Consider the following 54,869-nt stretch of genomic DNA (forward strand, 5'->3'; position numbering starts at 1 on the left):
CCATCACGCCGGAGGACATGGGACTGGAAAGCCACGATATCGAAGCGATTGCCGGGGGCACGCCGGAAGAGAACGCGGCCGACCTCCGTGGCATCGTCTCCGGTGAGGTCACCGGCGCGAAGCGGGACATCATCCTCGCCAACGCCGGCGCGGCAATCTACGTCGCCGGCGTTGCCGACACGCACGAAGAGGGGGTCGAACAGGCCCGCCAAGCCATCGAATCGGGCGCGGCGGCCGACAAACTCGAAGACTTGATCGGGGCATGACGCGCGTGAAAATCTGTGGCGTGACGGACGATAAGGACCGCGACGCCGTCGTCGCGGCCGGCGCTGACGCGGTCGGCGTCATCCACGGTGTCCCGGTCGACACGCCCCGCGAGGTCGACGAGGCCACTGCCGAGATGCTCGTCGACGGCGTCCCGCCGTTCGTGACGAGCGTGCTGGTGACGATGCCGACGACGGTCCAGGAGGCCGTCAGGCGCGTCGACGGCATCGACCCCGATGCGATACAGGTCCACGACGGCCTCTCGCCGGCGGAGCTCGGAGCCCTCGACAGCCGACTCACCCAGAAGATCGTCGCCGTTGTCGAGGCGGATGCGCCGGACATCGAGGCCTACGCCGACCACGCCGACGCCTTGCTCGTCGATTCGGTCGACGCCGACGGCGGCGGCGGCACGGGCGAGACACACGACTGGGAGCGCACGCGCGATCTGGTCGGTTCACTCGACGTGCCCGTCGTGCTGGCCGGCGGTCTGACTCCCGAAAACGTGGCCGAGGCCGTCGAGACGGTCAAGCCCTTCGCCGTCGACGTGGCAAGCGGCGTCGAGTCCTCCGGCGGCCGGAAAGACCACGACGCCGTCGAGCGGTTCGTCCGGAACGCCACGCGAGCGCCGGAGGGTGCGGTATGACCCTCGACATCTCCCGCGAGGAGTTCGTCGAACACGCCAAGGCGAACCGCCCGGTCGTTGTCAGGGCGGCCGCGGAACTCGACGTGGATGTGGAGCCACTAACCGCGTACGCGGCGCTGACCGGCCGCACGAGTGATGTGGCCGCAAACGACTACACGTTCCTGCTGGAAAGCGCCGAGAAAGTCGCCTCAAGCGACCCGGACGGCGCGTTCGCCCCGGAGACTGACGACCGTCACGCCCGCTTCTCCTTCGTCGGCTACGACCCGCGCGCCGTCGTCACCGTGACCGGCGACGACAGCGAGGTCCAGGCGTTCGACGACCGCTACGCCGACCTCGTCACGACCGACGGCGGCGACGTGGTCGATGACCTCCGGGCGGCGATGCCCGACGTGGCACTGCGGAACTTCCCGGCGATGGACCGCCAGCACCTCGAAGGCGGCCTCGTCGGTTTCCTCTCGTATGACGCCGTCTATGACCTCTGGCTCGACGAGGTCGGTCTGGACCGACCGGACTCGCGGTTCCCGGACGCTCAGTTCGTCCTCACTACGTCGACGGTCCGGTTCGACCACGTCGAGGAGACCGTCTCGCTCGTGTTCACGCCGGTCGTCCGCCAGGACGAGGACGCCGGCGACCGCTACGACGAACTGGTCGCTGAGGCTGAACGCGTCGAGGGCGTCCTCTCGGACCTCGCTCCGCTTTCGACTGGCGGGTTCCGCCGCGAGGACGAAGTCGCCGGCCCGCAAGACGAGTACGAGGCCGCCGTCGAGCGCGCCAAGGAGTACGTCCTCTCGGGCGACATCTACCAGGGCGTCATCTCGCGGACCCGTGAACTGTACGGCGAGGTCGACCCGCTGGGCTTCTACGAGGCGCTCCGTGCGGTGAACCCGTCGCCGTACATGTACCTGCTGGGCTACGACGACCTGACCATCGTCGGCGCGAGCCCGGAGACGCTGGTCTCGGTCGCCGGCGACCACGTCGTCTCGAATCCCATCGCGGGGACGTGCCCGCGAGGGAACTCCCCGGTCGAGGACCGCCGCCTCGCCGGCGAGATGCTCGCCGACGGGAAGGAACGGGCCGAACACACGATGCTCGTCGACCTCGCGCGCAACGACGTGCGCCGGGTCGCCGAGGCCGGCAGCGTCCGCGTCCCGGAGTTCATGAACGTCCTCAAGTACAGCCACGTCCAGCACATCGAATCCACGGTGACGGGGCGACTCGCCCCGGACAAGGATGCCTTCGACGCCGCCCGCGCGACGTTCCCGGCGGGGACACTCTCGGGCGCGCCGAAGATCCGCGCGATGGAGATCATCGACGAACTCGAACGCTCGCCGCGTGGCCCCTACGGCGGCGGCGTCGGCTACTTCGACTGGGACGGCGACACCGACTTCGCCATCGTGATCCGGTCGGCCACGGTCGAAGACGAGGGCGACCGGGACCGCATCACCGTCCAGGCCGGGGCCGGCATCGTCGCGGATTCGGACCCCGAAAGCGAGTACGTCGAGACCGAGCAGAAGATGGACGGCGTGCTGACGGCACTGGAGGAAATCGAGGGCGCGAGCGACCAGTCGGTGGCCGACACCCCAGAGGAGGTGCCCCGATGAGCGCGTCACAGCCGGCCGGCGAGGCCGCCGTCAGAGACGACCTCCGGGTGCTGTTCGTGGACAACTTCGACTCATTTACGTACAACCTCGTCGAGTACGTGTCCGAACACGCCGACACCGAGGTCGTCCGGAACACGGCGTCGCTCGACGATGTCGAGGCGTTCGACCCCGACGCCATCGTCCTCTCGCCGGGACCGGGCCATCCGAAGAACGAGCGGGATGTCGGCGTCACGCTGGATGTTCTCCGTGAGGTCAGCCCCGACGTGCCGACGCTTGGGGTCTGTCTCGGCCTCGAATCGGCGGTGTACGCCTACGGCGGCACCATCGGCCGCGCGCCGGCACCGATTCACGGCAAGGCGTTCCCCATCGACCACGACGAGAAAGGCGTCTTCGCGGGCCTCGAACAGGGGTTCCAGGGCGGACGCTATCACTCACTCATCGCCGAGGACGTTCCCGAGGAGTTCGTCGTCAGCGCAACCACAGAAACCGAGGACGGCACGGAACTGGTGATGGGTGTCCGCCACCGCGAGCACCCCATCGAAGCCGTGCAGTTCCATCCGGAGTCGGTCCTGACCGCGGTCGGCCACGACGTGATCCGGAACTTCCTCGCCGGGCTCTAGATAACCTGAAAGCCCAACATTCCGAGGAGCCAGAGGACGGCGACGGCGATGATGGCGATGATGACGAGCCGCCACGCCACTTTCATCACGAGTCGACCGACCAGCAGTACCACGGCGATCGCCAGCAAGCCGACGAGTAACGCCGGCAGTGACGGGAGCGCCCCGAGTTGGAGGAGTGGCAACATACTATAGAGAGGAATGTCCACGGGGAAATACTTCGTGGCCACTGCGCCAAAGATTCAAACAGCCAGCTATGCTATCAACTCCCATGAGCGTAGCCGGACTGTGTGAACTCTGTGAGCGTCCCGACGTGGACCACACCTGCGACCGGTGCGGACGGCTCGTCTGTGACCGCCACTGGGACGAGGACACCGGGATGTGCGTCGAATGCGGTGCAGAGGTCGGCCGACCGAGCGACCGCGTCTCGCCAGAGAACATGCCCGACGGCGTGGACACGTACCGCTTTTGATCAGCGGAACTGGTTCAGTCGCTGTTTGAGCTGTTTTGCCGACTGGCCGGCGGCCTTGAAGAACGCGTCGCCGGAGTCGTCCCGGCGCGCGTCGGCGTCCTCACCGGCGAAGATGATACCCCGGGAAGAGTTGACCAGACCGACGCCGTCCGCGAGCCCGTGTTCGACAGCCGCTTCGGCGTCGCCGCCCTGTGCGCCGACGCCGGGGACCAGAAACGGGATGTCCGGGACCAGTTCGCGGATGTCTTCGAGTTCGTCGGGGTTCGTTGCGCCGACGACGAGGCCGACGTTGCCGTTCCCGTTCCAGAGGTCCGCGAGGTGGACCACGCGCTCGTACAGTTTCTCGCCGGAGGCCAGTTCGAGGTCCTGGAGGTCCTCGCCGCCGGGGTTGGATGTGCGTCCCAGCACGAACACGCCCTTGTCCGCGCGCTGGAGGAACGGCTCCAGGGAGTCCCGGCCGAGGAAGGGATTGACTGTGATGGCATCGGCGGCGGGTCCCTCCTCATCGTCGAGAATCTGGGCGTACTGCCGTGCGGTGTTGCCGATATCGCCCCGCTTGGCGTCCAGCAGGACGGGCACGTCTTTCCCGTGTGCGTAGGCGATAGTCTCTTGGAGGGCGCGCCAGCCGTCGGGGTCCTCGTAGAAGGCGGCGTTTGGCTTGTAGCAGGCGGCGTGGTCGTGGGTCGCGTCGATGATACGACGATTGAACTGCCAGCGCGGCAGGTCGGCGTCCAGCACGCTGTCGGGCAGGCGGTCGGGGTCCGGGTCAAGCCCGACCGACACCACGCTGTCGGCGGCCGCGATGCGGTCCGCGAGGCGGTCGAAGAAGTGCATAGATACCGCGCCGGTTGGCAGCGATACAAGCGTTTCCTTCTGGCGTCGTGTCCCATACCGTCGGAATCAGATTTGATATTCTTTCCGCTGTCTATTTGTCACCGCGGCCAAAAGGCGGCTCATGGACCGTTTCATGGATGTCGGCCACGTGGCCGAGACCCTTCCGGATCTAAGTGAAGCGCTGGAAGACCCCCGGCTACGGCGGTTCGGACTCGTCGGCGGCGTCGCGCTCGTCGCCATCGGCGCGTTGCTGTCGCTTGCGCCGACGACCGGCCAGTGGGCGTTCTGGTCGTCCGCCGTCGCCGCAACGCTGGTGTTCATCGGCGTCCCGCTGCTGTGTCTCGGCCTCGCCGCCCCCGACCCGGAGCCCGGGTCGCTGTTCCACCTCGGGATCGATCTGACGACGACACAGCGCCGGGCCGTCGCGCTGGGCTCGCTCTGTATCACCGTGACGCCGATCGTCATCGCCGTCGGGACGCCACTGGGTCTTCCGACGCTGGTGCTTGCTATCGCTGCCACGATGTCGGTGGTCGGTTCCGTCCTCATCCTCACCGGGTTCGTCGCGTGGACATCTGCAGCGATCGCCGAGCCGAGTCGTCACTAACTGTCGGTATTCCGGGCCGAATCCACAATCTGACCGGCCTCGCTCGCGTCCTGCTGAAAAACCCGTCTTACTCCCGAAGTGTTTCTTCCAGCACGTCGACCGCGGCTTTCACCGCCGCGCCGCTGTGTGCGACCACGGTTGTCCCGTCGACGGTGAGATCATTGCGCTCCGTGACGACCGCCGGCTCCTGTTCCAGGATCAGGCGGGCCGTCTCGGGTGTCACCTCGACGACCGCCACCTCGGTGCCGTCCGCGGTTACGCGGTACGCGAAGGCTCCCTCCGGCGTCGGTTCCACGTCCCTGTCCGCATCGACGACGGAAACGTCGGCGAGCGGGCCGCGCTGGAGGCCGGTCAGCTCCGAGGCGAGTAGCTGTCCGATGCGCCGGCCGTCAGAAATCCGGTCTTTGACCATCAGAGGTCCTCCCGAACGTCCGCGGCGATGTCTACCACGTCGACGCCTTCACTGCGCGCGTACACGACGGCCGCGGCCTCCAGTGTGACGCCGATGTCGGACTGAAGGGCGTTGATGCCGGCGACGGCGGTCTGTTTCTCGATGCCGGCCTCGACGACCGCATCGAGCACCCGCTCGAACGTCGACCGCGACTGGAGAATCTCCTCGCCCGGCGTAAACCCGTCGGGGATGTCGGTGTGTGTCGCGTCGAAGGCGACAACCAGGTCGTCGTCGTCCCGCTCGACCAGCCCCTCGCTCGCCGCCACGTCGACCAGCGTTTTGGCCTGATCGGGCGAGAACCAGTTCCGGTCGAGCGAGAGCGCGACGACGAACTCGCTTTCCGCCATCCGGTCGGTCCCGCGCTGGCGGAACGGTGCGGCGACGGCCGTCTTCAGACTCATCGTCAGAGCAACCGGTCGGCGCGGGGGTAACGATTACGATGGCGAGTCGGCATCGAACGGTTCAAGTAGCCGCTTGGTCTTGCTTCCCGTATGAAAGACCAGGGACGCTCCCCTCGCAAGCGGACAGGCGGCCGCCGACGACCGAACCACAAGAAGAAGAAACACGAGCTGGGCAAGGACACCATCGAGGCCCAGGTCGGCGAGCAGCGACTGAAGACCGTCGACGCCCGCGGCAACACCCAGAAGGTCCGTGCGGTCCAGACCAACGTCGCGAGCATCGCTGACGGCGCGGAAACCATCCAGGCAACCATCGAGAACGTCGTCGAGAATCCGTCGAACCCGAACTACGCTCGACGGAACATCATCACGAAAGGCGCAATCATCGAGACCTCCGAAGGGCGTGCCCGCGTGACCTCCCGCCCCGGACAGCACGGCCAGGTCAACGCCGTGCTGGTCGAGTAACCCGGCGAGCATTCAGTTTCTTCCGACAACTCAAACCCGGAGCGACAGCGCCCGTCAGGGTCTCGGTGCGGCTTTCTGGAGCGCGCTCTCGGCGATGTTGCCGCCGTAGTCGGCGGTCCGTGACAGGGAGTCGACGACGCGGCCGAGCAGTTGTGCGCTCTGTGGGTCCAGCTCCCTGACCTTCCCGTCGACCTCGCGGGCGGTCTCGTCCACGTCGGGAATCCGGGCGCGGGCCTCGTTCGCTAATTCGACGGCCTCGTCGCTGTCGTCGGCCAGCAGGGCATCCATTGCTGTTTCCGGAACAGATGTGGCCTCAGCTTCCAGTTTGTCGAGCAGATCGGCGGTTTCGCCGGTGATTTCCCCGATCTCTTGGGAGAGACTGGCGACTTTGGTCGCGTGGTCGGCGATGCGTTCGAGTTGGCGGGCGCTGGACTGATAGTCGAACACCGTCTCGCGGGGGAAGCCAATCTCGTCGGCGGCCGTCGGATTCCGCAGGACGGTGCGGAACACGCGCGAAACCATGTACCAGAGCCGATCCACGTCGTCGTCGCGCTGTATCACGTCCGTTGCGAGGTCGCTATCGTCCTCGATGAGCGCTTCGACGGCGTCGGAAAGCATCGTCAACGAGACCAGTCGCATGCGCGTGATGGCGTTGAGAACGGACAGCTCCGAGGAGTCGAGCAGGTCCTGCAGGACGACCCGGTCGGCCGTCTCCTCAATCATCTCCAGGCCGACCAGTCCCTGCGTGGCGTCACGGATGATCCGCCGCTGTTCAGCCGTGATCCGTGGGGCCTCCAGCCGGATGATGTCGAAGCCGCTGACGTACATCGTCATCACCGCCCGCGTGAGTTCGTGCCTGTTTTCGAACCCGGTCACGTCGAGTGTTCCTTCGACGTGGCCGTCCTCGTGCTGTGGCGAAACCAGTAGCAGGTCGTCCTCGGCGTAGAATTCGACGATACTACCGGTCTCGACACCGTTTTCGGTCGCCCACTCTTTCGGCAGCGATACCGTAAACGTAGACCCACCCGTCAGCTGTACTTTGCGTGTCTCCATAGTACTAGTACTATGCTCTGATAGTTTATAAAAGGTGTCGTAACTATATATCACCGACAGAAAATATGGGGTCATTTCTCATGGAAGCGAGACACATAGGTTCGGCGTATCGGAAGAGGACCAGCGGTACGGCTGAGAATCAGTAGTTAGTGACGACGGCCGGAGCCACTGCGTATAGACCTTCACCTAGCCCGCTTGACAGGGGAGCATGACCTCGGAGAAAAATCTATATATCTCTATATACTGTTTATATCAAGCTATAGGGCTAATAGTAGGGTACTTATCCGATCTCCATCTTCGTTCAGGTGATGACAGATTCACCGACCGGTGGTCTCTCGCGTCGTCGTTTTCTGACAAGTTCCGGTGCGATTGGGGCACTGGCGCTGGCCGGCTGTACCGAACAGTCGTCCGGTGGCGATGGTGGCAGTGGCGGAGGCACTGACAACAGCGGCGGCAGCACCGATGGTAGCGGTAGCAGCCAGTTGTCGGGTGAAATAACGATCACGGGGAGTAGCACGGTGTTCCCGCTCGCAACGGCCGTCGCAAACGAGTTCCAGAAGCAACACGATCAGGTCGACATCAGCCTCTCTTCGACCGGGTCCGGTGGCGGCTTCAGCAACCACTTCTGTGTCGGCAACGCCGAGTTCAACAACGCCTCTCGGCCGATCTCCAGCGAGGAAGAGCAGCTCTGTGCCGACAACGGCATCGAGTACCACGAGATCAACGTCGCGACGGACGCAGTGACCGTCATCGTCAACCCCGAGAACGACTGGGTCGACTGCGTGACACCGGACCAGCTCAGACAGATATGGCGCGCGGACGGCGCGTCGACCTGGGCGGACGTGAACTCCGAGTGGCCCGACGAGCAGATTAACCGGTTCGGTGCCGCTGACACGTCCGGCACGTTCGACTACTTCAACGAGGCGATCATCGGCGAGGAAGCGAACCACACCAGCAACTACGAAGCCACCGAACAGGACAACCTCATCCTCCAGGGCGTCCAGCAGGACCAGTACGGCATCGGTTACTTCGGCTTCGCCTACTACCAGAGCAACACTGACGCAGTCAAGGCCCTCAGCATCGACAACGGCGACGGCTGCGTCGAACCCTCGCTTGAGACGGCCAAGGCCGGCGACTACGAGCCCCTCTCGCGTCCCCTGTTCACGTATCCGCAAAAGGGTGCCCTCGCCGAGGAACACGTCGCCGAGTTCGCCCGGTTCTTCGTCGAACAGAGCGCCAACACCGAACTCGTCTCCGAGGAAATCGGCTACGTTCCGCGAACGGAGGAGGGGATGCAGGAGGAACTCGACGCCCTCAACGACGTTATCGACGAAGTCCAGTAACGAGTCGAGTATATAGACAATAGAGAACTACAGATACAATCCGGGTACTTTTTCCCGAGATACACAGAATGAGCGAACAACACAGATGAGCAACGAGGGACAGGCCCCAGACCTGGCGGGGGACCGGGGGTTCAGGTCGGTCCGTGAGTCGGCATATAAATACGCGCTGGCGGGCTGTGCCGTCCTATCCGTGCTGACGACGGTGAGTATCATCGGGGTGCTCGTCCTGGACGCCGCCCAGTTCTTCGCCGAGGTGCCTGTCCTGGAGTTCCTGACCGGCACGACATTCAGTCCGAACCTCGAACCGGTCTCGTTCGGGGTGTTACCGCTCGTCCTCGGGACGATTCTCATCACAATCGGCGCGGGCGCACTTGCGCTCCCAACCGGTGTGTTGACCGCTATCTACCTCAGCGAGTACGCGAGTGATCGAACGCGGTCGATACTGAAACCGATGCTCGAAGTGCTCGCCGGCGTCCCAACCGTCGTCTACGGCTACTTCGCTATCGTCTACGTCACGCCCGCGTTGAACACCGTGATTACCGGACTCAACGGCTTGCTGGGGACCGGATTCGAAACGCTGGGGCTGTTCAACGGCCTCTCGGCCTCTATCGTCGTCGGCATCATGATTATCCCGATGGTCTCCTCGATCAGCGAGGACGCGATGAGTTCGGTCCCTGACTCGCTGCGCGAGGCCGGCTACGGCCTCGGGGCGACGAAGTTCAACGTCTCGCTGACCATCGTGGTTCCGGCGGCGGTTTCCGGTATCGCCTCGTCGTTCATCCTCGCCATCTCGCGGGCCATCGGCGAGACGATGGCCGTCGTGCTGGCTGCTGGGTCCCAGCCGCCGGATATCCCGCCCGTCCAGCAGGCCTTCGGCATCCCGTACGTGGCCCCGGCGGACGTGATCGGCCTCTTTACCGAGAGTTCCGCGACGATGACCGTCGCGATGGTCAACATCGCCCAGGGGGACATCTCCGGTGGCTCGACTGCCTACCAGTCGCTGTTCGCCATCGGGCTCACGCTGTTCGTCATCACGCTGGCGATGAACGTCGTCAGCGACCTCGTGGCGAGTCGCTACCGGGAGGTTTACGAGTAAATGGCCACGACATCACCGACCGAGACTGAGTTCGGCGAAGTCAGCCGAATCAAGGGCATCGTTTTCAAATACATCTCGTTTGTCGCGTCTATCGTCGGCATCCTCGCGCTGGGCGTGTTGCTCGCGTACGTGTTCTGGGACGCGCTCGGACTGGAAAGCGCCGGCACGGGCTGGTATCTGGCGTACACAGGAACCCTCCTGGTCCCGTTGCTCGCGTTCTTTGTCTACGCCCGGACCCGGCCCGCCGTCGTCGCAGGGGCGTTCGAACTGTTCAGCATGACGCTGGCTGGCTTGCTGTTGACCGGCGCGGGCGTCATCATCCTCTCGATTATCGCCAGCCCGGCGGTGTGGTTCGCGTACTTCGTCACCGTTGTCGGTCCGATTGTCGGCCTGTACGTCTACGGCCAGTACGACCGCAAGGCGACCTGGGTCGGTCTGGCGATGCTCGGGGTGTTGCTCCTCGGCCCGATTGTCGGCACGCTCGGCCTGGGGCCGTTGACCGCAATCGGCGCGCTGCTGGGCTCGCCCGGTATCTACTTCCTGTCGCTCGTGGTTCCGGCGGCCGCGGTCGCCGCGTACCTGTCGGCCGAACGACTGGATTTCTCCCGGCGACGGAGCCTCGGAATCGGCGTCGGTCTCCCCGTGCTGGCAATCGCCGCCGTCCCGCTCGTCGACACCGTCCCGGCTATCTCGCGGTCGGTCTGGCTCATTGGGCTCGTGCTGTTCGGCCTCCCGGTCGGATTCGCGGTCGCAAACACGGTCCGGAGCCGTGACCGCTGGCCGGCCTTCGCGTTCCCCGTGATCCTCGTTCTCGGCTTCCTCGCGGGCGAAGCCGTCGTCACTGCAATGGGGGCGACGACACCGTCACCGTGGCTCGACTGGCAATATGTCACCAGCGGCCCCTCTCAGACCGCGGCCGAGGCGGGACTGTACCCTGCCATCATCGGCTCGATATTCCTCATCGTGCTGGTGAGCGTGTTCACCTTCGTCTTCGGCGTCGGCGCGGCCATCTACCTCGAAGAGTATGCGCCGGGGAGCGGCCCGCTGGCCGCTCTCACGCGGGTTATCAAGGTAAACATCTCGAACCTCGCCGGCGTCCCGTCCGTGGTGTACGGCCTGCTCGGTCTGGGTATCTTCGTCAACATCGAGTCCCAGATCGGCCCGTTCACCTACGCTGGCTTCGGCGTCGGGACGGTGCTCACCGCCGCGATGACCCTGTCCCTGCTCATCCTGCCCATCGTCATCATCTCCGCACAGGAGGCGATCAGGTCCGTGCCGGACTCGCTGCGGCAGGCGTCCTACGGAATGGGCGCGACCCGGTGGCAGACCATCCGGAACGTCGTCCTCCCGCGCTCGCTGCCGGGCATCCTGACCGGGACGATTCTCGCGCTCGGTCGGGCCATTGGGGAGACCGCACCGCTCATCATGATCGGCGCGGCGACGACGAAGTTCTCCCCGCCGAGTGGGCTGTTCGGCAAGCTCACGGCGATGCCGATGCAGATCTTCGCCTGGGCGTTCGAACCGAGCGACGAGTTCCGGTACGGCGTCGTCGCGGCCGGCGTCGTGACGCTGCTCATCGTCATGCTGACGATGAACTCCGTCGCGATTCTCGTGCGCAACAAATATCAACAGGAGGCAAACTAATGACTTCACAGGACATGGCCAGTGACACCGACGTTGAGACTGACGACGACTCCCTCGTGACGACCGACCCCGGCAAGGGCGGGCTTGATGAGAACGACGAGCGCGGGTCGGTCGGCCAGACCAGCGCGGGAACTGTCATCGAGTCTCGCGATCTCGACGTGTTCTACGGCGAGACGCAGGCGCTCCAGAACATCGACCTGGCCATTCCGGAGAACCAGGTGACGGCCATGATTGGCCCGTCCGGCTGTGGCAAGTCGACCTTCCTGCGGTGTATCAACCGCATGAACGACCTCATCGACATCGCCCGCGTCGAGGGCGAACTCACCTTCAAAGGGAAGAACGTCTACGACACCGATGTCGACCCGGTCGCGCTGCGACGCCGGATCGGGATGGTGTTCCAGCACCCCAACCCCTTCCCCAAGAGCATCTACGACAACGTCGCCTACGGCCTCCGTATTCAGGACAAGACGGACAACATCGACGAGGTGGTCGAACAGTCCCTCAAGAAGGCGGCGCTGTGGGACGAGGTCAAGGACCGCCTGGACGAGTCCGCCCTGGACCTTTCGGGCGGCCAGCAACAGCGGCTCTGTATCGCCCGCGCTATCGCCGTTGACCCCGAGGTCGTCCTGATGGACGAGCCGGCGTCGGCGCTTGACCCCATCGCCACCTCTCAGATCGAGGACCTCATCGAGGACCTGGCCACGGAGTACACCGTCGTCATCGTCACCCACAACATGCAACAGGCCGCCCGCATCTCGGATAAGACAGCCGTCTTCCTCACCGGCGGGGAACTCGTTGAATTTGACGACACCGACAAGATCTTCGAGAATCCGGATAGCCAGCGCGTCGAGGACTACATCACCGGCAAGTTCGGATAGCCGTCTCCACTCGCTTTTGCCGTCGCCGCTTACCGCTCCAGCGTCGCTTCCGTGTCGATGCCGTACACGTCTGCCGGCGTCTCGACGTGTGCCGTTCTGACCGCGTCCTCGTGGCCGTTTTCCAGTAGCCAGCGGACGCGCCGTGGCACGGTCTTCGGTCCAAGCACCGCGCCGGGGCGGTCCGGGTCATCGATGTAATCGGTCTCCATCAGGAACGGTTCGTCGGTCTCGACCGCGATTTCCAGTTCGTCCTTGTCCGAGAGCACTGATTTGACCGGACCACTGAGTCGGCCCCCGGAGTAGTGTTTCACGACCTTCGTCCGGTCGAGGCCGCGTTCTTCGGCCCAGCGAGCCACATCCTCGAAGTCTTCGCCGCCCTCGGTGTGGAGCTGTATCGCACAGCCCACGTCGGCGGCGCGTTCGAATCCGTGGCACATCACCTCGTTCGAGGCCGCCCAGACGGCGTCGTCCACGTCGTAGTGCGGTCGCCCGGATTTCATCGCCAGTGCCTCGCCGTCGGCGACGTACTCCGCCGCCACGTCGAGGCCGGTCTGCATGATGTCCCGCGCTTCCGGCGGCGTGTAGCCGTCGCCGACGAGCTTCGAAATCAGCGCCGGATGAACGCCAAGAACAGCCCATGCGCGGCCATCGAGTACCTCCGACGCTGCAGTGGCGGCCTCGACAGTGAGATCGAACGTCTCCCGGAACGTCGCTTCGTCTGTTGCCTTCTCCACGAGGTGCCAGGAGGGCTTGTTGAGCACCAGGAGGTGTGTTCCGCCCTGGGACGCGAACTCCTCGGCTGCCGCGACGTTTCGGCCGTTGACCGGGTCGAGGTGGAGGTGATTGTCGAGGACGGGCGTGTCGTCGATGTCCATACGTGGCCAATGGTACTGCCCGGAAAAACAGTTGGCGTCACGGCGTCGCGCTCTCAGAGCGTCACCGCGTCCTCGGCCGCGTTGCGCAACGCGTCGGAACGCCCGTACTCGCCCGGTGCGATAGCGACCGTCCTGATCCCTTCTCGGGCGGCCACTTCCAGCGCGGGCTTGAAATCCGTGTCCCGCGAGGCGACGGTTAGCACGTCGATCTGTCCCGAGACGACGGCGTCCGTCGCGTCGACAGCCATACGCACATCCACGTCGCCGCTGGTCGTTACGACCTCGAATCCGCGGGCCTCGGCGGCCTGGATGAGCCCCGGCGACGCGTTCTGGTCGACGTAGAGCCGCGTGATCGCCAGCGGGCCGTACTCGGTTGCGATATCCCGGACCTCGTCGAGGTCGACATCGAACTCCGACCGGAGCACGTTCGGGCCGTCGACGAACAGCCCAACGCGTTGCCGCGCGTCTCTCTCCGCGAATATCCGACGAAACAGCTCCATGCGCCCCATTCCCCGCTCGGTCCGTTTATCAGTGCCGTTTCGGGGTGTAAACTAATATTGGCTATATCAAACTGGCCCACAGCCTCGACAGTTACCCGAACAGGCCGACGCTGTCTCCGAGTGTGACTGCCGCTACCCAGTATTAATAACACCGGGACCTGAGAAACCCAAGATTATTATAACCTCTTACTAGATTAATAACTGCGCATGACATTCACCAGACGACAGCTGTTGTCCGCGACGGTTGGAGCCGCGGGCACAGGCATACTTGCAGGGTGTACCAGTAGCGAGGCGGATCGTTCCGGGCCGGAATCTACCGGTGTGACCGCGCAGTCGACGTTTTTCGTGTTTGGGGACATCGCTTTGCAAGTGGCCGGCGACGCCGCCGCGGCGGATCTGCTCGTTCCGATTGGGCAGCACGGCCACGGGTGGGAACCAGGGCCGAGCGTGCGGACGGACATCCGCGACGCGGACCTGCTGGTTCACGGCATGGATGGGTTCCAGCCATGGGTTGACGACATCACCGGCGACCTCGAAGCCGACGGCGCGGACGTGTCGACCATCGATGTGACTGCTGGGATGGACTTGCTATCAGCGAGCGGCGGACACGATGACGAGAGCCACGCGGGGGAACACACTGCGCACCACGACGAGGGGACACATCACGAGGACGCGACGGCGGCTGGCGACCACGACCACGGCTCGGACGCGGACCCGCACTTCTGGATGGATCCGCTTCGGGTGAAAGAGGCCGTTGGTACGGTCAGGAACGGGCTTGCCGACATCGATCCGGACAGCGGTGGCGCGTATCAGGCCAACGCTGCGGCGTTCCGAAGTGACCTTGACGATCTCCATCGGCGTCTCGAATCGACAGTCGCCGAAGCCACGACAAATCTCGTGCTGGTCGCCGGCCACAACTCGGTTCGGTATCTCGGCGAGCGCTACGACATCGAAGTGGAAGCGCTCACCGGACTCTCTCCGGACGACCGGCCCACAGCGCGGGACATCGATCACGCACAGGAAGTCATCGAGAGACACGATCTCCAGTACATCTGTGCCGACCCTCTGGAGTCCCAGCAAGCCGCCGAGCAGTTGGTGGCCGAGACCGACGCCGAGGCAGTCCTGCCGCTGACGGCAATGCCTGGTCTGACCGACGAATGGGACAGGCAGAACTGGGGCTACATCGACGTTATGGAACAGGTGAACGTTCCGACGCTTGAGCGCGTACTGGGAGCCCAATGAGTGTTATCGAAGCCACTGACGTGACCTTTGCCTACGGTCACCGCCCGGTCGTCGACGGCGTGTCCCTCAGTGTCGACGAGGGGGCGTTTCTGGGACTTGTCGGACCTAACGGCTCCGGCAAAACGACCTTGCTCGAACTGCTCATCGGACTGCGTCGCCCGGACAGGGGGTCAGTGACGCTGTTCGGTGACCCGGCCCACGAATCGGCACACGGCGAACGGATCGGCTTCGTTCCCCAGGATGTTTCGGCTTCGAACGGCGAGATGCCCACGACGGTTCGGGAAGCTGTCCGGATGGGACGGTACCCACGGCGGCTGCTCGGGCGGTTCACCGACGACGACCGCCGGGCTATCGACAGTGCGCTGGCCCGGGTCGGTATCGCCGACCTCGCCACTCGTCGAGTCGGCCGGCTCTCCGGCGGCCAGCGCCAGCGGGTGTTCATCGCCCGCGCGCTCGCGGCCGAAGCTGACCTGCTCGCTCTCGATGAACCGACCGTCGGCGTCGACGTGGAATCCCGCGAGGCGTTTTATGACCTCCTGCGTGAACTGAACGCTGACGGCATCACCATCGTTCTCATCGAACACGACATCGGCGTTGTCACGACTCACGCCTCGGAGATCGCCTGTCTCAATCGGGAACTGTACTTCCATGGCAACCCCGAGGTCTTCGTCGAAACCGACGCGCTGGCTGACGCCTACGGCGGTTCTCAGTCCATCGTCCAACACCACCACTGATGGCACTCCTACTAGCTACCGAACCTCTGGCCGTGTTCGCGTTTGTCTTGGTCGGCGCAGTCGATCAACTGGTCGGCGTCGTCCTCGATGATCTGTGGGGAACGAGCATGGACGTGCTGTCTGCGCTGACTGGTATCGATATGCTCGGATCACCATTCATGCAGCGGGCGTACCTCGCTGCGGTGTGTATCGCGCTCATCGGTCCGCTTGTGGGGAGTTTTCTGGTCCACCGGGAGATGGCGATGATAGGCGACACGCTCGCCCACTCCGCCTTCGCCGGGGTCGCCGCCGGGCTGTTCGTTAACGCAGCCTTCGCGGTCACTGTCCCGCCGCTGTTGACGGCGCTTATCGTCGCCGGCGTCGCCGCGCTACTGGTCCAGACGCTCGTCGATTATGCCGGTGCGTACCGGGACACGTCACTGGCTATCGTGCTGACGGGGTCGTTCGCGGTGGGGAGTGTGCTCGTGACCGCGACGAACGGCGGTATCGCCGTCGGCATCAACGCCTACCTCTTTGGCTCGCTCGCTACTGTCTCCAGAGTCAACGCGGCGATTTTGCTCGCGATGAGCGCCGTCGTCACGCTCGGTGTCACTGCCGCGTACCGCCCGCTGGTCTACGTTACCTTCGATGAAACCGGGGCACGCGCCGCCGGCCTGAGCGTGACACGGTATAACCAGTTACTCGCAGTGCTGACCGCAGTGGTGGTCGTCGGGGCAATGCAAATAATGGGCGTCATTCTCGTTGCTGGGATGCTCGTCATTCCGGTTGCCGCGGCCACATCAACCCGTGGGTTCAAGCGGTCGGTCGTCGCCGCTGTCGGTGCCGGCCAGTTCGCCACGGTCACCGGGGTGACGCTGGCCTATTTCTTCAACATTGCTGCGGGTGGAACTATCGTTCTGATCGCTATCGCGGTGTATCTGGCCGTGACAGTCGCTGTCCGGGCCTGCCGGTCGGTCGATCAGCTGCGCTCAAATCCTCAGTCACCGGTGGAGCCCGTGTCGACGGATGGTGGGGACAGCACTGACTGAGCCAGTCGTGCTCGTGAATAGAGATTTGCTATCGTGATATAGAGTTTATCGAGCCGGCGATGGCCAAACGGTAAGACGACGCGGCGCGAGGTATCCGCGTATGTCACTGCGGTCACCACCGCTCTCGGCGGTGCACGAACGGGCCGACGCCTCGTTTACCGATTTCGGCGGGTGGGAGATGCCGGTCGAGTTCGAGTCGATTCGCGTCGAACACGAAGCTGTCCGGAGCGATGCCGGGAAGTTCGATGTCTCGCACATGGGACAGATAACCGTTGACGGGCCGGACGCGGCGACGCTGACACAGCGCCTGACCACCAACGACGTGACCGAACTGGATCCGGGCGAGGCCCAGTACGCAGCTATCACTGACGAGGACGGGATTATGCTGGACGACACGGTGGTTTACCGGCTACCCGCGGACGCGGCCGACGAGTTCCTGTTTGTCCCGAACGCCGGTCACGACGGGGAGATGACCGAGCGGTGGCTCTCGGAGCGGGACGACCGCGATCTCGACGCCACCGTAACGAACCGGACCGAGGAATACGCGATGCTCGCCGTTCAGGGTCCCGAAGCGCCGGACCTGCTGGCCGCCGAGACGGACGCCGACCTCCCGTCGCTGCCACGGTTCGAGGTGACCGACGGGGCTGTCGCCGGCATCGACTCGCTGGTCGCCCGGACCGGCTACACCGGCGAGCGCGGGTTCGAGATACTCTGTTCCTGGGACGATGCCGAGACGGTCTGGAGCGCGCTGGACTGTCAGCCCTGCGGGCTCGGCGCGCGCGACACCTTGCGTCTGGAAATGGGCTTTCTGCTCTCCGGCCAGGAGTTCCACCCGGTCGACGAGCCCAGAACGCCCTACGAGGCCGGTATCGGCCGGACCGTCAAGCTCGATACTGAGTTTGTCGGTCGGGACGCCCTGGAAGGGATCGCCGCGGAAGGCCCCGAAGAGAAGCTCGTCGGTATCGAACTCATCGACCGCGGGGTTCCACGGCACGGCTACGACGTGACGACGCCAGACGGCGAGGCAATCGGACACGTCACAAGCGGGACGATGAGCCCGACACTCGGCAAGCCCATTGCACTGGCCTACGTCCCAACGGAGTACGCCGAACCCGACGAGTCCGTCCGCGTCGTCGTCCGCGGGGAACCGAAGAAAGCACGTACCAGGAGCACGCCATTTCTCGACAGATGAGCTTCGACGTTCCCGACGACCTGCGATACCTGGAGTCACACGAGTGGGTGCGTGTCGCCGACGGCACCGCCGAGATCGGCATTACCGAGTTCGCACAGGACGAACTCGGCGACGTGGTGTTCGTCGAACTGCCCGACGAAGGGGCGGCTCTGACCGCCGGCGAGGACTTCGGTGTGGTGGAATCGATCAAAGCGGTGTCCGACGTGTACGCCCCCGTCTCCGGGACCGTTACGGCGGTCAACGACCAACTCCGCGACGAACCGGAACTGCTGAACGAGGACCCCTTTGGTGAGGGGTGGATGCTGGAGGTCGAGATCGCTGACGAGAGCGAACTCGACGACCTGCTCTCGCCCGCTGAGTACCGCGACCAGATCGAGTGAGTGCCCGGCGACGGTATTCGGGGGGCTGAAAGGAGTAACCTAATGTGGACACGGTCGCTAGCTGTCACTATCATGTCACCCCGGCGCTGCTGGGTGGATCTCAAATGAGCGATAGTGACTCACACGCGACAGGCAGTCCGTATGCACCGCAGACGGCTACAGAGACCGCGGCGATGCTTGATGCAGTTGGGGTCGATGACATCGACTCGCTGTTCGATGTCCCCGAGTCCGTCGCCTTCGACGGCGCGTTCGGTATCGACGCCCGGAGCGAGCGCGCGACACGTCGGGAAGTCGCTAGCCTCCTGGGGCGCAACGCCGACCTCACCGAGTTCCTCGGCCGCGGCCACTACGACCACTACGTGCCGAGCGTCGTCGACGACCTCGCCAGCCGCTCGGAGTTCCTGACCTCCTACACACAGTACCAACCGGAGGTCGCACAGGGCTTCCTCCAGGCCCTCTTCGAGTTCCAGTCGATGCTGGTCGAACTGACGGGACTGGACGTTGCCAACTGCTCGATGTACGACGACGCGACGGCGCTGGGCGAGGCGGCGACACTCTCCCAGCGGGTCCGCTCGGTCTCGGGCAACCGGATTCTGGTTCCGGAACACCTCCGGGACGGCAAACGCGCCGTGCTGGCGAACTACGCCGACGGACCGGACCTCACGGTCGAGTCGTATCCCATGACCGACGGCGTCGCCGACGTGGCGGCGCTCTCTGAACAGGTAGACGAGGGCACCGCGATGGTGTACGCCGAGACACCGACGGTTCGGGGCGTTATCGAGGAACGGCTCGGCGCTCTCGGCGACCTCGCACACGACCACGATGCGCTGTTCTGTCTCGGCTCGGACCCGATTGCGCTGTCCCTGCTAGAACGGCCGGCTGATGTTGGAGCCGATGTGGTCGTCGGCGACGCCGCGTCGCTTGGGACCGGTACCGCCTACGGCTTCGGACTGGGCATGTTCGTCACCCGCGAGGAGTATCTCCGGCAGGTCCCCGGCCGTCTTGTAGGGGCCAGCGAAGACGCCGCCGGCCGCCGCGCGTACACGCTGACGCTACAGACCCGGGAACAGCACATCCGCAAGGAGCGGGCCACCTCGAACATCTGTACGAATCAGGCGTGGGTCGCGCTCCGGACTGCGATGCACGCTGCCTGGCTCGGCCCGGACGGACTAGTCGACCTCGCCGAAGACTGCGTGACCCGCGCCCGCGACCTGGCCGAGCGCCTCGACGACATCACCGGGGTGAAAGCACCGATTCACGGCCGCCACCACTTCCGGGAGTTCCTCGCCCGCACGGACCAGCCGGCAAGCGCCATCGTCACCGACCTCGCGAGCGAGGGCTTCGCGGTCCACGCCGTCGACGACCATCTGGTGCAGGTGTGTGCGACCGAGACAACCGCCGAGGCCGAAGACGAGTTCGTCGCGGCGTTCCGGGAGGTGGCGAAATGACATTCGCCGAACGCAGTGCGGCGAAACACCGTGGGACAAACCGCGTCCCACGAGCTTCACGCGCGACACGGGGGTGTCTCTTCGCCTCGTGCTACTCGGCGAAACACCGTGGGACAAACCGCGTCCCACGAGCTTCACGCTCGACACGGAGGTGTCTCGCGTGAACTACGACCAGGCCCGCTGGACTGACGACAGCGACGACCTGTACGAACCGCTGCTCTCTGAGAAAGCGAGCAGAACCGTCGAAGTCGAGGACTCGCCGCTGCCCGATGATCTGACGCGGGACTCGCTTTCCCTGCCGGACCCGGCCGAGCCCGAACTGGCACGCCACTACACGCGCCTCTCCCAGATGAACTACGGCGTCGAGAGCGGGCCGTTCCCGCTTGGCTCGTGTACGATGAAGTACAACCCCTCGTTTACCGAGGACGTGGCCGCGCGGGCGGACGCCGCCATCCACCCGGACCGGCCCGATTCCACAGTCCAGGGGACGCTGGCGCTGTGTCACCGCCTGCAGGACTACCTGGGCCGCATCGGCGGCATGGACGCGGTGACCCTGCAGCCGCCGGCCGGCGCAGCCGGCGAGTTCACCGGGATCCAGATCGCGAAGGCCTACCACGAACACAACGACGACGAGCGCTCGGAAGTCGTCATCCCGGACTCAGCCCACGGCACGAACTTCGCGACGGCGGCGATGGCCGGCTACGAGGTCGTGGAACTGCCAAGCGGCGACGACGGCCGGGTCGACATCGAGGCGCTGGAGGCCGCCGTCGGCGACGACACCGCCGCGCTGATGCTCACGAACCCCAACACGCTGGGGCTGTTCGAGCGCGATATCGAGCATATCGCCGACATCGTCCACGACGCCGGCGGTCTGCTGTACTACGACGGCGCGAACCTCAACGCCCTGCTCGGGCGCGCTCGCCCCGGCGACATGGGCTTCGACGTGATGCACTACAACGTCCACAAGACGTTCGCGACGCCCCACGGCGGCGGTGGCCCCGGGGCCGGCCCGGTCGGCGTCCGCGAGGAACTGGCCCAGTTCCTGCCGAACCCACACGTCAGGGAATCCGGTGGCAACTACGAACACTACGAGCCCGAAAAATCGATCGGGAAGGTGCATGGCTTCTACGGCAACTGGCCGGTGCTGGTCAAGACCTTCGCGTACATCGCCCGGCTGGGCGACGAGGGCCTCAGCGACGCCAGCGCGAAGGCCGTGCTGAACGCCAACTACCTCGCCGAGCAGATCGAGTACGAGGTGCCCTTCGGCCCGTTCCACCACGAGTTCGTCGCCAGCGCAGGCGAGCAGGACGCCGCCGACGCGGCCAAGCGGATGCTCGACTACGGCGTCCACCCGCCGACGACGAAGTGGCCCGAAATCGTCGACGAGGCGCTGATGACCGAGCCCACGGAGGGCGAGACCAAGCGCTCGCTGGACCAGCTCGCGGCCGCGTTCAACGCCGTGGCCGCTGATTCCGACGCCGAACTGGCCGAGGCCCCGTCTCGTCCGGCAGCGAAACGCATCGATCAGGTGACTGCGGCCCGGACCCCGCAGCTCTCCTGGCAGGCGCTTGACGACACGTAGCCGCGCGTTTCGACATTTGATACTCCCGCCCGAGCGTATATGACACCCCACTGTGTAGGGACCACAATATCACGCTATGTCCGATACGCCGAGCCTGTTGTATGTTGGCCCTGCCGACGAGGGGACGGACACAGCTACACTTGCGGCGTCGTTTGCTGTCACGCGAGTGGACACCGGAGCCGACGCGCTGTCGGCACTGGCCGACGGTGCTTTCGACGGTGTCGTTTGCGAACACGTCTTGCCGGGCGATCAGCGCGGCCTCGACGTGGTCGCGTCGATACGCGAGCAGTACCCGACGCTCCCGGTCGTCCTCACCACTGCTGAGCCTGATGGAGTGGTCGCTGCCCGCGCGACACGACTGAACGTGACCGAGTACGTTCCCCGGAGCGAGGCCACGCTGGGCGACCGACTCTACGACGTTCTACACCGGGGCGAGAGCCCTCCTGAGACAACGCCGACGGCTGCTGTGCCGTCGCCTGCCGGGGCAACCTTGCCCCCGGAACTCACGGACTCGTTCGACGCTATCGCCGGCAGCATCTCCGACGCCGTCGTCACCATTAACGCCGACAGCGAGGTGGTCTACGCCAACGAGGCGCTGGCCGACCTGACGGGCTACGACCGGACGACCCTGGTCGGCGACGACTTCGTGACGCTCATCCCCGAACACCTGCGCAGCGCCCACTGCGAGGGACTGAACCGCTACCTGCGGACCGGCGACCGGAACGTCGACTGGGACTACCTCGAACTCCCGCTGGTGACCGCGGCCGGCGAGGAACTGACCGTTGCCGTGTCCTTCGGCGACTTCGAGCGCGATGACCGGTGGTACTGTACGGGTGTGCTCCGGGACATTTCTGACCGGAAGGAACGCGAGCGGGCGCTCGAAGAGACGAACCAGCGGCTCGATCTCGTCCTCGACGGAACGAACACCGGCGTCTACGAGTGGAACCTCGGAACCGACGAGGTGACCCTGGACGAGTCGACCGCACAGTTGCTGGGCACGACGACGGCGTCGTTCGACGGCAACATCGACGCACTGGAGGCGCTCGTCCACCCGGACGACGTGGCCTCGCTCCACGCGGCGTTCGAGCGCGTTCGTGACGCCACAGACCAGTTCGAGACGGCGTTTCGAACCGTCGTAGACGGCGAGACGCGGTGGATTCTCACCAGCGGCGTCGTCGAGCAGCGGGACGCACAGGCCCCCCGGATAGTGGCTATCGCCACGGACATCACCGAGCGCAAGGAACGCGAGCAGGCGCTAGAGATCAACAACGACGCGCTCCGAGCGTTGACTGAACTCGCAACGGAGAGTGGGCTCTCAGAGTTCGAGACTATCGAGCGAGTGCTCGAAATCGGGCTGGAACGGCTTGACCTCTCGTTTGGCTACCTGAGCCGAATCGAGGACGGGGTCCACGAGATAGTGACGACGGCCGGCGAGGACTCCAAGCTGGAGCCGGGCCTGGAGACACCGCTCGAAGACACCTACTGTCAGACGGTCATGGAAACCGGCGAACTCCTGGCTATCGCTGATGCTGAAGACGAGGGCTGGCGCGATCTCTCCCGGCAAAGCGGCGTCGCCTGCTACGTCGGCGGGCGCATCACCGTCGACGGCGAGCCTTACGGGACGCTGTGTTTCGGTGCCGAGACGCCGCGGCAAACATCCTACTCGGAGAACGAGACGGCGTTCATCAAACTGCTCGTCGAGTGGGTGACCCAGGAACTGGAGCGCCGCCACCGCGCCGACGAACTCGAACGCTACGAGAACATCATCGAGGCCGTCGACGACGGCGTGTACGCGCTTGATTCCGAGGGCTACTTCGAGTTCGTAAACGATGCGATGACCGACCTCACGGGCTACTCCGAGCGGGAACTGCTCGGGTCCTACACCGGCTTCATCAAGGACGACGCCGTCGTGGAGCGGGCCGAATCCATCGTCCAGGAGATGATATTCGAGGACCGCGACGACGAGGAGTCGTTCGAACTCGAAATCCAGCAGGCGTCAGGCGACTCGTTCCCCGCCGAGGACCACATGACGCTGCTGTACGACGATGACGGGCAGTTCGAGGGCACTGCGGGCGTCATTCGGGACATCACGGAGCAGAAGAAGCGCGACGAAGCCCTCTCCGGCCTGCTCGGCACCACCCGGTCGCTCATGCAGGCTCACACGCCCGAAGCGGTCGCCGAGACGGTCGTCGCGGCCACGAGAGCGGACCTCGGCTTCGACCACTCGCTGGTGCGCCTGTACGACGCGGACTCGGACACGCTTCGGCCGGTCGCCGCCAGCGATAAAGTACCGGAACGACCGGTGTACGACGCCGACGAGGGATTCCCCGGGACGGCGTTCCAGCGTGGCGACCCACTTGTCGTCGACGAGTTCGAGCGGGTCGACAACTACGACACCGACGCCATCGCGGCGACGATGTACCTCCCGCTGGGCGATCACGGAGTCGTGAGTATCGGTGCGAGACCGGGACAGGAGTTCACGGATTCGGACGTTTCCGTCGGGGAGATCCTCGCGTCCAACGCGGCCACCGCGTTCGACCGCGTCGAGCGCGAGCGGAGCCTACTACGATACGAATCGGTAGTCGAGAACGTCCGCGATATGGTGTACGTCCTCGACGACGAGGGCCGGGTCCAACTGGTCACCGAGCCGCTGGCAGAGTGGCTCGGGTACGAGCAGTCGTCGCTACTGGGTCGCCGCCCACATGCCGTGCTCGACCAGGACGATATTGACGAGTTCAACCGTCGTATCCGCGACATTTGCCAGCAGGGTGGATCCGGATCAGTCAAGCTCGAAACGACGCTTGAAACGGCCGCCGGGGAGCGACGGCCGGCCGAAATCGAGGTGTCGCTGCTCGATTCGGACCAGTTCCGTGGCACCGTCGGCGTCGTCCGGGACCTGACCGAACTCAAGCAGGCGCGGGCAGAGCTAGAGGACGAGCGCGACCGCTTCTCGTACCTGTTCAACACGCTGCCCGATGCCGTCATCGAGACGGAGACGGTCGCGGACGAATCGGTCGTTAGATCCGTCAACCCCGCCTTCTCGGAGGTGTTCGGCTACAGCGAGGACACGGCGGTAGACCAGCCACTCTCCGAACTGCTCCGACTGCCGGACACCACGCACGATGAACTGCCCCGGTTTGACGACCAACAGGCGAACGGCGACCCCTTCCAGACCGAACTCCGACTGATGACCGAGACGGGGTTTCGTGACTTCCTCTTCCGGGGCGTGCCGTACAGCCGGGACGGTGACAGTGTCCGTGGGTTCGGGATCTACACTGACATCACCGAGCAGCGGGAACGGGAGCGCCGCCTGAAGCTGCTCAACCGCGTTCTCCGGCACAATCTGCGGAACGACCTGACAGTTATCCTCGGGATGGCTGACGCGCTGGCGGAGCGCATCGACGACCCGGACCTCACCGCTATTCTCGACAGGCTCCAGCGGAAGGCCGAGGAGGTGGCATCGCTGAGCGAGCGCGCACGCGACATGGAGCGATCCGTTCGCCGCGACCAGTTCGGCACGGACCCGATAGACGTACCCGACGCCGTCTCGGACCTCGTGGCCACGTATCGCGACGAACACGCCGCCCAGATAGAGACTGACCTCCCGGAGTCGTCGGTCACAGCGGGCGACGGCAGACTCCATCGGATTCTCGGCGAACTCCTCGAAAACAGCCTCGAACACGCTGGCGAGCACCCGTCGGTTCGGATCGCAGTCCAGGTCGACAGGCGAACTGTCTCGGTGACCGTTACCGACGACGGCCCGGGGATTCCACAGCACGAACTCGCTGTCGTGACCGGCGACGAACCGATCACGCAACTGCATCACGGCACCGGGCTCGGCCTGTGGCTAGTCGTCTGGGTGACTGAGTCCTACGGCGGCACCGTCGAGTTCACTGACGGTCCGAACGGCGGGGCAGTCGTCACGCTGGAACTGCCGCGGGTCGATACCTAGATCGCGTCGCGGATCCGGTCGGCGAGTTTGCCGTACTGGTCCGTGCCAGTCCCTTTCTGGACTACGGCAGTCACGCCGTGTTCCGCCGCGGCGTCCGCGACATCGTCGTGTTCGCGGGCTGTAAACAGCAGGAACGGAATGTCGATGTCGTTGTCCCTGAGCGCGGCACACAGCTCCATCCCGTCCAGCCGGGGCATTTTGTAATCACTGACGACGGCGTCGAAATCGCCGTCTATCGCCAGGTCCAGGGCCGTCTCGGGGTCGGCCTCCGTCGTGATCTCGAACCCGTCTTCCTGTCCCAGAAACGTGCCGACGATATCCAGGACATCTACGTCCTCGTCAACCAGTAGGACCTCGATACTCATCGGTTCTATGTCCGTGATTCCCCGATAAAAACTCTCGGTCACCGCATCGTCTCTAGATCGATGACGACCGCCCTGTCGACGGTGATCCACGTCGACAGCTTGGCGACGCCGGAGAGCCCCCGGGGCGACACGGTACAGCGGTCCGGTTCGTCGGTGTACTCCACGACGGTCATCGATAGCTCGTGGGAGTCCGGTGGTCGCTCGGCGGTCGCGTTCCCCGCACCGTTCGGATCGAGGCTCATCGGTACCAGATACCTCTCCGGGCCAGTTTAAAACGGCTGCTAAGAGGTCTCTATACCGCTCCGGAGAGTTATGCCGCCTGTCCGGTGTCGACTTCGCCGTTGATGCGGACGAACCCGTAGTCACACTCCGGGCAGTGCCATTTGACCTTGGTCCCCAGGTGCATCTTCGTGCTCGCGACCTTCCAGAAATCGCGGTACTCTTCGCATTCGGGACAGTAGTGTTCGAATTCGAGGGCCATATCGCGTTGTTTCCGCGGGGGTACAGTTGAATTTCCCGGTTCCGGCCGGGCGTCGAAGCAGGCAAACCGCTCTGGTCCCTACGCTCCGATATGACACAGCGTGCGTACGAGCCGGCCCGTCCGACCGACTTCGCCGTCGACGCCGAGGCGCTGCCGCCGTCGGCGACCGAGACAGCGACGTTCGGCATGGGCTGTTTCTGGGGGCCGGACGCCCGTTTTGGCGCGATGCCGGGCGTAGTCAGGACGCGGGTCGGCTACGCCGGCGGCACCGAACCGGACCCGAGCTACTACTCGCTGGGCGACCACACCGAGGTCGTGCAGATCGAGTACGACCCCGACGCGGTGAGCTACGCGGACCTGCTGGCGGTGTTCTGGGCGAACCACAATCCGATGTCGGCCCCGCGAAAGCGCCAGTACCGCGGCGTCGTGTTGGTCCACGACGACCAGCAGCGCGAGGTCGCCGAGCGGACGCGTGCGGATCTCGAATCGCGGACGGGCCAGTCCGTCGAGACGGCTATTGAAGCTCTCGACCGGTTCTACCTGGCGGAGGATTACCATCAAAAATATGAACTCCGCTCGACGCCGGTCGTTGCTGACGAACTTGAAGACAGCTACGGCGACGCGTTCGTCGATTCGACGGTCGCCGCCCGGCTCAACGGCTTCGTCGCCGGCCACGGGGACAGGGACCAGCTCGAGGCGCTATTCGCCCGGTTGGATCTCCCGCCGGCCGCACTCTCGGAGGTCCGCCGCCGGCTCTGAGATGGGGCTGCCGATGGCGATGGTCGCCCGGTGTGCGGGTTGAAACGTAAGGGTATCCCTCGACTGCCATCGAACGGACTCATCGGACGCTTGCCGGGCGCTTTCACCGTGGCTCCGAGCGGCGTACCGCCTCTCGCAGCGCCGTTCGGGGCGTGACGCCGAACGCGGCGACGATGCCACCGCAACAGAGTATGACGAGCCAGTAGGTACAGAGCCGATAGAGGAGGGTAATCCCCGCGGCGAGGGTCGGTTCGATCCCAGTGACGGCGACAAGTAGCCCGGTCAGCACGAGTTCGACACTTCCCAGTCCGCCCGGGACGGGGACGAACGACGCGAAACCGGCCGTCGGGACGACGAAGAACGCGACAGCGACGGGGAGGGACACACCCAGTGCCGCCGCGCTCGTCACCAGCGGGAGACTGAAGGCGACCCACCCCACGAGAGACCACACGAACCCAAGCAGGACTCGATTGCGGTCACTCGCCACGGCGGCAATCGTGTCGTAGAACGTGTCGACCTCGGCCGTAATCACTTCGGGCCGAACCAGCCGTCGCACCCGCCGAGAGATGCGACCCGCCGTCATCTGGACGAGATAGGCGATCACTAGCACCGACCGGCTGACGATACGTCGGCGATACCAGACCGTGACCGAAAGTACCAGCGCCCCAACGGCGACAACCGCGAGAACGCTTCCGAACGACCGGATCCCCGGCGTCTCGGGAAGCGTGACTGCGACGTATCCGAGCCCGAGGCCAGCGAGACAGAGCGAGGCGAGCAGCGACTGCAGTTCGGCGACCGACACCGGCGTGAGATTCTCGATGTAGGGGCGGTCCAGTTCCGTCCCGACGCCGTAGGCGACGATGGCCGTTCCGACGGCGTGTCCCATCGGCAAGACCTGCTTCGAGAACAGCCCCAGGGAGAACACGACGAAGTTCCGCCACGGCGACAGCGTCGCCCCGGACGCCGCAAGCAGGTGTCGTTGGGACTCGCTCCATGCGGCCATCCCGATAGCGGTCACCACGACGCCGACAGCGAACAGCGGCAGGTCCGTTTCGCGGAGGTACATCCCGAGCCGAGGGAGATCGAGCACCCAGAGGAACCCTGCCAGGAGCACACCCGCCAGCAGAACCGAGAGCAGTAGTCGCCGTCGTCGGAGAGCCATTCGCCTCAATCGGCGTCCGGCAGCGAGTAAAACCTGGCTACCGCCGCCGGCTCTGCCCTGTCAGTGTGCCGCGGGCGCGCTCCCATACGATTCGCCCACGCTTATAAGACGCTGGCAGTGCCAGTTTCGCCCATGACCATCTACACCGGTCGCGGCGACCAGGGCCAGACGGACCTCCGTAACATGGAGCGGGTGTCGAAAGACAGCCGCCGCATCGAGGCCTACGGCACCGTCGACGAGGTGAACGCGCTGGTCGGCGTTGTCAGGCCGACCGGCCACGACGACATCGACGAGAAGCTCCGGGTCATTCAGAACCATCTCCACATCGTCCAAGCCGACTTCGCCAACCCCAGCCCAGAGGAGGACGACCCGCGGATACAGGAGTCCCACGTCGAATCGCTGGAGGACCTCATCGACGAGGCCGACGCGGAACTGGACCCGCTGGAGTCGTTCATTCTCCCCTCCGGATCGGAACCCGGGGCGAAGCTCCACCACGCCCGCGCCGTCTGTCGGCGCGCGGAGCGCCGCTGTGTCTCCTTTGCCGCCGAGGAAGCCGGCGTCAACGAGACGGCAATCATCTATCTGAACCGGCTTTCGGACGCCCTGTTCACGCTCGCCCGCCTCGTCAACAAGCGCGAGGGCATCCGCGAGGAAAATCCCGACTACTGACGTTCCGGGCGCTTTCGGCTCGACGGCCACTGTGGAGAGTCGATGCTGTGCTGGCGACGGCGGTTCGCAATAGCAAAGTGACCGGCCCGGAAGGGTGAGGTATGAAAGCAACCGCGAAGGCCCACCCGATTCAGGGGTTGGTCAAGTACCACGGGATGCGCGACGAGGAACTGCGACTGCCGTACCACGACAGCATTTCCGTCTGTACCGCGCCGAGCCACTCGAAGACGACGGCCGCCTTCGACCCGGACCGCGAGGAGGACGTGTACGTCATCGACGGCGAGGAAGTCACCGGCCGCGGGGCCGAGCGCATCGACGCCGTCGTCGAGCACGTCCGCGACCTCGCCGGCATCGACCACGGCGTCCGCTTCGAATCCGCGAACAACTTCCCGACGAACATCGGCTTTGGCTCCTCCTCGTCTGGCTTCGCCGCAGCGGCGATGGCGCTGGTCGAGGCAGCCGGGCTCGACATGACCCGGCCCGAAATCTCGACCGTCGCGCGCCGCGGTTCCTCCTCTGCGGCCCGCGCCGTCACTGGGGCGTTCTCCCACCTTCGAACCGGGATGAACGACAAAGACTGCCGGAGCGAGCGCATCGAGACGGACCTCGAAGACGACCTGCGAATCGTCGCCGGCATGGTCCCATCCTACAAGGAAACCGAGGAAGCCCACAAGGAGGCCGCACAGAGCCACATGTTCGAGTCGCGGATGGCCCACATCCACGGCCAGATCTCGGACATGCGGGACGCGCTGTACGACGGTGACTTCGACGCCGTCTTCGACCTCGCCGAGAAAGACTCGCTCTCGCTGGCCGCGGCGACGATGACCGGCCCCGCGGGCTGGGTGTACTGGCAGCCACGCACCATCGAGATCTTCAACGCCGTCCGAGAGCTCCGGAACGCCGAGGACGTGCCGGTGTACTTCTCCGTCGACACCGGCGCGAGCGTCTACATCAACACGACCGCGCAGTACGTCGACCGCGTCGAGGAGACGGTCGCCGAGTGCGGCGTCGACACCCGCGTCTGGGATGTCGGCGGACCCGCCCAGATTCTCGACGAGGCCAAGGCGCTGTTCTGAACCGATACCGAAGTCGAGTCGCCGCTCCCGAGCACAGGGTTAACCGGCCGCCGTCCTAACCGGAGGACACAATGCGCGTCGCCGTTCTCGGAGCCGGATACGCCGGGCTCACGCTCGCCAGAAAGCTCGAACAGACCCTCCCCGACAGCGCCTCGCTAGTCGTCGTCAACGAGGGGGCCGACCACCTCGTCCAGCACGAACTCCATCGGGTCGTCCGCCGGCCGTCACTGGCCGATGAAATCACCGTCGACCTCGACGCCGTCCTCGACTGCGAGATCCGACAGGCGACGGTCACGGATGTCGATCCCGACGAGGGGACGGCGACACTGGATGGCTCCGAAACGCTGTCCTACGACGTTGGTGCGGTGTGTCTGGGCGCGCGGACGGCGTTCTACGACCTTCCGGGCGTGCGCGAGCACGCAACGCCGCTGAAGCGCCTCGACGACGCCAGCGAAATCCGCGAGCGGTTCCTCGAACTGGGCGACGGCAACCGCGTGGTCGTCGGCGGCGCAGGCCTCTCTGGTGTGCAGGTGGCCGGCGAACTGGCCGAGATGTGCGACGACAGCGACATCGAGGTCCTCTTGCTCGAACAGGCGGACGCCGTCGCGCCGTCGTTCCCGCCGTCGTTCCAGTCGGCCGTCCACGACGCGCTGGTCGATGTCGGCGTGACCGTCAGGACCGGAACGGGCGTGGCCGGGGCCGACGCCGATGCCATTGTGCTTGAGGACGGCTCGGACCTGGCGATGGACCAGTTCGTCTGGACCGGCGGCATCCAGGGATCACCGGCGCTGGACGACGACCGGCCCATCGTTCGGGCGGACCTCCGACTCGGCGAGTCGACGTTCGCCGTCGGGGACGCCGCCCGAGTCGTCGACAGCGACGGCGAGGCCGTGCCGGCCAGCGCGTCGGCGGCCATCCGTGAGGCCCGTGTCGCCGCCGACAACATCGCGTCGCTCGTCGAGCATCGGCAGGGTGGCTCCGGCCAGTTCCAACCCCGGCTCACCCAGTACCAGTTCGACGTGCCGGGGTGGCTCGTCTCGGTCGGAGACGATGCTGTGGCGAAAGTCGGCCCTTCAATCCTCACCGGGCGGGCCGCACTGGCGCTCAAGACGACCGTCGGCGCGGGCTATCTGGGAACGGTGGGGGCCGTCGAAAACGCGGTCGACCTCGTCAGGGAGGAGCTGGACCTCGACGCGGAGCCGGAAGGAGAGTAGAGCTACCGGAAAATAGTACAGCGTCGCGTCAGTCGTCGCCGTCTTCGGTCGCGTTCACGAGCACGTCGTCCGGTTCGATCCAGATGACGAACTCGTCTTCGTCGTCGCGGTCGACGACGCCGTTGATGTACTCGCCGTCGACGGGCGCGGTATTCACTTCGGATTCGGCGACGGGGACGACCTGGCGGACCTCGTCGACGATCCAGCCCATCGCGCCCTGTTCCTCGAACACGTCGGCGTCGAAGACGACGATGAGGTTCTGCGTGCCCTCGCTGTCGATGTCCATCATCGCCTTGGGGTTGAGGATCGTCGTGATCTGGCCCCGCAGGTCGACGACGCCCTCGACGTAGTCGTCGGTGTTTGGAACGCGGGTGACCGTCTCGCGTTTGACGATCTCCTCGACGTAGTCGATGTCGAGACAGTAGTACTCGTCGCCGAGCGCGAATTCGAGCACCCGGACCAGTTCCTCAGTCTGGGTCGACTCGTCGTCCATCGCCGTGGCGCGAGCGCCGCCCTCGGTGGTGGTGGCGTCGCTGGACGCCATCGCCTCCTCGATGAGATCCTGGTCGGGCAGTTCGACGCCAGTCGGCCCCTGCATCGGGTTGGCAGACGCCGAAAGGTCGTCCGTCGGCTGGTCGGCAGCGCCGGCGTCGGTGCCGCCGGTTGCGACCTGTTCGGAGGCCTCGGCTGCTCGCTGTGCGGCGGCGAGTGCGTCGGTGTCGTCCTGATCTGGGGCTGAATCGTCGGCGGCAGCTTCGCCTTGATCGACGGCTGTGCCGTCAGAGCCAGCATCGCTGTCGTTGCCTTCAGCGGCCGGCACATCTGCGGGGGTGTCGTCGCTGTCCGCATCGGTGGCTGTCTCGTCGCTGTCAGTGTCGGCTGCCTCAGTAGCAGTGTCTTCCGTCGTTCCGTCTTCGGCTCCGCTCTCGTCCTCGGGTTGCTCACCGGAGCCATCCGTCGAGGTGTCGTCGGTACTTTCGGCCTTGTTCCCCTCGCGCATCTGTCGGATGCGTTCCGCCCTGTCCATGCGTTCGTCGTCACTCATGCTGGTACCTCTGTGTCGGTAAAGCCGAACTGCTCGTCGAGTTCCGCGGCGATGTCCTCGAAAACGGCCGCCATGTCACACGATTCCTCGGTCGCGAAGATAGACTGGCCGGCGCTGAACGCGCGCTGAAGGGCCACCCGCTTGCGGACCTCCCAGACGGGGCTGTCCGGGAACGCCATGTTGAACCATTCGAGCATCGTCTCGTCTTCGGAGGTGGTCTCGACGCGGTTGGCGACGACGCCGAGCGTGTTGATCGACGCGTCGGTCTGGCGCTCCATCGCGGCCATCTGGTCCATCAGGAGTTCGATGGCCCGCTCGGAGGTGGCTTCGGTCAGTGCGGGAATGAGGACGTTCTGTGCGGCGTACATGCCGGTATCGGTCAGTTTCCCGTAGAACGGCGGGCAGTCGATGATGACGTAGTCGTAGTCGGTCTCAAGCGTCGCCAGCGCCCGGTCGAGCGTGTCGAGCGCGTGCGACCCAGTGACCATCTCCGGCGTGATATTGATGGCGAACGAAGCCAGCGCGGCCTGATCGATGGTCCCACCCTGGGTGTTGACCCGGGCGATGAGGTCCGCGATAGTCAGTTCGTGTTCGGCCTGGAGCATGTCGATGCTGGAGGGGATCACGTCCATCTCCTCGCCCTCGCAGATGAGGTCGCCCAGGGCCGATGGGTCGCCGGTCAGTGCGTCGAACAGCGTCGGCGGGTCGGCGTCGTACTCATCAACCAATCCGACGCCCTCGGTGGCGTTACCTTGGGGATCGAGGTCGATAAAGAGGACATCCCGGCCGCGGTCGTTCAGTGCACCGGCTACGTTGATAGCAACTGTCGTCTTTCCGGTCCCGCCTTTCGCGTTGGTCACGCAGAAGCGCGCTGGACCGGTTCCTGATTGCCGGTTCATCGTCGAAGTACCCACAGGTCGACCCCGAGTCACTATAAAAATGTGGTCCCGATTATCAACGTCGCAATTCGGGGACGGGAAGCCAACGATTCGAAAATGCCCGTAAGCGCGTGCATGACGGTTGTCTGACGGTGTGCAAGATTTATGATTGTGTAGATTGAAGGGTCAGTATCATGACTATCAACCCGCGCGACTACGACCTTGACGAGTTACGGAAGATGGCTCGCCAGCGGGGGAACGGGGTGAGCGACGAGGACGTTCCGGACCCGGCAAACCTCGACATGGGGCTGGACGACGCCGACGAGGACGTGCTTGCGGGGAGTTCCTTTCGCTCCGGGCTCTACCGCGAACTGCTGCCGTTCCTCGGCGGTGAGTCCCAGGAGAAGCCCTATCTCGGAACCCTTCCCGAAACGTACGCCGCGGAGTTCGTGATCTTCGAGTGGCTGGAGTTCCTCTTGATGCACTCCGGCTATCAGGGAGCCGACGAGGCGCTCGATTACTACCGCTCTATCGACTGGATCACAGAGGACGTACAGGACGACCTCTCGGATTACTTGCTTGGCATCGACGAGTCCGCGACCAACGACGACAACGAACTGAGCGTCGACGACCACATGCTGAGTCTCGTCTACGTCGCGAAGCTCACCGCGATGACGTAACCTTCGTTCTCAGCAACAATTTTTCGTTTCGAATCCCTGATAGCAACGGGTTTCGACGGTGACTCCCCGAGGGGGCGGCTATCAGTCCTGATTATCGAGGAGAGAATATATACCGGCCGGTCGACAAACACGACCGTATATGAGTGACGACGATGCGGACGACGGAACCGGGTCCGAATCGGACGCCGGTGTGTCGTCAAGCGGCGCTGCCGCTGTCCCGGTTGGGGTCAAACTCGGAAGTACCCGGACCGTCATCGCCCTGCCGGGCGAACACGGCACGGAGAACCGAATCATCAAGACACTGACGTGCATGGCCACGTACGAGGATGCACTGACCGGCGAGGAGAAGGTCCTTTACGGCGAGGAAGCGGCCCGCGAGTATCCGGACCGCGTCGAGTACATGCTTCGGTCGGGGCTCCCTGAAGACGCTGACCGGGCCGAGATGACCAAGACGTTCTTCGAGGCGATCATCGAGGAGCACGACATCCCGGCAAATAGCGGCGTCGTGTACGCTATCCCGACCATCGACAATCCGACCGGGCTGGAGAACCTGCAAAACGTCATCGAGAACTCCTCGATCGGGCTGGAACTCGTCGAGAGCTATCCGGAGTCGCTGTGTGGCTCTATCCCGGCCTTCGGCGACGATCTCGAAGCTATCGACGAGATCTTCGTCGCTGTCAACATGGGATCGACGAACCTCGAAGCCTCCGCGTACCGACGGGGCGAGCAGTTGTCTCCGTTCACGACGGGCGCAGTCACCGGCAACGAAGTCGACCGGATGATCGCCAACTACGTCGAGGAGGAAACCCAGGGCCGTGTCAACATCGACAATCAGACCGCCCGCGAATACAAGGAGGAACACGCCGACTTCGTCGATTTCGAGCCGTTCACGGACATCATCCAGCAGCCAGGCGGCGGCTCACACGAGTTCACCATCGAGCGCTCGGTGATGGACGCGGTCAATGAGTACCTCGACGACGCCGTCGACGAACTGGCGAACACGTTCCTGCCGGAGCTGGCAAACGACTACATGAAGGTGTACCAGCTAGCGCTGGACCGGCCCATCGCCATCACCGGCGGTATGGCCTGTATCCCCGGTATCGTCGACGAGTTCGAGAAGCGACTCAGCGCGGAACTGAACCGCGACATCGAAGTCATCGCCGCCGACGAACCGGATATCGCTCCGACTATCGGGGCACAGCGAATCGCGGCGCGCCTCGTGGACACTAACTAGGGGTTCCGCCAGCAGTCCAGCCACCGCTCGATGACGGGTTCGGACTGGGCCATCTTGTGCTCGGAGTCGTTCGATAGCAGTTCGAACACGTCGGTATCGATTCCGAGGCGGAACGTATGGGCCGAAACCCCCCCACCCTGTCGGTCCCGAGACGGTTGGCCGCCAAGACGGATACGTGGCATGTGGCCAGCTACGGCAGCATGATACCTAAAGCCAAGTCAGACAGCCGTCTGCCGGTCGACGGACAGGCCCGCGTGACCATGGCCGAATCGGTGGTCTGGCCCCATGTGGATCTCTGCCAGATCCTCCTTCGAGATATTAATTTACCCATCCAGTATCAGAATAGATAAGTGAATATCAAGTCATAGAACCTATTCTATCCAGATAATGGGAAATATTATCAATTTAGATAATTTAGAGGGCGGGCCGCCGGACGTGCTCACCGGTACCGGCTCGGGCGGGCTCCTTTCGTCGGGGTATCTCCACGACGGGCCTGCGCTGGCAGCCATCGACGACGCGGAGACACCGCGGTTCGTCCTCACAAGTAGCAAGCACGGCATCGAAATCGGGGCACCAGATTCGAACGAGACGATTCAGCCGGGGCGCAGGTACCGCATGATCGGCGTCGTAACGGACAGGCGGCTCCTGTTGTTGGTGGGCAACAGCGATGGCGACACGCAGTTCGCCATCCCGCACGTGGAGATCGACCAGATAGCGGGCGACCGGTCGCTGGGACACGGCGTGATCACGTTCCGCCGGTGTGGCGACACGGAGTGGCGTGTCCACTGTGGCAAGCAGGGCCTCGTCGATCTGACGGCGTACCTCTCACACGCGTCCCAGGCGTGGGTCCGCGTCGAGAACATTCTGGACGAGGTCAAACGGCTGCTCGTCACGGCGACCGAACAGCGCGATCGGGGTGACCACGAGGGGGCACTGGAGACGGTGCTTGAGGCCGAAGACCGCCTCGACGCGGCCGGTGAGACGGCCACCGAATTCGGACCACCCGGGGATGCGAACGCGCTCGAAAGACGGGTCACGACAGTGCGGGAGCGGTACGTCGCGACGCTCGCGGAGGTCCGCCGGAGCCGCGCCCGGCGGGCGGTCGACACCGGCGAGCAACGCTGGCGGCGGGACGACTTCGAGACGGCGTACGACGCCTACGAGGCGGCGCGAGCGGAGTACGAGGCGATATTTTCGCTCCCGGCGGCATCCGTTCCAGATCTCGCTGACATCCGCGGAGAGCGGGACCGGCTTGCTGCCGTCATCGAGGACCTCGAACGGTCGCCGCTGCGCACTGCGGTCGAAGCCGACAACGAGGCCGTCGCGGCGGAAGACCCCGAGATCGCAGCCGACCACTGGGCCGAGGCGCTCGAAGCCTACCGCGAGGTCCTGGAACTCGACTGGGGTGCGGACGAACGACGGTTCGCCGGCGATCCCGAGAAGGTCCGGGACCGGTTGGGGGCCGTCGCGGAGAACCTCGTCGCCGCCCGGCGGACGGTTGGGACGGACGCGATGGAGGCCGGGGACTGGTACGCCGACGCCGGCCAGCCCGACGCCGCGCTGGAAGAGTACGAGACGGCGCGGTCGGCGTTCCAAACCGCGTTAGCGGCTGCCAGGGACTGCTATGCGGACGCCACCGATCACCTGGAAGCGGACCTCGGTGCCGTCGAACAGCGACTCTCGCGAACGGCGGCCAGACTCGACGGCGAACGCGTCGATGTGGACGACCGCTTCGACGACACCGAGCCGATGCCGGACATCGATCTGACGCCTGCCGACGAACGCTCGCCGTCCCCGGCCGATACGACCGCTCTCACAGACACCGAGGACAATTCCGACGGGACCGATCCGAAAATCGATCCAGCGGGGCGCGGCGGTTCGTAGTCCACCCTCGTCCTCATCTCTCGGGAACGGTCCATTCGCCTCTCACTCTCGGCAGAAACCGTCCAGCGATAGCTCCGTTGCCACTGCACGGGACTGTCACCCACCCCATGTGAGAGTGTGGCACAATCTGGGCGTTGCAGGCCCTTTCCGACCGGACCCGACTATGGGCGGGAGAAAGTTTATATTCTTTAGTTAAATATATACAATTATAATGAACTGCTCCAACTGCGGCACGCGGATGTCATACAACGACCAGACGACAAAGCTCACGGAGTTCGTCTGCCCCAGTTGCCACGAAACCGTCATCGACTGGAAGGCCGAGGCCCGCAACGCCCGCGTTCACTGATCGGTTCCCCTTTTTCACCGGTACGCTCGCTCTCAGCCAGTGCTCCGTCCAGTGCCCGTAGCGTCTCGGTTTGGGCCGTTTCACGGAGCGTCCCGCTTCTGCGATAGCCTGTGAGTGCCACTCAGTAGACCTACCGACTGGACTGCTACAAGATCGTGCATGTTCGTTCAGAAACGATTGCCGAATATTTTTATATTTCAGGAGAGGATAACGGAGCAATGGCAAATTCGCTACGCATCGGCTGTCTCTACGTCGACTCCTGTACGGACGAACAGGCGGCGGCGTACGACTGGTGCCAGGAGACGGTCGGTGCCGTCGAGCGATGCGCACTCTCGTCGGTCGACCCGACCGAGTACGATGTCCTCTGGTGGCATCGGGACGAACTGTTCGACGAGCGAGTGCTAGATAGCGCGCCGGAACTGGCCGCATACGTGCGGGATGGCGGGTCGCTCCTGTTGACACTGAGCGCGATGGCCGCCGTCGAGCCGCTGGGGTTCGAGGCGGTCGCGCCCGACGCCGTCGGCTGGGAGGAGATCACCGAACCGACCGGCCACCTCTGGCAGGCGCTGTACGCCGACCACCCGATCCACGCGGACTACGACACCCTCCGCGTGCACACCCGCGGCGCCGGCGTGACGATTCCCTACGCGAGATACGAGTCCATCGCGCCCCAGTCCGGGGACGTGCTCGCGAGTACGGTCCGAGGTGACACTGACCTCGTCAAGCAGATGGCGGCCGTGTCCTGGGAGCCCGGTAACGGGCAGGTGCTGGGCATCGGCTCCTCGGTGGCGTTCGCCCAGCCGACCCACGACGTGTGCCGGGGCAACCGCGAGACGCTCATCGAGAACGCACTACAGTTCCTGGCGACGGACGAGCGACACCAGCTGACCGGCCGCCCGAAGGACATCGACACGTTCGGGCAGTTGCGCGAACGGCTCGCTGACGACCCGCATCGCCCCACCTTCCACGTGACGCCGCCGGCGAACTGGCTCAACGATCCGAACGGCCTCATCCACTGGAACGGGCGCTATCACCTGTTTTACCAGTACAACCCGGTCGGCCCGTTCCACAACACGATCCACTGGGGCCACGCCGTCAGCGACGATCTCGTCCACTGGGAGGACCGCCCGGTCGCGCTGACACCCTCGCCCGACGGCCCGGACCGGGACGGCTGCTGGTCGGGCTGTGCGGTTGACGACGACGGCGTCCCGACCGTGCTGTACACGGGCGGCCGCGACAAGCGACAGCTCCCCTGTATCGCCACCGCCGCGGACGACGACCTCACGGCATGGGACAAGGACCCTGACAACCCCATCATCGAAGAGCTCCCGTCCGAACCGGAGGTACTCCGGACCGAGGACTGGGAGGGAGAGTTCCGGGACCACTGCGTCTGGCGCGAGGACGGGACCTGGTACCAGCTCATCGGGGCCGGCATAGAGGGCGGCGGCGGGGCGGCGCTGCTGTACGAGTCCTCGGATCTCCGGGACTGGGAGTACCGCGGTCCCATCCTCGCCGGCGACCGCGACACTGCCGGGACCGTCTGGGAGTGCCCGGAACTGCTCGATTTCGGCGACCGACAGCTCCTCCACGTCTCGAACTACGAGGACGTGGTGTATTTCCTCGGGACTTACGACGACGGCGAGTTCGATGTCGACCGCCGCGACAAGCTTGACCACGGCGACTTCTACGCCCCGCAGTCGATGTGGACCGACGACGGCCGCATCCTGACCTGGGGGTGGCTCCCCGAGGCCCGCGACGTGAGCGGCCAGTGGGACGCCGGCTGGTCCGGCGCGATGTCGCTGCCCCGAGAGCTGTCTCTGGCCGACGACGGCGGCCTCTGCCAGCGGCCGGCCCCCGAACTCACCGAGCTACGCGGCGAGAACACCAGCTACGACGTACTGCGACTGGGCTCCGGCGACACCGAGCAGTTGCCGGTCGAGAGCCGGTCGTTCGAGCTTCGCGCCACGGTCCGGCTGGAGGACGCCGAAGCCATCGAGCTGTCTGTCCTCGAATCGCCGGACGGTGAGGAGCGGACGCCGATCCGATACACCTACGAGAGCGAAATCGCCGTCGACCGGTCGGCGTCGAGCACTGACCCCCGGGCGACCGGCGATACCCAGACGATGCGAGTCCGACCATACGACGCGCCCCTGTCGCTGCGTGTCTTCGTCGACGGGAGCGTCGTCGAGGTGTTTGCCAACGAGCGCCACTGCCTGACCAGCCGGGTGTATCCGACCCGCGAGGACGCGACCGGCATCTCGCTGTCGGCCGACGGCGGCCGCGCCACTATTGCGTCGCTCGACATCTGGGAACTGGATCGGGTCTGGTAGGCGGTCATCGGCCGCGGAGGACTCGAAAATACCCCTTTTGCGGTTGTTACTACGATTCAGTTTCGTTCCGCGTGTCGTAACTCCCGGAACCGGTATCGTCGCGTTTCCCGCGCCGGATCAGTTCCCGGTCCGTCAGCGGGAGCGTCTCGCCAACCATCGGGATGTGCCAGTGTCCCAGCGTTCCGATAATGCGCGTCCGACTCCCCTCGACATCGAGTCGGAGCGTCGGCCCGAGCGAGCCGCCGAACCGGCGCATCTGCTCGGACTCGGACAGATGGGCGATCTCGTCCAGCGTCTCGCCGTCGAAGTCGTAGTAATTGAAGAAGCTCTGGACCAGCACCTCCTCGCCGTGGGGGAAGGCCATCCACGAGTAGGACTGGAACGGCGCGTTCTCGGGGTTGGTGGCGACGAGGCCGGACTCGTTCAGCGGGACGTACTCGCCCCGGAGGTCTTCGGCGACGAAGCCATACAGCGCGTCGAAGCCCTCCAAGTCCGGCGCGAACGTGTGGAGGTGGCTGGAGATGAACAGGTAGTACAGGCCGTCCCGGTACACGATGTGCGGGCGTTCGAGTTCCTGATTGACGCCGACAGCGTCCAGCAGCGGGTCTTCCAGGTCCCACTCCAGCGGGTCGCCCGTCGGCGAGCGCGCGATACCGACGCTCCCGTTGAACTCCTGTAGTGCGGCGTCGCCACCGCAGACATCGCTCCCTTCCGGGACCGGCGTGTTCGCCTCGAACAGGAGCCAGGTCTCGCCCGTCTCGGGGTCCTCGAAGAACCACGGGTCGCGGAAGGTGTATATCATCCCACGGGACTGGTCCTCTCGCTCGTAGCGGTCGCCGTCGGGCTGGAGCAGTTCGTGGTGGGTCCACGGCCCCGAGAGCTCGAACCCGTCGGTCATGTCGATGCTGCCGCCGCTCGCGCCGACGATACGCTGTGCGTAGGTCAGGTCTTCAGCGCCCTCCTCGCCCGCAGCAGTATAAAAGAGATAGACGCTGCCGTCGTCGTCGTGCAGTGCGGACCCGGCCCACTGGCGCTGGCCCAGGGCGTCTTCGAACACCGGGCCGGCGTTGTGCCAGTTTCGCCCGTCGTCGGAGTAGAAACAGCGGATGGTCGCCACGTCGTGACGCTTGCCCGGTAACAGGTCCGATGGGGCGGTCAGGGAGAAACAGACCCGGTAGCCGTCGACATCGGCCAGCGTGCCGTCGCGGTTGCGGAGAAACCAGGTGTCCCAGATGTGGACCTCCGGGATCTGGTCGGTCGCTGGCGGGTAGACGATAGGGGCGATGGTGTCGTCGGTCCGCTCGATCCGACGCGCCTGTTCGCGTGTCCAACCGGCGCGGGCCCCCGTTCCGGGACGGCCCTCACCGAGCGACTCGTTTGCCATACCCCACGTTGGGCCGAGCAGGGGTATAAATGTTATTAGCGGGGTACTACGGCTGTTGTATGTAAATTATACAGTACGTACGCCCCGCCGACACACTGACAGCGACACCCGACGAACTCCGTCAGAACAGACAGAGCAGACCGCTACTCGCCGGAGTCCTCACTCCGATTGACGCCCTCCGGCCCGGTGATTTCGAGTGGCCGGACCCACTCGTACCAGATGAAGACGACACCGAGGCCGTACCCCAGCGCCCAGGCGGCACTCCCGATCCAGGGGTAGCCGAGCGTGCTAAACCCCCAGTTTGCCAGGCCCGGGAGGATGATCGCTGCGACGACCGTCAGCGTCAACGTCACCGCGTCCCGGCCGTTCACGGTTGCGTCCTCCCCGTCGCTAGCGCGTTCATACTCACTCTTTCGGCGCGGACACTCCTGAGTCTGTCGAAACACCGAACCGTAACGGGTCCGGATCTGACGCCGTAGCCGTCCCATTTTTATCATCGTATGCCCTACCCCGGATGTCGGGAATGTCTCAGAACCACACAGACCGGTCGTCTTCGGAAGACATCGAGTGGTGCTACGATGCCGTCCATCGTGTGTCGCGGACGTTTAGTCTCACAATTTCGGAACTCAACGAACCGATGGCCCGGGACATCTGCCTGGGCTATCTTCTCTGCCGCGTGGCTGACACGGTCGAGGACGCCGGTCACCTCCCTCCAGCGGTGCAGACCGAACTCCTGCAGACGTACAGCCGCTCGCTTGAACCCTCCAGCGGGACGACTGTGTCGTCGTTCCACGACGCCGTCGAGGAGTGGATTCCCGCGACGACGAACGCGGACTGGGAAGTCGTCGAGAACGCGGGCCGCATCGTCGACGTGTTCCACACCCTCGACGACCACTCCACCCAGTCCATCCGCGGGCCGGTCCGGGAACTCGTCGACGGGATGGCGATGTTCGTCGACCGCTACGCCGACGCGGGCGGGCTTCGAATCAAGACGCTGGACGAACTCGAAGAGTACTGCTGGTACGCCGCCGGCACCGTCGGCACGCTGGTGACCGGGCTGGTCTCTCACGAGGCCACCGACGAGCAGGTCGCCCAGATGGAGGAAAACGCCCGCTCGTTTGCCCTCCTGCTCCAGCTCGTCAACGTCGCCAAGGACGCCGCGACGGACATGGAAGAGGAGAACAACGTCTACCTCCCGCTGGAACTGCTCCACGAGCAGGGCCTGGACCACAGCGACGTAAGCGACACCGACAACGTCGAATCGCTGGTCCCCGTCATCGAGCAGGTCACCGAACGAGCGGAGGGGTACCTCGACGACGCGCAGGCGTGGCTCGAAGCCATGCCGGAGACCCGCGGGAACACGCTTTCTGCGTGGGCGATCCCGTTTCTGTTGGCTGTCGGTACGATTCGGGAACTCCGCGAACGGCCTGCCGATGTCATCGAGCAGGGCAACGTCAAAATCTCCCGCGAGGAAGTCCACTCCGTGACACAGCAGTTCGGTGACGACGGGAACCCGTCGATCGGGGAGTTACGGGCCAAGATCCGCCAGCAGCCGCTTCACGAGTACTGACGACCACCAGAGACATTCCCATTTTGCGGTCGCGTTCCCGGCTCGGTTTTCGCTCCACGCACGCGAACAGACGCCCCCGCCGTTGCCGCGAATACCGATTACTCCGGGTCGCGTGCGTCGTACTGCTGCACGATCTCGCGGAGCCACCAGAGCTTCAGCCCGTTCATCGCCAGCGTGGCGATTGCGGCACTGACCGGGCGGCGACGCCAGGCAGCCCACAGGGCGAAAACCGACGCCAGCGCGCCGCCGGTGTTGCAGATATTCGGGTACTCGAGTCCCATCGTTCCGTTGCCCTGCTCCCCGAGCCACCACCGCTCTGCCAGCACGGCGCGGGTCATCCAGGCGTCCTCGGTCTCCGGCGACGCGAACAGGATCGGATTAATGACCGTCCACAGCAGCGCCGCGGCCAGGAGCCGCCAGCGGCGCTGATACACCGCGTACACGATGACAGCGCCGGTAGGCACGCGCGACCAGCCGCTCCTGGGATTCGAGTGGCGGGTCCAGAACCAGTCCTGTACGCTGTCCGGTAGTGGTGCTGTCATGTTATCTTATCAATCGTGCTAGAGGATAACACTGCCGCCGGGTGCTGTGGCCCGGAGCGGCGGCCCCGACCTGATCGTTCGGGGACAGAACACTCATGTCCGCCCTGTGTGAACGCCGCCTATGGCCACAGCGGCGTCGGGGCTCTCCGAGCCACAGGTACTCGCCCGGACGAAAGACCGGCTGTTCGCGGACCGTGAGGACGCCTACGTCGTCGCGGACACGCAGTTCGCCCAGCGGCGCTGGCTGGACGACACGCCCATCGAGGCGGCCGTACAGGCGACGCTCGCGCCGTTCAACCACGTCCGGGTCGGGACTGGCTATCCCGACCTCGTCGGCGTGCAAACGCTCTCGTCGGACCTGCTGTCCGTCGACCGCCTCGGCGACCGGCCGCCGCTGATCGCAGTCGAGGCGAAGGGCTACACCGGTGACGGTGCTGTCGACGCCCAACGCGGCATTGTCCAGGCCTACGACCGGCTCAACGAGGCCAACGTCGCCTTCATGACCGCACCCCGGAGCGGCATCTCCACCGCCGCGCGGACGATGGCCCGCGAGCTGAACGTCGGCGTGCTGGGCGTCGAATCCGACGGAACGGTTTCGGTCCTCGAACGGCCCCGCGTGGTGGGCCACGGGTCGATGGATGCCGCCTCAGCCATCCGATTTCAGGCCAGCGCTCAGGGCGTCGCCGACCAGAACTTCGGGCTCAACCATCCAAAAAACTACGTTGCGGTGCCGCTGGCCGTCCACCACGAGGGCGACGCACGGGACCTGCTTGCCACCCACGTCGTCGGGGCCGTCGACGGCGCTATTGCGGGCGCAGAATTCCTGAATCTGGTCGACGCCGGCCAGGGGTCGCTCACGCTGACGCCGCTGGGACGCGAGGTCGTCCGGTTCGCGCTTCGGACGGTCGGCGACCTCGACACCGCACTGAGGCGGTTCGCGGACTGGCAGCGCTCCCGCAAGCGGTTCATCGACATCGCGCCCCAGTGGGGCCAGCTCGTCCGCCGCGTCGTGTCCGACTACCCTGCCACGGAATTGCTCGTCGACGGGCTCTACGCCTGCCACCGGGACGGCTACGGCGCCCCGTCGCTCGTCGAGTTCGTCGAGTACCTCCACGCGCTCCACCCGGAGTTTACCGTCGAGCTGTTCCTCCGTGGCGACGAGACCGTTCGCCAGCGGGTACTGACCGGCGACGGTGAACTCCGCCGCTCGGAACTCGCCGACGGCAGCGTCTACCACTCACCTACCGTCTTCCAACTGAAGGCGATCTACTACCACGCCGGCATTCTGACCGACCGCGGCGCGGAGCCCTCGAATCTCGACCCCGAGCGCGACGAGTGGGCGCTGTGTGATCCGCTCGTGTAGCGGGGCTCGTCTGGCGGATTCGGCGACTATGCCGACGCATAATGCTGAAGCCTGGGTAGCCCTTAGACCAGTGTAATGGCTCGGACCCTGGAACTCCCCAACGGGGATGTTGTCTCGCCGGAGGACGTGTTCTGTTACAACGACTACCCCTACCGGCTCGTCTGGCTGGAGGACGACAGCCACGAGTTCGCGCTCTCGCCGCTGTACTGGGGCGACAGCGGGATGGACATCCCGTTTCGCGACCGGGAGGCGCTCGTCGACCAGTGGGAAGTCGATTCGAAGGGCCGGATGACCGCCGAGGAGTGGGCGGACTGGCTCGACGACGCGACGACGGACTCCCGCTACAGCGACGACGAAGTCACGTCGCTCGCGGCCGAACTCCCGACGGAGTGGGACCCCGAAGGTGGGGATTCGGACTCCGGCGGCGGCCTCCGGGACCGGCTCGGACTGTAAGCGCCGCCGAACTCTGAAAGGTATTAATCCGTTCGTCCTGCAACCTCAGGCATGGAACCCATCTGGCTCGCCGCCGGCGGGGCCGCCCTCGCTGTGGGCCTCGCTCTGGCGTTCGTGGTGAATCGCCGGGCATCGGACAGCAGCGCGTCGAAACGCGCTCACGAGGCCGCACAGGAGCGAGAACCGCCGGTCGAGCTCGGCGAAACCTACGAGTTCGGCATCACGGAATTCACCGACCACCACTCCGGTGACCGCGTCGCCGTCGGGAAAGTCGAGGGCTTTGTCCTGTTCACCGAGGACGTGCCGTCGTCGGTGTCGGCCGGTGACGTGATCCGCGCGAAGGTGCTGTCGTTCAACAGAGATCACACCTCTGCTGACGCCCGGTTCGTCGAACGCGCCTGAGCGAGGGCGGCGCTGTCACAGTGATAAACTGGGACGGGTTTCGTGGCCAGGGGCGACCCGTCAGTCCCGATTCGGATGGAGAAACCGATATGTGTCCACCACGATAAGACAGTAGCCATGAGCGAAACGGATGGGGCGAGTGCGAAACAGGACACCCGCGACGTGATTATGGAGGCCACGTTTCGGGCGCTGAGCAAGCACGGCTACAAGGACTTGCGGGTCCGCGACATCGGCGAGGAGATGGACATGTCCCGGCAGGTGATTCACTATCACTACGACGGCAAGTACGACCTCATCTCGTCGTTTCTGGCGTACATCATCGACCAGTACGAGGGCAGCGTCGAAGTCGACGACGAAACCGACCCACGCTCGGAGCTGGATACGCGGATCGACCGGTGTCTGTTCGGCCCGGAGTTCGATGATTTCTCACACTGGGACCGGATGAAAGTGTATCACGAACTGTACGCCTACGCTCAGAACGACGAGGAACACCGGGCGCTGTTCAACGAACACTACGACCGCCTTCGGGAAAGCATCGTCGCGGTCATCGAAGACGGCATCGAGCAGGGAGCGTTTCGCGATGTCGACGCCGAACTGATGGGCCAGCTCGTCACGGACGTGATTCACGCGGCCCGGGGTCGCCGGATCGCGCTCGGACACGAGGACGCCCCGGCGGAAGCCAAGCGAGCCATCGACGATTTCATTCTCGACTCGCTGTACCCGCGGCAGTAAGACGGTCGGATTCCGCAGTAACCGCGGTGAGAAGAGACCGTTAGACCGGGCTGATACCGATGCTGAGTGCCCACGTCCCGGTTGCGGACGCCGCAACGACGAGGGCTCCGCCCGCGAGTGTCACGTTCTTCAGGAAGCTGTTCAGCTCGTCCTGTCGGTCCTCATCCGGGACGGCCCAGAAGTCGTGCATCGCAACCGCTGAGACGACCAGGAACACCGCGAGGGCGACCGCCGCGACGACGGGGAAGACCCCCACGGTCACACCGATCCCGCCGAGGATGAGGAGGCCACCGGATGCGAGGACGGAGAATTTCGGCGCTGGGAGGCCCTTGTACTCGGCGTAGCCTGTCATCTGCTCGGTCTGTGTGAAGTGGCTCACCCCGGTGTACGCGAGGACACCGCCGAAGAGAACGCGGCCGACGACGAGCAACACGACGTTGAGTTCGGGTGCCATCACAAACGCACCACCGAGGCTGTACGATAGCTTTCAACGAAACGGATCGAGGGACTAGTGAAGTTCATTGGAATAGTAGATTCTGACCGCGTTGTTAGAGTTCCGGCACGTCCGACGGCATGTCGAAGTCGTGGTAGTACTCGCCTTTCTCCTTCGAGAGGATATCGAGAACGGCGGCTGCGCCGTCGCCGGCTGCGATGACTGCCTGCCACTTCTCCGCTCGCCCCATCGCACCGGTCGCGTACACGTTCTCAACGGACGTTTCCATGTCAACGTTCACGTCGACGACATCCTCATCAGTGAATTCACAGCCGAGGTCCTCCGCGAGACTGCGGTCGCCACCCGTTGCGAGGACGACGTAGTCCGCGGTGTACTCGTCGTCGTCGGTCGACAGGACGAACCCGTCGTCGGTCTGTTCGATGCCGGTGACCGCCGTTTCGTGCAGCGTCGCACCTCGGTCGCGGGCCTGCCCGCGAGCGATCGTGAGGAACTCCTCGCCACTAATGGACCGCACGGCGGGGTAATTGAACAGGTGTGCCTTGTGCATCCACGACTCGTCCGTGTCGAAGGCAATCGTTTCGAGGTCGTTTTTCGCCGCGTACTGTGCCGCACTCAGGCCGGCGGGGCCACCGCCGACAACTGCTACGTCTGCCATGTCTCACAGCACGGACCGCCGGTAAAAGAGTCTTACCATTTGGTAAAATTGGTCGAGTTGCCGAAACGGCGGAGCGCCAAGTAGCCAGGATTTCCACCTGCTATTTGGAGTCAGGTGGCTCTACTCGTTTACAGGACGTACGGCCCGCGCTGTCGAATCGGCTCCCCGTGTGGGCGGCCTGAGACGGCGACGACACGGAACGACTCATCGCTCCGGAGTGTCACTGACCCTCCGTCAGTGACCGGCAGCACATCACCGGCAGTGAAGGCCTGCCCCGCGACCGTTCCGTCGCCGGCGACACCGTAGAGGAACCCCGACCACTCGTCGGGCACCGTCCACGTCCACGCGTCCGCCACGGTAACGTCCAGATACTCCATCGGCGTATGGAGGCTGATCGGTGACCCATCGCCGATAACCGTCGTAACCGTCGCGCCGTCGCGTTCCTCCGTTGGTAGTTCGTCTGCTGTCGCATCGACGTAGTCTGGGTCCGCGTCTTTCTCCGCCTCCGGCAGATTCACCCAGAGCTGCAGCCCGGTACAGGCCTGCCCGTCCGCGGGGAACTCGGAGTGACGGATCCCGCTCCCGGTCGTGATTCGCATCGCGTCGTTCTCGTAGGCGGTGTTTGTGACGCCGAGCGAATCTTCGTGTTCCATACCGCCTTCGATCATGTACGAGACGATCTCGAACCCCCGGTGGGGATGCATCGGAAACCCCTTGTCGGGGTCGATATAGAACTGCTCGAACAGGACGAACGGGTCCAGATTATTCGGATAGCTATCCGTCGGAAACGCACGGTTCGAGTTCACACCCGTCCCGTGCTGGACCATCTCGCCAGCAATCGGCCTGTCGGCCGACGCCCGTGACTCGTTCTCGGTCATATCTCCCCTTGTTTACCGAGCGGTAAAAGCTATCGGGAGTACGGTGCAACTGCTCGCTGGCCCTGGTTCGGTGGCGCTACTGCTTCCTCCCGGTGTAAATGCAGCCCTTGCTGGAGCAACGTCTACCGTCGTGGTATACTGTCCTTCACAAACGTGCAGTGAGCGGATGGGTTGGGGCGTGATTCTCACCGAAGAAAGACTCGCTTCGCTCGTCTTTCTGGGTTCAGAATCCGACGATCCATTTCTGATTTCACAGACTCCTCGCGGTGCTCGTCGGTGCGAGAAATCAGAAATGGGTTGGGGCGGATTCGAACCGCCTCCCTTCTGGCGATTGTGCCAACCAAGAGGAAAACCAATGACACAATCGCTCGAACCAATCGTACCAGAGGAAGCGGTAGACCAATACCTCAAATCACGGAGCCAAGACGCTACGGAAAGCACCATCCAGAACCATCGCTACAGGCTGAAACACTTCCTGAAGTGGTGTGACCACGCTTCAATCGAGAACCTGAACGAACTGTCTGGCCGTGACTGCGAGAACTACAAGAACTGGCGCATTGATCAAGGTGAAGTGGCGGATATAACCCTTGAGCAACAGCTACGTACCTTCAGAGTGTTTCTCCGATACTGCGAATCCATCGAAGCAATAGAGACAGGCATCTCGGAAAAGCTCATCATCCCAAAAGTCTCGAAGGGAGAGGCAGTTCGGGATGATGCAATCACCCACGAGGAAGCGTGTGCCATCCGCGATCATCTTCGGAAGTACGAGTATGCCTCGAAGGAACACGTCATCTTCTCTCTGCTATACCACACGGGGATGCGAAGAGGGGCCTGTGTCTCGCTCGATGTGGGAGACTGGTACTCTGATGAGGAGTATATCGAGGTACAACATCGGCCTGATGCGAGTGTCAGCACGCCCCTGAAACTGAAGCAGGAGGGTGAGCGGAATCTCTCGATCCTCGATGCTGGCCTCTCTGAAGCGATAGATGACTACCTCTCCCATAACCGCATTCCTCATACCGAGCCTGATGGAAGAGAGCCGCTGTTTACCACATCGAATGGTCGTATCTCAGGCAACGCCTTACAATCCACCATCTACAAATTGACGCGCCCCTGTTACTATAGGAAAGATTGCCCTCACAACAGGGATATGGAGATGTGTGAGGCAACAGAGGCGGCTAACTACCCCTCCTGTCCGTCGAGTGTGAGTCCACATCCGATACGTCGGAGTGCGATTATGCACCATCTCAATTCAGACGTGAGTAAGTCGATTGCCTCCGAGCGGATGGCCGTCTCCGTCGATACGCTTGAAGAGCATTACGATGCTCGTTCAAGAGAGGAAAAGCGGAAGGCTCGTCAGAGTGAGCTAAGTAATCTCTGAGGTCAACTCCCGATCTCATCCCCTCGCGGGTCAAGAGAATTTAACGAGATACGAGTAGCTAATAAGCGAAGTTCTGTACTGTTACTTTGCTACTGGAATTCCCCTACCGAGCAGGGAAAGTCAGAGAATCCGGCCACTCGAATTCATTTTTCAGTTCGAGCTTTGTTGTCCCTCGACCGTCTCCATCGACCTCGGTGAAATCTGCGATTCCGAGCGTATCCATCAGCTTCATCCGTTTAATCGCAGTCGGCTTGCTCACACCGAGAGCATCTTGTGACTCGCTTCGAGTGAGTTGACCATTGTTGCTCGGATTGAGTAACGCTCTAACGAGAGGACGTCGCTTGTCTGGCATCGTACTGAGTGCCACACGAGCGCTTGCTACCACATTGGTAACGTCGACTTCTTTCTCTCCGGTGATGAGTGCCCGTCCTTTCGCTATCTCACGAAGAACTGCGCCGATACGGTGAGCGTCCTCTTGGCTCACCGAAGGCGTCTCCCCACCAGACCTCTCGGTGACTGTGGCACGAGAGAATTTAACGATGTTTGCGAGATACGGAATAGCCTTTTCAGCATCCTCAGAGGAGCTAATCTCGTCGTCAGGAATACTCCCGTATCCGCCGTGTTCGTTCCATAGCCGATGAACGAACGACTGTATTTTCTGCCTGCACTCAGCGACTTTCTCCTCGTAGCTCGATTCACCGAAGAGGTTGTTCCTGAGTGTCTCTTGGTCATCGGGCCGTGGCTCCTTGTGATAGAACACGAACCGATAGCCAGCGTTGCCCATCACGTCCCACGCACGGGACTTGAGCGGAGTCGACGCTCCGATGAAGGAGAACCGAAAGTCACCCTCGTAGCCACGCTTACCGTGTGAACCACTATCACGGGTCAGGCCTTCTCCATCCATCAGATGCGTCATCCGCGACATCGTCGTGCGGATGCTCTCTCTGTCTCCAGAGAACCACGTCTCCATATCGTGGCAGAGAAGTGTCTTGTGCTTGATTCGAGGCAGTAGGTCAACTTCTTTCAGCCGTTCTTCGGACAGTGAAGCATCGTGCGTCACGAACGAGGCTGGAGTGACTTCGTCGCTCCGATAGAACTGTTCGTCAAGCCCCTCGAAGAACTTGAGAGCCGTCGTCTTTCCTGCACCCGACTGACCTACCACGATTAGGCCAGCACAGTTCTGCACACCACCAACAAATAGCGTTGCGTGAGTCGAGAGAATCGCTTCGGTGAGATGCCACTGCGCCTCGTCAAAATTCTTAACGACCGTCTCTCGAACGTCTGCCAGCGTGACGTCGTCCTCCAACTCTACGCTTTGGCGATTATCTGCTATCGAATCACATCGCTTGCACCTCTCGAAGAAGGCTTCTAACTCATCCTGTCGACGCTGGACGGCAGGCGATGAGTCCAACGCTTTGCCCGTGATGGGAACGATGCTCCCAACTGAAGACACCTCTACTTCCTCTGTGTCGATAGCATCGTCGGGAACCTCTCCTTCAGCCAACAGGAGAACATCGTCTCCACTGGGGCTGATTTCCGTGTAAGAGTCGATGGAGTCAATGACCTCCTTGGCCCAGTCCTCGATACTCGGGTTATGCGAGGAGCCTTCTACTGCATCGAGTAAACGGACAGCGACCAACTCATCGTCGAGGACGAGCGCTATCCCGTCGTGTCCTTCTGTCTCGAAGCTGTGTTTCGCTTCGTTGAGGGATGTTGCGTCGTTGAGAGAGACTGCTGACTCACCCGATTCGGGGGCTACCGCTTGCTTCTCACCGTTATCGCTCTGCCAGCAAATCCAACGCTGGAGGGTTTGTATCTCGGTGGGTAGCCTCTGCGTCGTGATGGCAGACCCATCGATACGAACATCGGTACTACTCATCGTGGGACACCACCGACTGACTGCGAGTGTTCTGCGAACGAGACAGCTTCCGCTCTTGGAATGAATTGCTTCGGCTCATTGTGTTATTGACGCCCAGCTTGTTTTCGTCGGGGCGTGCCTATTACTACGAGAGATTGGAACATAAAGGTATCGTAACTGACTATAATCCTGATACCATAATCTGCCGCTCCTTCCTCCTACGATTATCGAATACACAGAATTTCTGAGTGCCCGAAATCGACCTAAATGGGGCCTGTAATGGATGAATACAAAGTATCAAGAATAGATAGTATGGCCCCAACTCGTTAAATATTCTTTAGCTATGAGGGACGATATTATCAGAATTATATCATATACTGGGGGCGTAGATTTTGATCGTAAGGGTGTATTGCAGACAACAGTGGAGGAATGGTTGTGACGTGCATCGGGTATATTAGCATTCTGGTGTTTCGTACCGATATTGGGTAATCAGCAGGTCTTGATGTAGGACTGCCTATTAGCCTGACGGCATTTCTGCTGTGGAATTGATGGCGATGAGCGCAAGGAATCTCCAGTCCCGCGCTTGTTTTCTATAAAAAGAAAAGCGCTATTCTGCGAGGAACCAAATGAGCGAATTGCCAGCCATCTTCGATTCAATTTTACCGGCTTCTTCGAGCGATTTGAGCCGCCGATATGCATTATCTGAGGAGCAGTCTACCCCTCCTGCAACTCACCCGTTGACGCGGGAGAAGATTGCTTAACGAGCGTGTTCAATGGCTGTTTGAACACAAACCTGCTATTATATTTTATCCAGGAGCTTTTGCTTCTTCTCTTCAAATTCTTCTTCAGATAGTATACCTTCATCGTGCAGATCTTTTATGTTTTTTAATTGTTCTGTTGGATCAGGCGCAGAATCTGAACTGGTTTCGAGAGACGGTTTTTGAGCCGATTTCATTTTCTGTCGGATATATTTCATTGCTTTTTTTGCTTCAGCTTCGTCCAGCACTTGCATCTCATAAGTCGCTCCTCCTGCCCTGATTTGTAGCTCCTCTATCAACATACCCTTCTCAAAGCTGACACCGTCTATTGAATGATATTCAATGCTTCGCGTATCATTCCCTGAAATCCTTTGCACAATTACAACTAATACACGTTCATCAGTGACTACCGTATAAACATTTTTACCACTTTTATACTCATCATCACTCCCGTACGTAATTTCCAGTGTTCCGCCACGGAGAATGTGTTGAGGCGTCTCACCTGCGCTAAGATAATTATTCACTTTGGTTAAATAATCAGAATCAGAAGCTCCGCCTTCTGGAGACAAAATTTCTCTGGTGAGGAACTGGTTAGCTTTATCAATATCTTTGCTGTCAAAAGCATTCACAATGTTCAAATCAATTAGATATCTACCTTGTTGAATATTTGAACTTTCTGGATTAGAGATTGAAATTGCTTCTTTGATTATCTCTTCTGATTCAATAGTTACAGAAATCCTGTGCTTCATACGGGCCGATTTACATTCGAAACCAATAATCGAATCAAACGGAAGACTCAGTGACGCATCTGCTTCGTTTTCTCTTCCAACCACAACCAATACTCTTTCATCAGTGATACAGTAGATTGCATTTCCATCAAGGACGAAAGATGAACCACCAGCTTCAGATGAAATTTCAACTTTTTGATTATCTGGGTAAAATATATAATTAGGTTGCTCGGCTTCGTTTAGATAATCAATCAATGGCTGATCATATAGCTTCGCCCCTTTCCTTCCAGTAAATCCTGATGAGTCAAGATCAGTTAAGCGCGCTTCATTTACGGAGTTATGATCTGCATTATCTATGAGTTTTCCAATTTCTCCCTCTGGACCATCACTGCGAAACAATCCCATATATCTACGTACCAGTTATTTACTATGAAGGTTGGGGTTATAATCAATCATCCATCAGTAAGAACGACAAGGGTGAGCATTCTATCCGCGTAGATCAAGGATTCTTAATGACCGGTCATAATTAAGGTAGTGTGAGTGTTTCCGCTATACTGGAACGACTGGCAGATGACTTTGCCTCAGCAGTACCCGCCGTCGACAACAAAGCCGATCACGACCGTTGGCAGGCGGGTATCGGCCCCTTCGAGGAGGAGAATCAGATTGAGATGCTTCGAGAGGAAATGGATGAAGACACCAGTTACTTCATCAAGACTGAGGAGCCGTATCTTGATGGAGGGCAACGGGCAGACGTCTTCATCGAAAGTGCAGACACAAAGCTTCCAGTTGAGGCGAAGCTCCTCCGATTCCGATACGACAACGGAAACATTGACCCTAATAGTTTTGCGAAGGTTTTCAGCCCATTCCCTGAGAGGACGACGTCTACCCTACTCACTGATGCTCGAAAGCTCTATGACGCGGGCTTTGCCGAGAATGGTGGACTCCTCGGGCTCTACTACGAGCCAGTTGACGAGTCATACGAGCGGATGAGTCCTGAAGCAATTGCGGAGAAGTTCTGCCTCGACGTCGACTACTGGTACGACTTCGAGGTTGAGACGAGAAGCGTAGCTCACTTTGATGGACTACGTCATCCCATTCACCAACAGGGGGCTGTGATTACGTGGGAGATTACAGGATGAGCAGAGAGATCGGGCTTGTCAGTTGCGTCAAGACCAAACGGGATGAACCGGTCACCCCAAAGGACCTCTACACATCGCCCTACTTCGAGAAGATGCGAGCCTACGCAGAGCGGTTTCACGATGATTGGTGGATTCTCTCGGCAAAGTACGGACTCCTCGATCCAGATGGGGAAGCTATCGCACCATACGATGAGACACTCTCTGGTGCGAGAGTAGTCAAAAAGAGAGAGTGGGCTGAACGAGTTGCCGAAGAGATGGAGCAAGAGGGTCTTCTCTCGGGTGACGTTACTCTCGTCTTTCACGCGGGCAAAGACTACTACGAGGAATTGCTCCCCCTGATCAAAAGCAGAGACGTGACTATTGAGATCCCGACCGAGGGTTTAGGAATCGGAGAGAAGCAAAGCTGGTACAAGGAGCGACTATGACGACAAAGGAGAACATCTGGCAGGAGTGGACTGGAGAATACGTCGAAACGAAGAATCCAATTCCCCTCTTCGAGACTGATGATGATCTCAACGCTCACTTCAAAAACTACGGGAAAGATGACCGTCGAATCCTGAAGCGGAGTGAGGAGATGGAAGCTCTCGTTCGAGAGGAGGGACGGAAGGTGATCAACGATTGGTCTACTTCTGACGACACCTACGACGGTCTGATTTACCTAATGTACTGGCTGGAGGGTGATGACGTCGTCCCTCTCTACGTAGGGAAGGCTGGCAAATACGGAAGAGATGGGGAGGCATTGAGTGCAAATCTGAAAGGCCTTCGTGGAAGGAGTACCGGAAAATTTGCCAGATGGGGAGACGGTCACGCCTACCATATCGGGGATCTAAGCGCAATCATATTCGACCACGACAAGAACCAGAAGCAAAAGTATCAGAAGTGGGCAAATCAACTCTTCAACGAAAACAGAGAACTCCACCGACCCACGTACTTCTGGGCGAAGGCGTGGCAGAAGGACGACGTCGGCCTATACCACGATTTCGAGGTTCCCCTTGAACAACTCGAATACCAGATTATCGGGCTAATCTCCGACCTCTATCCAGAGACGTTGTTGAACGATGAGGGTGCGTGAGTGTCCACGCGGGTCAAGGAAATTTAACGACCTCGCGCTAACTGATCCCTTGATCGTTAAGATTCCTTAGCCCACTGAACC

General features: G+C 62.9%; 59 protein-coding genes (1 of these 59 running past the window's edge). 37 read left to right on the plus strand and 22 right to left on the minus strand.

Going from position 1 to position 54,869, the window contains the following annotated elements; translation table 11 throughout:
- The 4 genes in view from trpD to trpG are tightly spaced (each overlapping or abutting the next) and all read left to right on the plus strand, a layout consistent with a single transcriptional unit that may run on beyond the window.
- A protein-coding gene (trpD, locus tag NDI54_RS06490) for an anthranilate phosphoribosyltransferase (protein ID WP_310895643.1) crosses the window boundary here: on the plus strand, positions 1–266 show its 3' end. The gene continues 730 nt to the left of window position 1, outside the view; the window shows 266 of its 996 coding nt (coding positions 731–996); its start codon lies beyond the left edge, outside the window; its stop codon occupies positions 264–266.
- On the plus strand, positions 263–907 hold the full coding sequence (locus tag NDI54_RS06495; RefSeq protein ID WP_310895644.1) for a phosphoribosylanthranilate isomerase: 645 nt from the start codon (positions 263–265) through the stop codon (positions 905–907). The genes trpD and NDI54_RS06495 overlap by 4 nt, the downstream gene beginning before the upstream one ends.
- Entirely contained in the window at positions 904–2,508 is a 1,605-nt protein-coding gene (trpE, locus tag NDI54_RS06500; RefSeq protein ID WP_310895645.1) for an anthranilate synthase component I, read from the plus strand. Before NDI54_RS06495 ends, trpE begins: the two co-directional genes overlap by 4 nt.
- Positions 2,505–3,128: an anthranilate synthase component II gene (gene trpG / locus NDI54_RS06505; RefSeq protein WP_310895646.1), complete on the plus strand. Its 624-nt coding sequence runs from the start codon at positions 2,505–2,507 to the stop codon at positions 3,126–3,128. Before trpE ends, trpG begins: the two co-directional genes overlap by 4 nt.
- Here trpG and NDI54_RS06510 read toward each other — a convergent pair.
- A complete protein-coding gene (locus tag NDI54_RS06510) occupies positions 3,125–3,313 on the minus strand; it encodes a hypothetical protein (protein ID WP_310895647.1) in 189 nt (62 codons plus the stop codon). The genes trpG and NDI54_RS06510 overlap by 4 nt on opposite strands.
- Positions 3,314–3,396: 83 nt before the next feature.
- On the opposite strand from NDI54_RS06510, the gene NDI54_RS06515 reads away from it, so the two are divergent.
- The gene (locus tag NDI54_RS06515; RefSeq protein ID WP_310895648.1) at positions 3,397–3,597 is read left to right on the plus strand and encodes a hypothetical protein; all 201 of its coding nucleotides are present in this window, start codon (positions 3,397–3,399) and stop codon (positions 3,595–3,597) included.
- Here NDI54_RS06515 and pyrF read toward each other — a convergent pair whose 3' ends face one another.
- A complete protein-coding gene (pyrF, locus tag NDI54_RS06520) occupies positions 3,598–4,431 on the minus strand; it encodes an orotidine-5'-phosphate decarboxylase (RefSeq protein ID WP_310895649.1) in 834 nt (277 codons plus the stop codon). It abuts the gene before it with no gap.
- 121 nt (positions 4,432–4,552) lie between these two features.
- Here pyrF and NDI54_RS06525 point away from each other — a divergent pair, with 121 nt between their 5' ends.
- A complete protein-coding gene (locus NDI54_RS06525) occupies positions 4,553–5,035 on the plus strand; it encodes a hypothetical protein (protein ID WP_310895650.1) in 483 nt (160 codons plus the stop codon).
- Positions 5,036–5,102: 67 nt separating this feature from the next.
- On the opposite strand, the gene NDI54_RS06530 is transcribed toward NDI54_RS06525, so the two are convergent.
- Both NDI54_RS06530 and NDI54_RS06535 read right to left on the minus strand, forming a co-directional pair.
- On the minus strand, positions 5,103–5,447 hold the full coding sequence (locus NDI54_RS06530; RefSeq protein ID WP_310895651.1) for a hypothetical protein: 345 nt from the start codon (positions 5,445–5,447) through the stop codon (positions 5,103–5,105).
- Positions 5,447–5,887 carry a DUF2240 family protein gene (locus NDI54_RS06535; protein ID WP_310895652.1) on the minus strand — a complete coding sequence of 147 codons (441 nt, stop codon included), beginning with the start codon at positions 5,885–5,887 and terminating at the stop codon, positions 5,447–5,449. The genes NDI54_RS06530 and NDI54_RS06535 overlap by 1 nt, the downstream gene beginning before the upstream one ends.
- Before the next feature lie 90 nt (positions 5,888–5,977).
- On the opposite strand from NDI54_RS06535, the gene NDI54_RS06540 reads away from it, so the two are divergent.
- The gene (locus NDI54_RS06540) at positions 5,978–6,349 is read left to right on the plus strand and encodes a 30S ribosomal protein S8e (RefSeq protein ID WP_310895653.1); all 372 of its coding nucleotides are present in this window, start codon (positions 5,978–5,980) and stop codon (positions 6,347–6,349) included.
- Positions 6,350–6,403: 54 nt separating this feature from the next.
- Here NDI54_RS06540 and NDI54_RS06545 read toward each other — a convergent pair whose 3' ends face one another.
- Positions 6,404–7,402, minus strand: coding sequence for a PhoU domain-containing protein (locus NDI54_RS06545; RefSeq protein ID WP_310895654.1), 999 nt, complete (start codon positions 7,400–7,402; stop codon positions 6,404–6,406).
- Positions 7,403–7,710: 308 nt separating this feature from the next.
- Between NDI54_RS06545 and NDI54_RS06550 the strand changes: the two genes are divergently transcribed.
- The 4 genes from NDI54_RS06550 to pstB all read left to right on the plus strand — a co-directional run bounded on the left by NDI54_RS06550 (position 7,711) and on the right by pstB (position 12,363).
- Complete coding sequence (locus NDI54_RS06550) at positions 7,711–8,745, plus strand: phosphate ABC transporter substrate-binding protein PstS family protein (RefSeq protein WP_310895655.1); 1,035 nt, start codon at positions 7,711–7,713, stop codon at positions 8,743–8,745.
- 85 nt (positions 8,746–8,830) lie between these two features.
- A complete protein-coding gene (gene pstC, locus NDI54_RS06555; protein WP_310895656.1) occupies positions 8,831–9,841 on the plus strand; it encodes a phosphate ABC transporter permease subunit PstC in 1,011 nt (336 codons plus the stop codon).
- The gene (pstA, locus tag NDI54_RS06560; protein ID WP_310895657.1) at positions 9,842–11,485 is read left to right on the plus strand and encodes a phosphate ABC transporter permease PstA; all 1,644 of its coding nucleotides are present in this window, start codon (positions 9,842–9,844) and stop codon (positions 11,483–11,485) included.
- Positions 11,485–12,363: a phosphate ABC transporter ATP-binding protein PstB gene (gene pstB / locus NDI54_RS06565; RefSeq protein WP_310895658.1), complete on the plus strand. Its 879-nt coding sequence runs from the start codon at positions 11,485–11,487 to the stop codon at positions 12,361–12,363. Before pstA ends, pstB begins: the two co-directional genes overlap by 1 nt.
- Positions 12,364–12,392: 29 nt before the next feature.
- On the opposite strand, the gene NDI54_RS06570 is transcribed toward pstB, so the two are convergent.
- Together NDI54_RS06570 and NDI54_RS06575 are read right to left on the minus strand one after the other, a co-directional pair.
- Positions 12,393–13,238: a TatD family hydrolase gene (locus tag NDI54_RS06570; RefSeq protein WP_310895659.1), complete on the minus strand. Its 846-nt coding sequence runs from the start codon at positions 13,236–13,238 to the stop codon at positions 12,393–12,395.
- Positions 13,239–13,291: 53 nt separating this feature from the next.
- Positions 13,292–13,738: an NYN domain-containing protein gene (locus NDI54_RS06575; RefSeq protein WP_310895660.1), complete on the minus strand. Its 447-nt coding sequence runs from the start codon at positions 13,736–13,738 to the stop codon at positions 13,292–13,294.
- Between the two features lie 207 nt (positions 13,739–13,945).
- On the opposite strand from NDI54_RS06575, the gene NDI54_RS06580 reads away from it, so the two are divergent.
- The 8 genes from NDI54_RS06580 (at position 13,946) to NDI54_RS06615 (ending at position 25,296) form a co-directional block, all read left to right on the plus strand.
- Positions 13,946–14,980, plus strand: a complete 1,035-nt coding sequence (locus NDI54_RS06580) for a metal ABC transporter substrate-binding protein (RefSeq protein WP_310895661.1) — start codon at positions 13,946–13,948, stop codon at positions 14,978–14,980.
- Complete coding sequence (locus NDI54_RS06585) at positions 14,977–15,714, plus strand: metal ABC transporter ATP-binding protein (RefSeq protein ID WP_310895662.1); 738 nt, start codon at positions 14,977–14,979, stop codon at positions 15,712–15,714. The genes NDI54_RS06580 and NDI54_RS06585 overlap by 4 nt, the downstream gene beginning before the upstream one ends.
- Positions 15,714–16,742 (plus strand): metal ABC transporter permease, encoded by a 1,029-nt coding sequence (locus tag NDI54_RS06590; RefSeq protein WP_310895663.1) that lies wholly within the window; start codon positions 15,714–15,716, stop codon positions 16,740–16,742. Before NDI54_RS06585 ends, NDI54_RS06590 begins: the two co-directional genes overlap by 1 nt.
- A 100-nt stretch (positions 16,743–16,842) precedes the next feature.
- Positions 16,843–17,934, plus strand: a complete 1,092-nt coding sequence (gene gcvT / locus NDI54_RS06595; RefSeq protein WP_310895664.1) for a glycine cleavage system aminomethyltransferase GcvT — start codon at positions 16,843–16,845, stop codon at positions 17,932–17,934.
- Positions 17,931–18,314, plus strand: a complete 384-nt coding sequence (gene gcvH, locus NDI54_RS06600) for a glycine cleavage system protein GcvH (RefSeq protein WP_310895665.1) — start codon at positions 17,931–17,933, stop codon at positions 18,312–18,314. Before gcvT ends, gcvH begins: the two co-directional genes overlap by 4 nt.
- Positions 18,315–18,418: 104 nt before the next feature.
- On the plus strand, positions 18,419–19,762 hold the full coding sequence (gene gcvPA, locus NDI54_RS06605) for an aminomethyl-transferring glycine dehydrogenase subunit GcvPA (RefSeq protein WP_310895666.1): 1,344 nt from the start codon (positions 18,419–18,421) through the stop codon (positions 19,760–19,762).
- A gap of 160 nt (positions 19,763–19,922) precedes the next feature.
- Positions 19,923–21,344 carry an aminomethyl-transferring glycine dehydrogenase subunit GcvPB gene (gene gcvPB, locus NDI54_RS06610; protein ID WP_310895667.1) on the plus strand — a complete coding sequence of 474 codons (1,422 nt, stop codon included), beginning with the start codon at positions 19,923–19,925 and terminating at the stop codon, positions 21,342–21,344.
- A 76-nt stretch (positions 21,345–21,420) separates the two neighbouring features.
- Entirely contained in the window at positions 21,421–25,296 is a 3,876-nt protein-coding gene (locus NDI54_RS06615; RefSeq protein ID WP_310895668.1) for a PAS domain S-box protein, read from the plus strand.
- On the opposite strand, the gene NDI54_RS06620 is transcribed toward NDI54_RS06615, so the two are convergent.
- The 3 genes from NDI54_RS06620 to NDI54_RS06630 form a co-directional block, all read right to left on the minus strand.
- Entirely contained in the window at positions 25,293–25,661 is a 369-nt protein-coding gene (locus tag NDI54_RS06620; protein ID WP_310895669.1) for a response regulator, read from the minus strand. The genes NDI54_RS06615 and NDI54_RS06620 overlap by 4 nt on opposite strands.
- Positions 25,662–25,699: 38 nt before the next feature.
- Complete coding sequence (locus tag NDI54_RS06625) at positions 25,700–25,903, minus strand: DUF7511 domain-containing protein (protein ID WP_310895670.1); 204 nt, start codon at positions 25,901–25,903, stop codon at positions 25,700–25,702.
- 68 nt (positions 25,904–25,971) lie between these two features.
- Positions 25,972–26,142, minus strand: a complete 171-nt coding sequence (locus tag NDI54_RS06630) for a DUF7838 family putative zinc beta-ribbon protein (protein WP_310895671.1) — start codon at positions 26,140–26,142, stop codon at positions 25,972–25,974.
- A 90-nt stretch (positions 26,143–26,232) separates the two neighbouring features.
- On the opposite strand from NDI54_RS06630, the gene msrA reads away from it, so the two are divergent.
- Complete coding sequence (gene msrA / locus NDI54_RS06635; protein WP_310895672.1) at positions 26,233–26,901, plus strand: peptide-methionine (S)-S-oxide reductase MsrA; 669 nt, start codon at positions 26,233–26,235, stop codon at positions 26,899–26,901.
- Positions 26,902–27,004: 103 nt separating this feature from the next.
- Here msrA and NDI54_RS06640 read toward each other — a convergent pair whose 3' ends face one another.
- Positions 27,005–28,063: a lysylphosphatidylglycerol synthase transmembrane domain-containing protein gene (locus tag NDI54_RS06640; RefSeq protein ID WP_310895673.1), complete on the minus strand. Its 1,059-nt coding sequence runs from the start codon at positions 28,061–28,063 to the stop codon at positions 27,005–27,007.
- A gap of 132 nt (positions 28,064–28,195) precedes the next feature.
- On the opposite strand from NDI54_RS06640, the gene NDI54_RS06645 reads away from it, so the two are divergent.
- The 3 genes from NDI54_RS06645 to NDI54_RS06655 all read left to right on the plus strand — a co-directional run bounded on the left by NDI54_RS06645 (position 28,196) and on the right by NDI54_RS06655 (position 31,022).
- The gene (locus NDI54_RS06645) at positions 28,196–28,732 is read left to right on the plus strand and encodes a cob(I)yrinic acid a,c-diamide adenosyltransferase (RefSeq protein WP_310895674.1); all 537 of its coding nucleotides are present in this window, start codon (positions 28,196–28,198) and stop codon (positions 28,730–28,732) included.
- A 101-nt stretch (positions 28,733–28,833) separates the two neighbouring features.
- On the plus strand, positions 28,834–29,808 hold the full coding sequence (mvaD, locus tag NDI54_RS06650; RefSeq protein WP_310895675.1) for a phosphomevalonate decarboxylase MvaD: 975 nt from the start codon (positions 28,834–28,836) through the stop codon (positions 29,806–29,808).
- 71 nt (positions 29,809–29,879) lie between these two features.
- Positions 29,880–31,022 carry an NAD(P)/FAD-dependent oxidoreductase gene (locus tag NDI54_RS06655; RefSeq protein ID WP_310895676.1) on the plus strand — a complete coding sequence of 381 codons (1,143 nt, stop codon included), beginning with the start codon at positions 29,880–29,882 and terminating at the stop codon, positions 31,020–31,022.
- A gap of 28 nt (positions 31,023–31,050) precedes the next feature.
- Here NDI54_RS06655 and NDI54_RS06660 read toward each other — a convergent pair whose 3' ends face one another.
- Together NDI54_RS06660 and NDI54_RS06665 are read right to left on the minus strand one after the other, a co-directional pair.
- Positions 31,051–32,067 (minus strand): chemotaxis protein CheW, encoded by a 1,017-nt coding sequence (locus NDI54_RS06660; RefSeq protein WP_310895677.1) that lies wholly within the window; start codon positions 32,065–32,067, stop codon positions 31,051–31,053.
- On the minus strand, positions 32,064–32,966 hold the full coding sequence (locus NDI54_RS06665; protein WP_310895678.1) for a ParA family protein: 903 nt from the start codon (positions 32,964–32,966) through the stop codon (positions 32,064–32,066). The genes NDI54_RS06660 and NDI54_RS06665 overlap by 4 nt, the downstream gene beginning before the upstream one ends.
- Before the next feature lie 173 nt (positions 32,967–33,139).
- Here NDI54_RS06665 and NDI54_RS06670 point away from each other — a divergent pair, with 173 nt between their 5' ends.
- Both NDI54_RS06670 and NDI54_RS06675 read left to right on the plus strand, forming a co-directional pair.
- Positions 33,140–33,625: a FlaD/FlaE family flagellar protein gene (locus tag NDI54_RS06670; protein WP_310895679.1), complete on the plus strand. Its 486-nt coding sequence runs from the start codon at positions 33,140–33,142 to the stop codon at positions 33,623–33,625.
- 139 nt (positions 33,626–33,764) lie between these two features.
- Entirely contained in the window at positions 33,765–34,859 is a 1,095-nt protein-coding gene (locus NDI54_RS06675) for a hypothetical protein (RefSeq protein WP_310895680.1), read from the plus strand.
- Here NDI54_RS06675 and NDI54_RS06680 read toward each other — a convergent pair.
- Entirely contained in the window at positions 34,856–35,041 is a 186-nt protein-coding gene (locus NDI54_RS06680; RefSeq protein ID WP_310895681.1) for a hypothetical protein, read from the minus strand. The genes NDI54_RS06675 and NDI54_RS06680 overlap by 4 nt on opposite strands.
- Positions 35,042–35,246: 205 nt before the next feature.
- On the opposite strand from NDI54_RS06680, the gene NDI54_RS06685 reads away from it, so the two are divergent.
- From NDI54_RS06685 to NDI54_RS06695, 3 genes are all read left to right on the plus strand, one after another.
- On the plus strand, positions 35,247–36,743 hold the full coding sequence (locus tag NDI54_RS06685; RefSeq protein ID WP_310895682.1) for a hypothetical protein: 1,497 nt from the start codon (positions 35,247–35,249) through the stop codon (positions 36,741–36,743).
- A gap of 211 nt (positions 36,744–36,954) precedes the next feature.
- A complete protein-coding gene (locus tag NDI54_RS06690) occupies positions 36,955–37,089 on the plus strand; it encodes a hypothetical protein (protein ID WP_310895683.1) in 135 nt (44 codons plus the stop codon).
- 218 nt (positions 37,090–37,307) lie between these two features.
- Positions 37,308–39,419 (plus strand): GH32 C-terminal domain-containing protein, encoded by a 2,112-nt coding sequence (locus tag NDI54_RS06695; protein WP_310895684.1) that lies wholly within the window; start codon positions 37,308–37,310, stop codon positions 39,417–39,419.
- A 49-nt stretch (positions 39,420–39,468) separates the two neighbouring features.
- Here the strand turns inward: NDI54_RS06695 and NDI54_RS06700 are convergent, their stop codons facing one another.
- Together NDI54_RS06700 and NDI54_RS06705 are read right to left on the minus strand one after the other, a co-directional pair.
- On the minus strand, positions 39,469–40,803 hold the full coding sequence (locus tag NDI54_RS06700; protein ID WP_310895685.1) for a glycoside hydrolase family 68 protein: 1,335 nt from the start codon (positions 40,801–40,803) through the stop codon (positions 39,469–39,471).
- Positions 40,804–40,946: 143 nt separating this feature from the next.
- The gene (locus tag NDI54_RS06705) at positions 40,947–41,174 is read right to left on the minus strand and encodes a hypothetical protein (RefSeq protein WP_310895686.1); all 228 of its coding nucleotides are present in this window, start codon (positions 41,172–41,174) and stop codon (positions 40,947–40,949) included.
- Between the two features lie 152 nt (positions 41,175–41,326).
- On the opposite strand from NDI54_RS06705, the gene NDI54_RS06710 reads away from it, so the two are divergent.
- On the plus strand, positions 41,327–42,373 hold the full coding sequence (locus NDI54_RS06710) for a phytoene/squalene synthase family protein (protein ID WP_310895687.1): 1,047 nt from the start codon (positions 41,327–41,329) through the stop codon (positions 42,371–42,373).
- 98 nt (positions 42,374–42,471) lie between these two features.
- Here the strand turns inward: NDI54_RS06710 and NDI54_RS06715 are convergent, their stop codons facing one another.
- Entirely contained in the window at positions 42,472–42,915 is a 444-nt protein-coding gene (locus tag NDI54_RS06715; protein ID WP_310895688.1) for a DUF6653 family protein, read from the minus strand.
- A 121-nt stretch (positions 42,916–43,036) separates the two neighbouring features.
- On the opposite strand from NDI54_RS06715, the gene NDI54_RS06720 reads away from it, so the two are divergent.
- The 4 genes from NDI54_RS06720 (at position 43,037) to NDI54_RS06735 (ending at position 45,865) form a co-directional block, all read left to right on the plus strand.
- Positions 43,037–44,278 carry a hypothetical protein gene (locus NDI54_RS06720; RefSeq protein ID WP_310895689.1) on the plus strand — a complete coding sequence of 414 codons (1,242 nt, stop codon included), beginning with the start codon at positions 43,037–43,039 and terminating at the stop codon, positions 44,276–44,278.
- 75 nt (positions 44,279–44,353) lie between these two features.
- Positions 44,354–44,731 (plus strand): hypothetical protein, encoded by a 378-nt coding sequence (locus NDI54_RS06725; protein ID WP_310895690.1) that lies wholly within the window; start codon positions 44,354–44,356, stop codon positions 44,729–44,731.
- 51 nt (positions 44,732–44,782) lie between these two features.
- Positions 44,783–45,133 (plus strand): TRAM domain-containing protein, encoded by a 351-nt coding sequence (locus NDI54_RS06730; protein ID WP_310895691.1) that lies wholly within the window; start codon positions 44,783–44,785, stop codon positions 45,131–45,133.
- 117 nt (positions 45,134–45,250) lie between these two features.
- Positions 45,251–45,865 carry a TetR/AcrR family transcriptional regulator gene (locus tag NDI54_RS06735; protein WP_310895692.1) on the plus strand — a complete coding sequence of 205 codons (615 nt, stop codon included), beginning with the start codon at positions 45,251–45,253 and terminating at the stop codon, positions 45,863–45,865.
- Positions 45,866–45,905: 40 nt separating this feature from the next.
- Here NDI54_RS06735 and NDI54_RS06740 read toward each other — a convergent pair whose 3' ends face one another.
- From NDI54_RS06740 to NDI54_RS06750, 3 genes are all read right to left on the minus strand, one after another.
- Positions 45,906–46,319: a DoxX family membrane protein gene (locus NDI54_RS06740; protein ID WP_310895693.1), complete on the minus strand. Its 414-nt coding sequence runs from the start codon at positions 46,317–46,319 to the stop codon at positions 45,906–45,908.
- Positions 46,320–46,413: 94 nt separating this feature from the next.
- Positions 46,414–46,974, minus strand: a complete 561-nt coding sequence (locus NDI54_RS06745) for an NAD(P)/FAD-dependent oxidoreductase (RefSeq protein WP_310895694.1) — start codon at positions 46,972–46,974, stop codon at positions 46,414–46,416.
- 128 nt (positions 46,975–47,102) lie between these two features.
- Entirely contained in the window at positions 47,103–47,852 is a 750-nt protein-coding gene (locus NDI54_RS06750) for a pirin family protein (RefSeq protein WP_310895695.1), read from the minus strand.
- Positions 47,853–48,207: 355 nt separating this feature from the next.
- Between NDI54_RS06750 and NDI54_RS06755 the strand changes: the two genes are divergently transcribed.
- Positions 48,208–49,233: a tyrosine-type recombinase/integrase gene (locus NDI54_RS06755; protein WP_310895696.1), complete on the plus strand. Its 1,026-nt coding sequence runs from the start codon at positions 48,208–48,210 to the stop codon at positions 49,231–49,233.
- 103 nt (positions 49,234–49,336) lie between these two features.
- On the opposite strand, the gene NDI54_RS06760 is transcribed toward NDI54_RS06755, so the two are convergent.
- Both NDI54_RS06760 and NDI54_RS06765 read right to left on the minus strand, forming a co-directional pair.
- On the minus strand, positions 49,337–51,112 hold the full coding sequence (locus tag NDI54_RS06760) for a hypothetical protein (protein ID WP_310895697.1): 1,776 nt from the start codon (positions 51,110–51,112) through the stop codon (positions 49,337–49,339).
- Positions 51,113–51,890: 778 nt separating this feature from the next.
- Positions 51,891–52,982: a PH domain-containing protein gene (locus NDI54_RS06765; RefSeq protein WP_310895698.1), complete on the minus strand. Its 1,092-nt coding sequence runs from the start codon at positions 52,980–52,982 to the stop codon at positions 51,891–51,893.
- 131 nt (positions 52,983–53,113) lie between these two features.
- Here NDI54_RS06765 and NDI54_RS06770 point away from each other — a divergent pair, with 131 nt between their 5' ends.
- From NDI54_RS06770 to NDI54_RS06780, 3 genes are read left to right on the plus strand one after another with little or no spacing between them, the layout of a single operon-like run.
- The gene (locus tag NDI54_RS06770; protein ID WP_310895699.1) at positions 53,114–53,716 is read left to right on the plus strand and encodes a transcriptional regulator; all 603 of its coding nucleotides are present in this window, start codon (positions 53,114–53,116) and stop codon (positions 53,714–53,716) included.
- On the plus strand, positions 53,713–54,141 hold the full coding sequence (locus tag NDI54_RS06775; RefSeq protein ID WP_310895700.1) for a DUF6884 domain-containing protein: 429 nt from the start codon (positions 53,713–53,715) through the stop codon (positions 54,139–54,141). Before NDI54_RS06770 ends, NDI54_RS06775 begins: the two co-directional genes overlap by 4 nt.
- Positions 54,138–54,788: a hypothetical protein gene (locus NDI54_RS06780; RefSeq protein WP_310895701.1), complete on the plus strand. Its 651-nt coding sequence runs from the start codon at positions 54,138–54,140 to the stop codon at positions 54,786–54,788. The genes NDI54_RS06775 and NDI54_RS06780 overlap by 4 nt, the downstream gene beginning before the upstream one ends.
- Positions 54,789–54,869 lie beyond the last annotated feature (81 nt).

The sequence above is a fragment of the Haloarcula terrestris genome (assembly GCF_031624315.1).
Lineage (GTDB): Archaea > Halobacteriota > Halobacteria > Halobacteriales > Haloarculaceae > Haloarcula > Haloarcula terrestris.

Coding starts and splice junctions, on each gene's coding strand:
- NDI54_RS06760 (WP_310895697.1), bottom strand. CDS start 51,112: ATGAGTAGTACCGATGTTCGTATCGATGGGTCTGCCATCACGACGCAG.
- NDI54_RS06640 (WP_310895673.1), bottom strand. CDS start 28,063: ATGGCTCTCCGACGACGGCGACTACTGCTCTCGGTTCTGCTGGCGGGT.
- NDI54_RS06540 (WP_310895653.1), top strand. CDS start 5,978: ATGAAAGACCAGGGACGCTCCCCTCGCAAGCGGACAGGCGGCCGCCGA.
- NDI54_RS06700 (WP_310895685.1), bottom strand. CDS start 40,803: ATGGCAAACGAGTCGCTCGGTGAGGGCCGTCCCGGAACGGGGGCCCGC.
- NDI54_RS06670 (WP_310895679.1), top strand. CDS start 33,140: ATGACTATCAACCCGCGCGACTACGACCTTGACGAGTTACGGAAGATG.
- NDI54_RS06585 (WP_310895662.1), top strand. CDS start 14,977: ATGAGTGTTATCGAAGCCACTGACGTGACCTTTGCCTACGGTCACCGC.
- pstB (WP_310895658.1), top strand. CDS start 11,485: ATGACTTCACAGGACATGGCCAGTGACACCGACGTTGAGACTGACGAC.
- pstA (WP_310895657.1), top strand. CDS start 9,842: ATGGCCACGACATCACCGACCGAGACTGAGTTCGGCGAAGTCAGCCGA.
- NDI54_RS06590 (WP_310895663.1), top strand. CDS start 15,714: ATGGCACTCCTACTAGCTACCGAACCTCTGGCCGTGTTCGCGTTTGTC.
- NDI54_RS06690 (WP_310895683.1), top strand. CDS start 36,955: ATGAACTGCTCCAACTGCGGCACGCGGATGTCATACAACGACCAGACG.
- NDI54_RS06515 (WP_310895648.1), top strand. CDS start 3,397: ATGAGCGTAGCCGGACTGTGTGAACTCTGTGAGCGTCCCGACGTGGAC.
- NDI54_RS06740 (WP_310895693.1), bottom strand. CDS start 46,319: ATGGCACCCGAACTCAACGTCGTGTTGCTCGTCGTCGGCCGCGTTCTC.
- NDI54_RS06755 (WP_310895696.1), top strand. CDS start 48,208: ATGACACAATCGCTCGAACCAATCGTACCAGAGGAAGCGGTAGACCAA.
- NDI54_RS06780 (WP_310895701.1), top strand. CDS start 54,138: ATGACGACAAAGGAGAACATCTGGCAGGAGTGGACTGGAGAATACGTC.
- NDI54_RS06745 (WP_310895694.1), bottom strand. CDS start 46,974: ATGGCAGACGTAGCAGTTGTCGGCGGTGGCCCCGCCGGCCTGAGTGCG.
- pstC (WP_310895656.1), top strand. CDS start 8,831: ATGAGCAACGAGGGACAGGCCCCAGACCTGGCGGGGGACCGGGGGTTC.
- NDI54_RS06765 (WP_310895698.1), bottom strand. CDS start 52,982: ATGGGATTGTTTCGCAGTGATGGTCCAGAGGGAGAAATTGGAAAACTC.
- NDI54_RS06715 (WP_310895688.1), bottom strand. CDS start 42,915: ATGACAGCACCACTACCGGACAGCGTACAGGACTGGTTCTGGACCCGC.
- trpE (WP_310895645.1), top strand. CDS start 904: ATGACCCTCGACATCTCCCGCGAGGAGTTCGTCGAACACGCCAAGGCG.
- NDI54_RS06710 (WP_310895687.1), top strand. CDS start 41,327: ATGTCTCAGAACCACACAGACCGGTCGTCTTCGGAAGACATCGAGTGG.
- NDI54_RS06695 (WP_310895684.1), top strand. CDS start 37,308: ATGGCAAATTCGCTACGCATCGGCTGTCTCTACGTCGACTCCTGTACG.
- NDI54_RS06730 (WP_310895691.1), top strand. CDS start 44,783: ATGGAACCCATCTGGCTCGCCGCCGGCGGGGCCGCCCTCGCTGTGGGC.
- NDI54_RS06775 (WP_310895700.1), top strand. CDS start 53,713: ATGAGCAGAGAGATCGGGCTTGTCAGTTGCGTCAAGACCAAACGGGAT.
- NDI54_RS06725 (WP_310895690.1), top strand. CDS start 44,354: ATGGCTCGGACCCTGGAACTCCCCAACGGGGATGTTGTCTCGCCGGAG.
- pyrF (WP_310895649.1), bottom strand. CDS start 4,431: ATGCACTTCTTCGACCGCCTCGCGGACCGCATCGCGGCCGCCGACAGC.
- NDI54_RS06685 (WP_310895682.1), top strand. CDS start 35,247: ATGGGAAATATTATCAATTTAGATAATTTAGAGGGCGGGCCGCCGGAC.
- NDI54_RS06675 (WP_310895680.1), top strand. CDS start 33,765: ATGAGTGACGACGATGCGGACGACGGAACCGGGTCCGAATCGGACGCC.
- gcvH (WP_310895665.1), top strand. CDS start 17,931: ATGAGCTTCGACGTTCCCGACGACCTGCGATACCTGGAGTCACACGAG.
- NDI54_RS06645 (WP_310895674.1), top strand. CDS start 28,196: ATGACCATCTACACCGGTCGCGGCGACCAGGGCCAGACGGACCTCCGT.
- NDI54_RS06655 (WP_310895676.1), top strand. CDS start 29,880: ATGCGCGTCGCCGTTCTCGGAGCCGGATACGCCGGGCTCACGCTCGCC.
- NDI54_RS06575 (WP_310895660.1), bottom strand. CDS start 13,738: ATGGAGCTGTTTCGTCGGATATTCGCGGAGAGAGACGCGCGGCAACGC.
- NDI54_RS06495 (WP_310895644.1), top strand. CDS start 263: ATGACGCGCGTGAAAATCTGTGGCGTGACGGACGATAAGGACCGCGAC.
- NDI54_RS06735 (WP_310895692.1), top strand. CDS start 45,251: ATGAGCGAAACGGATGGGGCGAGTGCGAAACAGGACACCCGCGACGTG.
- NDI54_RS06680 (WP_310895681.1), bottom strand. CDS start 35,041: ATGCCACGTATCCGTCTTGGCGGCCAACCGTCTCGGGACCGACAGGGT.
- NDI54_RS06580 (WP_310895661.1), top strand. CDS start 13,946: ATGACATTCACCAGACGACAGCTGTTGTCCGCGACGGTTGGAGCCGCG.
- NDI54_RS06630 (WP_310895671.1), bottom strand. CDS start 26,142: ATGGCCCTCGAATTCGAACACTACTGTCCCGAATGCGAAGAGTACCGC.
- NDI54_RS06530 (WP_310895651.1), bottom strand. CDS start 5,447: ATGGTCAAAGACCGGATTTCTGACGGCCGGCGCATCGGACAGCTACTC.
- NDI54_RS06750 (WP_310895695.1), bottom strand. CDS start 47,852: ATGACCGAGAACGAGTCACGGGCGTCGGCCGACAGGCCGATTGCTGGC.
- NDI54_RS06625 (WP_310895670.1), bottom strand. CDS start 25,903: ATGAGCCTCGATCCGAACGGTGCGGGGAACGCGACCGCCGAGCGACCA.
- NDI54_RS06660 (WP_310895677.1), bottom strand. CDS start 32,067: ATGAGTGACGACGAACGCATGGACAGGGCGGAACGCATCCGACAGATG.
- NDI54_RS06550 (WP_310895655.1), top strand. CDS start 7,711: ATGACAGATTCACCGACCGGTGGTCTCTCGCGTCGTCGTTTTCTGACA.
- NDI54_RS06545 (WP_310895654.1), bottom strand. CDS start 7,402: ATGGAGACACGCAAAGTACAGCTGACGGGTGGGTCTACGTTTACGGTA.
- NDI54_RS06620 (WP_310895669.1), bottom strand. CDS start 25,661: ATGAGTATCGAGGTCCTACTGGTTGACGAGGACGTAGATGTCCTGGAT.
- trpG (WP_310895646.1), top strand. CDS start 2,505: ATGAGCGCGTCACAGCCGGCCGGCGAGGCCGCCGTCAGAGACGACCTC.
- gcvT (WP_310895664.1), top strand. CDS start 16,843: ATGTCACTGCGGTCACCACCGCTCTCGGCGGTGCACGAACGGGCCGAC.
- NDI54_RS06615 (WP_310895668.1), top strand. CDS start 21,421: ATGTCCGATACGCCGAGCCTGTTGTATGTTGGCCCTGCCGACGAGGGG.
- NDI54_RS06570 (WP_310895659.1), bottom strand. CDS start 13,238: ATGGACATCGACGACACGCCCGTCCTCGACAATCACCTCCACCTCGAC.
- msrA (WP_310895672.1), top strand. CDS start 26,233: ATGACACAGCGTGCGTACGAGCCGGCCCGTCCGACCGACTTCGCCGTC.
- NDI54_RS06665 (WP_310895678.1), bottom strand. CDS start 32,966: ATGAACCGGCAATCAGGAACCGGTCCAGCGCGCTTCTGCGTGACCAAC.
- gcvPA (WP_310895666.1), top strand. CDS start 18,419: ATGAGCGATAGTGACTCACACGCGACAGGCAGTCCGTATGCACCGCAG.
- NDI54_RS06720 (WP_310895689.1), top strand. CDS start 43,037: ATGGCCACAGCGGCGTCGGGGCTCTCCGAGCCACAGGTACTCGCCCGG.
- NDI54_RS06510 (WP_310895647.1), bottom strand. CDS start 3,313: ATGTTGCCACTCCTCCAACTCGGGGCGCTCCCGTCACTGCCGGCGTTA.
- NDI54_RS06525 (WP_310895650.1), top strand. CDS start 4,553: ATGGACCGTTTCATGGATGTCGGCCACGTGGCCGAGACCCTTCCGGAT.
- mvaD (WP_310895675.1), top strand. CDS start 28,834: ATGAAAGCAACCGCGAAGGCCCACCCGATTCAGGGGTTGGTCAAGTAC.
- NDI54_RS06535 (WP_310895652.1), bottom strand. CDS start 5,887: ATGAGTCTGAAGACGGCCGTCGCCGCACCGTTCCGCCAGCGCGGGACC.